The 57,671-nt window shown below is 61.2% G+C and carries 52 protein-coding genes and 1 tRNA gene (2 of these 53 cut by a window edge); 16 read left to right on the top strand and 37 right to left on the bottom strand.

Annotated features, from left to right (window positions below; genetic code table 11):
* A protein-coding gene (locus tag MOD31_RS02275) for an AI-2E family transporter (RefSeq protein ID WP_142938639.1) crosses the window boundary here: on the top strand, nucleotides 1-1,196 show its 3' portion. It extends 118 nt beyond the left edge of the window; only the last 1,196 of its 1,314 coding nucleotides appear in the window; its start codon lies off the left edge, out of view; the stop codon is at nucleotides 1,194-1,196.
* 32 nt (nucleotides 1,197-1,228) lie between these two features.
* On the opposite strand, the gene MOD31_RS02270 is transcribed toward MOD31_RS02275, so the two are convergent.
* The gene (locus MOD31_RS02270) at nucleotides 1,229-2,077 is read right to left on the bottom strand and encodes an alpha/beta hydrolase (protein WP_250819739.1); all 849 of its coding nucleotides are present in this window, start codon (nucleotides 2,075-2,077) and stop codon (nucleotides 1,229-1,231) included.
* 19 nt (nucleotides 2,078-2,096) lie between these two features.
* On the bottom strand, nucleotides 2,097-2,441 hold the full coding sequence (locus MOD31_RS02265; RefSeq protein ID WP_142938637.1) for an ATP/GTP-binding protein: 345 nt from the start codon (nucleotides 2,439-2,441) through the stop codon (nucleotides 2,097-2,099).
* A 49-nt stretch (nucleotides 2,442-2,490) separates the two neighbouring features.
* Here MOD31_RS02265 and nucS point away from each other — a divergent pair, with 49 nt between their 5' ends.
* From nucS to MOD31_RS02250, 3 genes are all read left to right on the top strand, one after another.
* The gene (gene nucS, locus MOD31_RS02260; protein ID WP_014922168.1) at nucleotides 2,491-3,186 is read left to right on the top strand and encodes an endonuclease NucS; all 696 of its coding nucleotides are present in this window, start codon (nucleotides 2,491-2,493) and stop codon (nucleotides 3,184-3,186) included.
* Nucleotides 3,187-3,233: 47 nt separating this feature from the next.
* Complete coding sequence (locus tag MOD31_RS02255; protein WP_223940509.1) at nucleotides 3,234-4,475, top strand: N-acetylglucosamine-6-phosphate deacetylase; 1,242 nt, start codon at nucleotides 3,234-3,236, stop codon at nucleotides 4,473-4,475.
* A 306-nt stretch (nucleotides 4,476-4,781) separates the two neighbouring features.
* On the top strand, nucleotides 4,782-4,985 hold the full coding sequence (locus MOD31_RS02250; RefSeq protein ID WP_017199737.1) for a cold-shock protein: 204 nt from the start codon (nucleotides 4,782-4,784) through the stop codon (nucleotides 4,983-4,985).
* Nucleotides 4,986-5,164: 179 nt separating this feature from the next.
* Here MOD31_RS02250 and MOD31_RS02245 read toward each other — a convergent pair whose 3' ends face one another.
* The 25 genes from MOD31_RS02245 to argS form a co-directional block, all read right to left on the bottom strand.
* Entirely contained in the window at nucleotides 5,165-7,681 is a 2,517-nt protein-coding gene (locus tag MOD31_RS02245; protein WP_250819738.1) for a DUF2156 domain-containing protein, read from the bottom strand.
* Entirely contained in the window at nucleotides 7,663-8,961 is a 1,299-nt protein-coding gene (locus tag MOD31_RS02240; RefSeq protein WP_250819737.1) for an alpha/beta hydrolase family protein, read from the bottom strand. The genes MOD31_RS02245 and MOD31_RS02240 overlap by 19 nt, the downstream gene beginning before the upstream one ends.
* 5 nt (nucleotides 8,962-8,966) lie before the next feature.
* Nucleotides 8,967-9,398, bottom strand: coding sequence for a DUF2550 domain-containing protein (locus MOD31_RS02235; RefSeq protein WP_250819794.1), 432 nt, complete (start codon nucleotides 9,396-9,398; stop codon nucleotides 8,967-8,969).
* Between the two features lie 10 nt (nucleotides 9,399-9,408).
* A complete protein-coding gene (locus MOD31_RS02230; protein WP_014922172.1) occupies nucleotides 9,409-9,693 on the bottom strand; it encodes a F0F1 ATP synthase subunit epsilon in 285 nt (94 codons plus the stop codon).
* Between the two features lies 1 nt (nucleotide 9,694).
* Nucleotides 9,695-11,146 (bottom strand): F0F1 ATP synthase subunit beta, encoded by a 1,452-nt coding sequence (atpD, locus tag MOD31_RS02225; protein WP_091468394.1) that lies wholly within the window; start codon nucleotides 11,144-11,146, stop codon nucleotides 9,695-9,697.
* Between the two features lie 84 nt (nucleotides 11,147-11,230).
* The gene (locus tag MOD31_RS02220) at nucleotides 11,231-12,121 is read right to left on the bottom strand and encodes a F0F1 ATP synthase subunit gamma (protein ID WP_011775258.1); all 891 of its coding nucleotides are present in this window, start codon (nucleotides 12,119-12,121) and stop codon (nucleotides 11,231-11,233) included.
* A 76-nt stretch (nucleotides 12,122-12,197) separates the two neighbouring features.
* Entirely contained in the window at nucleotides 12,198-13,835 is a 1,638-nt protein-coding gene (gene atpA, locus MOD31_RS02215) for a F0F1 ATP synthase subunit alpha (RefSeq protein ID WP_011775259.1), read from the bottom strand.
* A gap of 85 nt (nucleotides 13,836-13,920) precedes the next feature.
* Nucleotides 13,921-14,748, bottom strand: coding sequence for a F0F1 ATP synthase subunit delta (locus tag MOD31_RS02210; protein WP_142938632.1), 828 nt, complete (start codon nucleotides 14,746-14,748; stop codon nucleotides 13,921-13,923).
* Nucleotides 14,748-15,305: a F0F1 ATP synthase subunit B gene (locus MOD31_RS02205; RefSeq protein ID WP_011775260.1), complete on the bottom strand. Its 558-nt coding sequence runs from the start codon at nucleotides 15,303-15,305 to the stop codon at nucleotides 14,748-14,750. The genes MOD31_RS02210 and MOD31_RS02205 overlap by 1 nt, the downstream gene beginning before the upstream one ends.
* Nucleotides 15,306-15,355: 50 nt before the next feature.
* A complete protein-coding gene (gene atpE, locus MOD31_RS02200) occupies nucleotides 15,356-15,574 on the bottom strand; it encodes an ATP synthase F0 subunit C (RefSeq protein WP_011775261.1) in 219 nt (72 codons plus the stop codon).
* Nucleotides 15,575-15,653: 79 nt separating this feature from the next.
* The gene (gene atpB / locus MOD31_RS02195; RefSeq protein WP_142938631.1) at nucleotides 15,654-16,454 is read right to left on the bottom strand and encodes a F0F1 ATP synthase subunit A; all 801 of its coding nucleotides are present in this window, start codon (nucleotides 16,452-16,454) and stop codon (nucleotides 15,654-15,656) included.
* Nucleotides 16,455-16,535: 81 nt separating this feature from the next.
* Nucleotides 16,536-16,871 (bottom strand): hypothetical protein, encoded by a 336-nt coding sequence (locus tag MOD31_RS02190; RefSeq protein ID WP_142938630.1) that lies wholly within the window; start codon nucleotides 16,869-16,871, stop codon nucleotides 16,536-16,538.
* Nucleotides 16,858-17,349 (bottom strand): hypothetical protein, encoded by a 492-nt coding sequence (locus MOD31_RS02185; RefSeq protein WP_250819736.1) that lies wholly within the window; start codon nucleotides 17,347-17,349, stop codon nucleotides 16,858-16,860. Before MOD31_RS02185 ends, MOD31_RS02190 begins: the two co-directional genes overlap by 14 nt.
* 119 nt (nucleotides 17,350-17,468) lie before the next feature.
* Nucleotides 17,469-18,581 (bottom strand): MraY family glycosyltransferase, encoded by a 1,113-nt coding sequence (locus tag MOD31_RS02180; protein ID WP_142938667.1) that lies wholly within the window; start codon nucleotides 18,579-18,581, stop codon nucleotides 17,469-17,471.
* Between the two features lie 280 nt (nucleotides 18,582-18,861).
* Nucleotides 18,862-19,818, bottom strand: coding sequence for a glycosyltransferase (locus MOD31_RS02175; RefSeq protein WP_250819735.1), 957 nt, complete (start codon nucleotides 19,816-19,818; stop codon nucleotides 18,862-18,864).
* A complete protein-coding gene (locus MOD31_RS02170; RefSeq protein WP_250819734.1) occupies nucleotides 19,819-20,604 on the bottom strand; it encodes a WecB/TagA/CpsF family glycosyltransferase in 786 nt (261 codons plus the stop codon). It lies immediately after the preceding gene.
* Nucleotides 20,601-21,452, bottom strand: a complete 852-nt coding sequence (locus MOD31_RS02165) for an L-threonylcarbamoyladenylate synthase (RefSeq protein WP_166840201.1) — start codon at nucleotides 21,450-21,452, stop codon at nucleotides 20,601-20,603. Before MOD31_RS02165 ends, MOD31_RS02170 begins: the two co-directional genes overlap by 4 nt.
* A gap of 12 nt (nucleotides 21,453-21,464) precedes the next feature.
* Entirely contained in the window at nucleotides 21,465-22,337 is an 873-nt protein-coding gene (gene prmC / locus MOD31_RS02160) for a peptide chain release factor N(5)-glutamine methyltransferase (RefSeq protein ID WP_166840199.1), read from the bottom strand.
* Nucleotides 22,338-22,401: 64 nt separating this feature from the next.
* Entirely contained in the window at nucleotides 22,402-23,475 is a 1,074-nt protein-coding gene (gene prfA, locus MOD31_RS02155; RefSeq protein ID WP_166840197.1) for a peptide chain release factor 1, read from the bottom strand.
* A gap of 253 nt (nucleotides 23,476-23,728) precedes the next feature.
* Complete coding sequence (gene rho, locus MOD31_RS02150; protein WP_250819733.1) at nucleotides 23,729-25,870, bottom strand: transcription termination factor Rho; 2,142 nt, start codon at nucleotides 25,868-25,870, stop codon at nucleotides 23,729-23,731.
* Between the two features lie 304 nt (nucleotides 25,871-26,174).
* Nucleotides 26,175-27,149 carry a homoserine kinase gene (thrB, locus tag MOD31_RS02145; RefSeq protein WP_166840193.1) on the bottom strand — a complete coding sequence of 325 codons (975 nt, stop codon included), beginning with the start codon at nucleotides 27,147-27,149 and terminating at the stop codon, nucleotides 26,175-26,177.
* Between the two features lie 2 nt (nucleotides 27,150-27,151).
* Entirely contained in the window at nucleotides 27,152-28,255 is a 1,104-nt protein-coding gene (thrC, locus tag MOD31_RS02140) for a threonine synthase (RefSeq protein WP_142938621.1), read from the bottom strand.
* A complete protein-coding gene (locus tag MOD31_RS02135) occupies nucleotides 28,256-29,572 on the bottom strand; it encodes a homoserine dehydrogenase (RefSeq protein WP_250819732.1) in 1,317 nt (438 codons plus the stop codon).
* Nucleotides 29,565-31,037, bottom strand: coding sequence for a diaminopimelate decarboxylase (gene lysA / locus MOD31_RS02130; protein WP_166840189.1), 1,473 nt, complete (start codon nucleotides 31,035-31,037; stop codon nucleotides 29,565-29,567). The genes MOD31_RS02135 and lysA overlap by 8 nt, the downstream gene beginning before the upstream one ends.
* A gap of 4 nt (nucleotides 31,038-31,041) precedes the next feature.
* Nucleotides 31,042-32,706 carry an arginine--tRNA ligase gene (gene argS, locus MOD31_RS02125; protein WP_166840188.1) on the bottom strand — a complete coding sequence of 555 codons (1,665 nt, stop codon included), beginning with the start codon at nucleotides 32,704-32,706 and terminating at the stop codon, nucleotides 31,042-31,044.
* A gap of 233 nt (nucleotides 32,707-32,939) precedes the next feature.
* On the opposite strand from argS, the gene MOD31_RS02120 reads away from it, so the two are divergent.
* The 6 genes from MOD31_RS02120 to MOD31_RS02095 all read left to right on the top strand — a co-directional run bounded on the left by MOD31_RS02120 (nucleotide 32,940) and on the right by MOD31_RS02095 (nucleotide 37,575).
* On the top strand, nucleotides 32,940-33,434 hold the full coding sequence (locus MOD31_RS02120) for a hypothetical protein (RefSeq protein WP_250819731.1): 495 nt from the start codon (nucleotides 32,940-32,942) through the stop codon (nucleotides 33,432-33,434).
* A gap of 5 nt (nucleotides 33,435-33,439) precedes the next feature.
* Nucleotides 33,440-34,312 carry an FAD:protein FMN transferase gene (locus tag MOD31_RS02115; RefSeq protein ID WP_250819730.1) on the top strand — a complete coding sequence of 291 codons (873 nt, stop codon included), beginning with the start codon at nucleotides 33,440-33,442 and terminating at the stop codon, nucleotides 34,310-34,312.
* Nucleotides 34,309-35,811 (top strand): FAD-dependent oxidoreductase, encoded by a 1,503-nt coding sequence (locus tag MOD31_RS02110; protein ID WP_250819729.1) that lies wholly within the window; start codon nucleotides 34,309-34,311, stop codon nucleotides 35,809-35,811. The genes MOD31_RS02115 and MOD31_RS02110 overlap by 4 nt, the downstream gene beginning before the upstream one ends.
* 108 nt (nucleotides 35,812-35,919) lie before the next feature.
* Nucleotides 35,920-35,992: transfer RNA gene (locus MOD31_RS02105), tRNA-Arg, on the top strand.
* Between the two features lie 154 nt (nucleotides 35,993-36,146).
* A complete protein-coding gene (locus MOD31_RS02100; protein ID WP_223940520.1) occupies nucleotides 36,147-37,190 on the top strand; it encodes a M4 family metallopeptidase in 1,044 nt (347 codons plus the stop codon).
* Between the two features lie 82 nt (nucleotides 37,191-37,272).
* Nucleotides 37,273-37,575: a protealysin inhibitor emfourin gene (locus MOD31_RS02095; protein WP_142938614.1), complete on the top strand. Its 303-nt coding sequence runs from the start codon at nucleotides 37,273-37,275 to the stop codon at nucleotides 37,573-37,575.
* Between the two features lie 63 nt (nucleotides 37,576-37,638).
* Here MOD31_RS02095 and MOD31_RS02090 read toward each other — a convergent pair whose 3' ends face one another.
* Nucleotides 37,639-38,607 (bottom strand): GlxA family transcriptional regulator, encoded by a 969-nt coding sequence (locus tag MOD31_RS02090; RefSeq protein WP_250819728.1) that lies wholly within the window; start codon nucleotides 38,605-38,607, stop codon nucleotides 37,639-37,641.
* 81 nt (nucleotides 38,608-38,688) lie between these two features.
* Between MOD31_RS02090 and MOD31_RS02085 the strand changes: the two genes are divergently transcribed.
* The 3 genes from MOD31_RS02085 (at nucleotide 38,689) to hrpA (ending at nucleotide 43,964) form a co-directional block, all read left to right on the top strand.
* Nucleotides 38,689-38,859: a hypothetical protein gene (locus MOD31_RS02085; RefSeq protein WP_165450181.1), complete on the top strand. Its 171-nt coding sequence runs from the start codon at nucleotides 38,689-38,691 to the stop codon at nucleotides 38,857-38,859.
* Between the two features lie 151 nt (nucleotides 38,860-39,010).
* A complete protein-coding gene (locus tag MOD31_RS02080) occupies nucleotides 39,011-40,003 on the top strand; it encodes a YafY family protein (RefSeq protein ID WP_142938612.1) in 993 nt (330 codons plus the stop codon).
* Nucleotides 40,004-40,016: 13 nt separating this feature from the next.
* Nucleotides 40,017-43,964, top strand: coding sequence for an ATP-dependent RNA helicase HrpA (gene hrpA / locus MOD31_RS02075; protein ID WP_250819727.1), 3,948 nt, complete (start codon nucleotides 40,017-40,019; stop codon nucleotides 43,962-43,964).
* A 99-nt stretch (nucleotides 43,965-44,063) separates the two neighbouring features.
* Here the strand turns inward: hrpA and MOD31_RS02070 are convergent, their stop codons facing one another.
* Genes MOD31_RS02070 through MOD31_RS02060 form a run of 3 tightly spaced genes read right to left on the bottom strand, consistent with a single transcriptional unit; the run spans nucleotide 44,064 to nucleotide 46,533 of the window.
* Nucleotides 44,064-44,492: an HIT family protein gene (locus MOD31_RS02070; RefSeq protein WP_142938610.1), complete on the bottom strand. Its 429-nt coding sequence runs from the start codon at nucleotides 44,490-44,492 to the stop codon at nucleotides 44,064-44,066.
* Nucleotides 44,489-45,637 carry an NAD(P)-dependent alcohol dehydrogenase gene (locus tag MOD31_RS02065; protein WP_142938609.1) on the bottom strand — a complete coding sequence of 383 codons (1,149 nt, stop codon included), beginning with the start codon at nucleotides 45,635-45,637 and terminating at the stop codon, nucleotides 44,489-44,491. Before MOD31_RS02065 ends, MOD31_RS02070 begins: the two co-directional genes overlap by 4 nt.
* Entirely contained in the window at nucleotides 45,634-46,533 is a 900-nt protein-coding gene (locus MOD31_RS02060; RefSeq protein ID WP_250819726.1) for a sulfurtransferase, read from the bottom strand. The genes MOD31_RS02065 and MOD31_RS02060 overlap by 4 nt, the downstream gene beginning before the upstream one ends.
* Before the next feature lie 71 nt (nucleotides 46,534-46,604).
* On the opposite strand from MOD31_RS02060, the gene MOD31_RS02055 reads away from it, so the two are divergent.
* Nucleotides 46,605-47,687, top strand: coding sequence for a PLP-dependent cysteine synthase family protein (locus tag MOD31_RS02055; protein ID WP_250819725.1), 1,083 nt, complete (start codon nucleotides 46,605-46,607; stop codon nucleotides 47,685-47,687).
* Here the strand turns inward: MOD31_RS02055 and MOD31_RS02050 are convergent.
* A complete protein-coding gene (locus MOD31_RS02050) occupies nucleotides 47,684-48,337 on the bottom strand; it encodes an MBL fold metallo-hydrolase (protein WP_142938606.1) in 654 nt (217 codons plus the stop codon). The two genes, MOD31_RS02055 and MOD31_RS02050, sit on opposite strands and share 4 nt — an antisense overlap.
* A 94-nt stretch (nucleotides 48,338-48,431) precedes the next feature.
* On the opposite strand from MOD31_RS02050, the gene MOD31_RS02045 reads away from it, so the two are divergent.
* Nucleotides 48,432-48,899 carry a Fur family transcriptional regulator gene (locus tag MOD31_RS02045; protein ID WP_142938605.1) on the top strand — a complete coding sequence of 156 codons (468 nt, stop codon included), beginning with the start codon at nucleotides 48,432-48,434 and terminating at the stop codon, nucleotides 48,897-48,899.
* On the opposite strand, the gene MOD31_RS02040 is transcribed toward MOD31_RS02045, so the two are convergent.
* The 5 genes from MOD31_RS02040 to MOD31_RS02020 form a co-directional block, all read right to left on the bottom strand.
* Nucleotides 48,896-49,786: a metal ABC transporter permease gene (locus MOD31_RS02040; RefSeq protein WP_142938604.1), complete on the bottom strand. Its 891-nt coding sequence runs from the start codon at nucleotides 49,784-49,786 to the stop codon at nucleotides 48,896-48,898. The two genes, MOD31_RS02045 and MOD31_RS02040, sit on opposite strands and share 4 nt — an antisense overlap.
* The gene (locus MOD31_RS02035; protein WP_142938665.1) at nucleotides 49,787-50,590 is read right to left on the bottom strand and encodes a metal ABC transporter ATP-binding protein; all 804 of its coding nucleotides are present in this window, start codon (nucleotides 50,588-50,590) and stop codon (nucleotides 49,787-49,789) included.
* Between the two features lie 165 nt (nucleotides 50,591-50,755).
* Nucleotides 50,756-51,757, bottom strand: a complete 1,002-nt coding sequence (locus tag MOD31_RS02030; protein ID WP_250819724.1) for a metal ABC transporter solute-binding protein, Zn/Mn family — start codon at nucleotides 51,755-51,757, stop codon at nucleotides 50,756-50,758.
* A gap of 107 nt (nucleotides 51,758-51,864) precedes the next feature.
* Nucleotides 51,865-52,935 (bottom strand): hemolysin family protein, encoded by a 1,071-nt coding sequence (locus tag MOD31_RS02025; RefSeq protein WP_166840169.1) that lies wholly within the window; start codon nucleotides 52,933-52,935, stop codon nucleotides 51,865-51,867.
* Complete coding sequence (locus MOD31_RS02020; protein ID WP_142938601.1) at nucleotides 52,932-54,284, bottom strand: hemolysin family protein; 1,353 nt, start codon at nucleotides 54,282-54,284, stop codon at nucleotides 52,932-52,934. Before MOD31_RS02020 ends, MOD31_RS02025 begins: the two co-directional genes overlap by 4 nt.
* Nucleotides 54,285-54,770: 486 nt before the next feature.
* Here MOD31_RS02020 and MOD31_RS02015 point away from each other — a divergent pair, with 486 nt between their 5' ends.
* Nucleotides 54,771-57,671: the 5' portion of a multifunctional oxoglutarate decarboxylase/oxoglutarate dehydrogenase thiamine pyrophosphate-binding subunit/dihydrolipoyllysine-residue succinyltransferase subunit gene (locus tag MOD31_RS02015; protein ID WP_142938600.1), read on the top strand. Its footprint extends 894 nt past the window's final position; only the first 2,901 of its 3,795 coding nucleotides appear in the window; the start codon lies at nucleotides 54,771-54,773; the stop codon falls past the right edge of the window.

Below are 57,671 nucleotides of genomic sequence, written 5' to 3'. Positions count from 1 at the left end.
CCGGACGCCTGGCTGCCATCAGCCGCAGACTTCGGCAGCCCATTCCCGGAGCCCGCAACCGGGTGCGATTCGAGATGCCCCCGGAAACTGAATCCGATGAAGGCAGCGAAAGCTTCCGCCCCGAGGACGACCACGGATTCGGCGCCCCCGGCCCGCGAATGTCATCACAGCATCCTGTATATGTCGGATTCATGGGTACCGCCGGCGTCGGCATCGCCCTGGCCGTGTTCTACATTGCCAGCAACACCACCCAACTCATTTTGTGGATCGTGGCCGCGCTGTTCATCGCACTTGGACTTGATCCCGTGGTTCGTTGGCTTGAAGGCCGCAAAGTCCCCCGCCCCGCGGGCATCCTCATTTCCGTCTCAGCGCTTGTCCTTGCAGTGGCAGGCTTCTTCGCAACACTAATACCCACCATCGTCGAACAGGTATCGGAAATCGTCCGCCAAGCCCCTGAGTGGATCCGCGGCTTCCTCGACTCGGACTTCTTCCGCAGCGCAGACAGCCAATTCGGCGTGCGTGACCGTATCACTACTGAGCTGGACAAGTTCGTCAAGGACCCCGAGGCGATGGGTGGCATCTTCGGCGGCGTGGTGGGTTTCGGTTCCACTGTGGCCAACGGCCTGTTTGGTTCGCTGATCGTCCTGGTCTTGAGCCTGTATTTCCTGGCAGCCCTGCCGTCCATGAAGAAATGGGCTTACCGCCTGGCTCCCCGGTCCCGCCGTCCGCGTGTTGAGGCGCTTTCCGAAGCGATCACCGATTCCGTGGGTAATTACGTCATTGGCCAGGTCTGCGTAGCCCTCCTGAATGCTATTTTTGCGTTCATCCTGATGACCATCCTGGGCATACCATTCAGCGTCCTGCTTGCGTTCGTCGTTGCCCTGCTGGCGTTCATCCCCTTGGTGGGCGGCATGATCGCTGCAGTAGTGGTTATCCTGGTGGCACTGACCGCCGGCTGGCAGACAGCTGTGGTTTACGCGATCGCCTACTTCGCCTACCTGCAGTTCGAGGCGTACTTCATCTCACCGCGCATCATGCAGCGCGCTGTGGCGGTTCCGGGAGCCGTGGCCGTGATCTCGGTGATAGCCGGTGGCAGCCTGCTTGGCGTCCTTGGCGCGCTGATCGCCATTCCAACAGCAGCGGCGATCATGCTGCTCATCAAGGAAGTCTTCATCGTCCGGCAAGACAGGCACTGAGCCTTCTCTCGGTTTTTGTACAGATAATGCCCCTAAGCATCGTGTTTAGGGGCATTATCTGTACAAAAACCGGACGCGGGGCCCAGCTGGGCGCTTGCGACCGGCCCCGCCCACTCCCGAGGTAGACCGTCGGCTCCGGCACCCGCCGGAGTGACGTCGTCGACGATTTCATTCAAGACTCGCGCTGCGTACTTTTCGCCAACCCAGAGGTGCTTGGCGCCGTCGACGCCGACAATCCGGGCTTGAGGCACCACAGCGAACCGCTGGGCTGCTTCAGCAGGCTGCAAGTAGTCATCGTGCTCCGGCACCAGCACTGTGAGCGGCTTACCGGACTCGGCCCACTCCTTGAGGTGCACGTCCGTGGCCCGGTGCAACGGTGGGGAGAGCAACACGGCACCTTCGATGTGCGATGCCACAGGATCCACCGCCCCGTACATCAGTGCAAGTTCGGTGCCAAAGGACCAGCCCACGAGCCAGCGGTTGGGAAGCCCTCGTTCCACGGCGAACCGGACGGCTGCCTCGACGTCGTACCGCTCACCAATGCCCTCTTCGAACTGACCATCGCTGGTTCCGCGCGGCGATGCCGTGCCCCGCGTATTGAACCTCAGCACGGCGACGCCGGCCAGCGCCGGAAGCCTGTACGAGGCCTTGCGGTACACGTGCGAATCCATGAATCCACCGTGAGTGGGCAACGGGTGGAGCGTGATCAAGGTGGCAGTAATTTCCCCTGACGCCGGGAGCGCGAGTTCGCCCAGCAGCACCTTGCCGTCCTCTGTGGTGAACTCCACGTTCTCGCGCACAGCGGGAAGGACCGTGGAAGCACGGATTTCCGAGGGCGCATTCTGCTGGGTGAACACGAACGAGGCGGGGTCGAAAGTCATGGTTCCAAGCCTAAGCGAATCAGCGGTAACGGTACGTCCGGCCCGTCCAGCAGTTGGTGTGCCAGTGCCTGCGTTCGGCCAGCCCTGCGGCCTGTCCAAACAGATGGCTGTCGGACCACACCACCAAGTGGGCGATACCCGGGACGATGGCAGTGGAGCAGCCAGGGCAGATGTACTGCTTCTCCGCTTTCCTGGCCGTCATGGTTCGCACCATCCAGTCACCATCCGGGGCGCTTTCCCTCCTGGCGATTCCGGCACGGGCCCGCTCAAGGTCCAGCTCCTGCGCCGGTTCAGTCCACTTTCCACCGGAGTTGCCGGAGCGTGTGCTGGACGCGTTGCGACGGGGACGGTTGGAGCGGGGCATACTTCCATTCTGCCCCAGCCATACCGTTGCAGACGGTAATGTGGGGCGGGTGCGACTCGTCATAGCCCGTTGTTCTGTTGATTACGTTGGCCGCCTCAAGGCCCATCTCCCGCTCGCCACCCGGCTCCTGCTGGTCAAAGCGGATGGTTCGGTGTTGGTGCACTCCGACGGCGGCTCCTATAAGCCGCTGAACTGGATGAGTCCCCCCGCGACCCTTCGGGTGACCTCACCGGAGGAGACCGAAGTGGAGGAAGGGGTGGTGGAACAGTGGACTGTTCAGTCCGCCAAAACGGATGACCGCCTCATCATCAATATCTACGAGCAACTGCACGACACCTCGCACGAGCTCGGCACCGATCCCGGCCTGATCAAGGACGGCGTCGAAGCGGATCTTCAGAGGTTGCTGGCCGAGCAAATCGAACTTCTGGGGTCCGGTTACTCCCTGATTCGGCGCGAGTACTTCACAGCTATCGGTCCTGTGGACATTTTGGCCAGGGACGCGGCCGGGGCCACTGTTGCCATCGAACTCAAACGCCGTGGAGACATCGACGGCGTTGAACAACTCACGCGTTACCTCGAGCTGCTCAACCGCGACCCCCTGCTGGCACCGGTACGGGGAATTTTTGCCGCACAACAGATCAAACCCCAAGCGAAGGTCCTGGCCAACGACCGCGGAATAGATTGCGTCACGCTGGATTATGACGCCATGCGCGGCGTGGATGACAGCGAGTCACGGCTTTTCTAGGTTCCCGTCTTCGGGAGGGTGTGCCGCAGACCACTAGAATCAAGACCATGACTGTTGCATCCTCCCCATCCTCCGCTCCAAGCCATCAGATCATTAAAGGAACGCTTGTCAGCGACGGCGAGGTGGTGGAAGACGGATTGGTTGCCGTCGACGGCGACAGGATTGCCTATGCAGGCCCGGCCAGCGCCTTCGATCCGGAAGAATTCGACGGTTTTCGCAACGCGATCCACTTAGGCATCCCCAGCGGTAGCTACCTCTTCCCCGGCCTCGTTGACGTGCACTGCCACGGCGGCAATGGCGGCGACTTCCCTGGCGGTGAAGAATCTTCCGCGCGCAAGGCCGTGGACTTCCTTCATAGATCAGGTACCACCACATTCCTTGCCAGCATGGTCACTGCTCCCCGGGAAGACCTCCTCCGGGGTATCGAGCTCTATGTGAAGCTCGTGGATGAGGGGCTGGTGGCCGGCATTCACCTTGAAGGGCCGTTCCTCTCCCATGCCCGATGCGGGGCCCAGAATCCCGACTACTTGTTGGAACCGGATCTGGAGCTCATGGACGAGCTGGTGGGTGCCGCGGCCGGCAAGCTGTCCACCATGACCTACGCCCCCGAACTTCCAGGCGCAGCTGCCCTGGTGGACCTGATGACTTCCCATGGCGTTACTCCCTCCTTGGGCCACACCGACTGCGACGACGCCACGGCCGCGGCGTCGCTCGCTGCGGCACGGGAGGGACTTGAGTCGGCAGGGTTCGACGGCGTCAGCTCGCTTCCCACCGTGACGCACCTCTTCAACGGGATGCCGCCCATGCACCATCGCGCCCCGGGTCCCGTTGCGGCGTGCCTGCGCATGGCGCAGGAGGGAAAGGCCGTTGTTGAACTCATTGCAGACGGAACGCACCTGGCCCCGAGCACCGTGGCAACTGTCTTCCAGTTAGTGGGCGCCGGAAACATCGTCCTGGTCACGGATTCAATGGCTGCCGCAGGATTGTCCGATGGCAGCTACATGCTCGGCCCGTCCCCGGTCACGGTCAGCGACGGCGTGGCCACACTCGATGCCACGGGATCCATCGCCGGAGGCACCTCCACCCTCTTGGAAGTTGTCAGCAAAACGGTGGCAGCCGGCGTCGGACTTCCCGACGCGATTTGCTCGGCAACAGCGGTCCCGGCCGCGGTCCTTGGACTTTCCGATGAAATAGGCGGGCTCCGAAGAGGACTTCGCGCCGATGTGGTGGTAACAAACCAGGATCTGCAACTGACGGGCGTAATGCGCAATGGGCAGTGGTTGTCCTAGATTCCCGGCGTCCGGGTTCCTACACGTTCCTTGGAAAAGGCCGTTGAATTGTCGGACCCGGCGTTACCTTCTTTTTACCGAAAATTTTCCTGAATTGCCCAAAAGACCGTTGACCTCCGGCAGAGCACATGAAAGTGTTATAGCAGTCTTTGTGTAGGTGTTTTTCATGCTCGCAAGACCAGTTGCGAGCGTGAAGCTCCTGCGAATCAATCAGGCCCAGGCTTGGTTGGTATTCGGGTCTTCTCGCGGAGTAACAAATCCGGTACGAGGTGTATCGGACTGATGTTCCACAATGAGGAGATATACATGGCACTGGGAACCGTCAAGTGGTTCAACGCCGAAAAGGGCTTCGGCTTCATCACCCCGGATGACGCGGATGGGGACGTTTTTGTCCACTACTCCGAGATCCAGACCGGTGGCTTCAAGACCCTCGACGAGAACCAGCGCGTTCAGTTCGAGATCGGTCAGGGAGCCAAGGGCCCCCAGGCAACCGGCGTTACGGTCGTCTAGTCGTACCTGTTGATCCCTGCATATTGCGGAGACAACACAACTCGTTGACCCTGGCTTTCCAGCCGGGGTCAACGTGTCTTAATCGAGGAAACCCCGGCCACCCTCTGCGGGTTCTCAACAACGACTGTTACTAACCATGAAGAAATACCAAACGCGCCCTTCGAATAGGCGTTGACAATTCAACCAACCAAGCTCCGGAGCAGCCGTGCGGAATGCCGGACTGATAATCCAGGAAGGTACGCCCTGCTGAGCGCGCGACCTATTGCAGGAAGATGCAGTGGGTCTTGATAATACATGTACAACGTTCTGTACTCGGGTTGGAATCTCGACTTAAATGAGGCCAGGGACCTGAATCCGTAAACGGGCTCCAAGGCCTGTCCCACCACCTCAAGTATTCCGGCCAAACCTTTGGCCCTCTGCTCGATCTCCCCCTCTTCCCGGGCCAAGGGCGACCCGGACAAGGAAATAAGTTCCACGGAGTCCCGCAAATGCAATACTGCCGATGCGATGAGAAACTCCATGACCCCGGGAAAAGCGTCGCCGCGCCGCCGCATGAAGTCCAACGTCCAACTGACAACAACGCCGTCTTCATACACGGGAAGCCAACTGGTGACGCCATAGACGAAGCCCGTGCCATCAACCGCAACGCAACACAGGACGTCTTCATCATCCAACTCGTCCAGACCGCCCATAGTGAAACCCATTTCCGGGATCTTCTTTTGGGCTGCCCACTCTTCCGAGACTTCACTCACTTGGGCGCGTACCCCGAGCGGCAGTTCGGAGTAACGACCCCAGTTTGCCGTGATCCCCATCTTCGAGGCGCGGTTTAGTGAGGTCCTGACGTTCTGCCACTCCTTGCCCCTGAATTCCAGGCCCCTAATTCGTAGGCGGGTTTCCTGGGCGACAGACACACGGCGGAAACCGCGTGATTGCAGCATGGGCCACAGCTCGTCTGTGCAGGAGTAGAGGCACGGAGTCAACGCGCGCTGGGAGCAGAAATCCAGGAACCCTTGGGCGGTCACCGCATGGTGCTGGCGCGCTCCGAAGGGACCGGCCAGCGTCAATGCCACGTGACTGTGCTGTTGGTAGGCCACTCCCCCGGTTCCATCTGGAGTGAACCAATACTTGTTCGGTTCCCACAGCGCCATCCATGAGAGCGAATCTCCGCCCCTCTTCACCAGTGCACGGGCCGCCTGCCGCGCCTGGCGGTCAAGTCCTCCGGCGTGATGTCCCCGGATTAGCAGCACCCACACACCAAGTAACGCTACGAGCCAAAACAGTGTGCCCGAATAGGAAAAGAGGAAGACTTCCAGCACATCGCGCTCGGCGAAGACTTTACGGTAAACGCCGGGAAGCGGAACGGGGAGGTACTGCCTGGCAAGTTCAGCCGCCAAACCCAGCAGACCGCCGTCGCGAACCAACCCCCCGGAGGCCAACCACACCACCGTGTAGGCCAGCGCCAGGCCTCCCCCAGTCAGTCCGACCAGCAAAAACACCTTCCGGCGGAGACGATCAGAAGTCTCCACCCGGAAATGGCCCCTGTAGACAAACAGGAGCAACGCCAACGCCAAGGGAACCAGCACCAGCGGAATGATATGAACCACTGCCGTATTGAGCATCCCCGCATGTGGTCGACCTGGGGGCCGCGGGATGCCGGCAAAGAGACCAAGGTAGATCGTGGACAAGGCCACCACCACCAACTGCACCCCGATTGCGATTCCCAAGGCCAACCGCCGCCCACGCCTCATGCCGTCGGCGCAAATGAGTAGCAATACAACGGGAACCACCGCCAGTGCCAATCCGAACGGCCCTGTGTAGCCTTGGCGGGTTATGTCGAGGCAGGTGACGTCGATGGTTCCCCCGCAGTTGCTCTCCAGCTGACTTAGCGTGGGCAGCGGGTTGAGGATGACATCCCTGAGCAAAGCCAAGGGTCCGGACGGGCTTTTTGCCGCAGCGGTCACGATGGGACCCACGGCGAAAATTGCCATGGTCAATGAAAGAAGGTTGCGGATTTCCCGGCTGGTTGACCTGTGCAGGTGGAGATGGCCCTGGCTGCTTTGCATCCACCACCCGGTCAGTAGACCTATGAGCGCACCCAGGAAGCCCACCACGGTCTCCGCATGCCCTACGTACAGAACCAATAGCAGGGAAATCGCGAGCACCACGGTCCTCAGGCGCCGTTGCCACAAGGTGGGCAGGATCGCACTGGCTGCCAAAACGGTGGTGAGGACGGCGCCGTAGGGGCCGATCAGGCGGATGCCGGCCATTCCTGATAGCCAGCCGTCGCCCAGGTATTGGGCAACCTGGGTTACAAGGAGGAAGGCGGATACGCAGGCGAACTGGCCACCAAAGAACACTCCTGCCGTCCTGAGGGATCCCAGGTGCCGCTCTGCCAAGCCAAGGAAAAACAGAATCATCAGGAAAGCCGTGACATAGGCCACTGGATTGGTGGCGAAGAACAACGACGTCCAAATAGACCACCATTCTCCGGACCGCAGACCCTCCAGCGAAACACTGGCAACGGAAAGCCAAGGCTCCGCCGGGCCCGTCAGGAAGCTCGCAGACACCAAAGACAGGCCAACAAAGAGGGCGAGAACCATCATTGTGAACGGCGTTGATCGCAGATGCCGTCCTGCTTGGCCCAACGCAGGTCTGATCACGCCTTTGACGGCCAGGCTCACCGCCGCAACCCCCATCGGGAGGCAAGGAAGTCGAGGCCACCGGGCATGCCACGTATCACGGCGTCCCATGAGTGCCCGGCCTGTGGAATTGAATGTTCTTCAGTTGCAAAACCGGCGTTTCTTGCAGCGTCCGCAAGCTCATGCATGTAGCTGGTGAACTCATGGTCAGCCTCACCTGAAACCAGGTACACACCGCTTCCGGAGAAATCGCGTTGCTGCATCAACACCAAAGGTGTCCTGGACTCGAACGATTCAACATCACCGTCGAACGAGTCCGAGATTGTCTTGCTTCTGTCTTTAGCGAGTGCAGGTTCCCGCTCGGCGGCGAAGGGAAGAATGGACGCGAAAAGGTCCGGGTGGGAGGTTCCCATCTGCATGGCACACGTGCCGCCAAAGGAAAAACCGCCTACAGCCCACAGCTTGTGATCCCTGGAGACATCCAGCGTTTCAGTGATCCACGTGGGTACATCCTGCGAAAGATACGTATCCACGGAAGCGATTTTGCTATCCATACACATGGTGTTGGCATTGGCTGATCCGTTGGGGTCCACCACCACGGTGACAGGGGCGATTCCCTGATGGGCTTCAGCGTACTGGTCCAGGAGGGACCGGAGCTGGCCACCGGTAAGCCAGTCCGCAGGACCGCCTGGTTGACCAGCGAAGAGGACAAGCACAGGCAAGGTTGGACGTTCTGCAGTCTGGTAGGCGGGCGGCAAGTAAATATAAGCATCCCGTGCGTTGAAACCTGAAGCGGTTCCAGGAATGGCGGCTTTGCGCAGGACGCCGTTTCGGGGCATGGAATCGGGGGCTTTCCATGCGGACAGGGCAGGGCCTGGCTTTGCATCCGGACTGCGTTTGAGGCTCGCTTCAAGTGGCTGTATGCGTGCCACCGCGGTACCCAGCAGGTCCGAGACCGTGTTGTTCAGTCCGAAATAGAGGTTTATCTGGACAACGCATAAAAGAAGAACGCCGAACATCGCCGCCACGCTGAACGAACGGCCGCGCCAGGAATTTCGGGGAAACCGCGCAACGCACAGGAGCACTGCAGCGACAGCTGGTACCGCCCAAGCCACGGTCTGAAACGGCAGGTTCTCCGAGAATGAGGCCAACAGATCCACAAGGATCCAGTGAATAAGGGCCACTACCCCGATCGCCACAAGCAGGCTGGCCGGTACCAGCAGCAGCCAGGATCGTCGTCGACGCCATAGGAGGTAGGCCCCGCCGACTCCACCGCAGGCGATACTGAACCAAAGGAAAGGCCCATCCACCAAGCTGACGTCCGAAAGAAAATCCATAACGCCTAACGCCAGGTTCCGACGCCGATGACCGGCCCCGCTTCGAGCCAGGACGACAAACCAGCATAGGCATCGAAATTCATGGCGAGCATGAACTTCTGACCTTCATACTGCAGTTCAACCACCACGACGCCAGGTTGAATCCGGACGAGCTCGTCTTCCGTGGGCTGACGGCGTCCCAACAATTCAAGGGAGCTGCGCGTGAATTTATGTTTGGGGATGACGCTCAGGGACATCAGGCGGAACCACTCGAGCTCGTTGTCCTGATAACGACAAACCCCCATCTGCCAGCTGTTTCCAGCCATGCAAATGGAGGCGTCGACCGTGCCCAGGGCGCGCCGCAGATTGAAGCGACGCACCCCGAAAAGGCACAGTGACATGATCAGCAACGTAAACGCTGTTGCCAGGGCGATGAACGGAATAAGGGAATCGTCCATCAAGGTCGTGCTATCGGATCCCCGCTGTAGCCGCTTCGCCCAATTTGGCGTTGTCAGCAACAATCACCACGCGATCGTTGTCGACGGAGAAGAATCCGCCGTCAACGACTACTGCAATGCGATCACCGGAAACCGGCTGGATTGCCAGCTCGCCCGCGGCCATGATGGCCAAAAGGGGCGAGTGGCCCGGCAGGATTCCGATTTCACCATCGCTGGTGCGGGCCTTCACCATCTTGGCCGCACCGGACCACACGAAGTGGTCCGCTGCGACAATCTCAACCTCGAGCTCAGCCATACTACTTGGTCTGTTCCTGGATCTTGGCCCACTGACGCTCGACGTCATCCAGGCCGCCGACGTTGAAGAACGCCTGCTCTGCGATGTGGTCAAGCTCGCCGTCGCAGATAGCCGTGAAGCCTTCCACGGTGTCCTTGATGGACACGGTGGAGCCTTCGACGCCGGTGAACTGCTTGGCGGTGTAGGTGTTCTGGGAGAGGAACTGCTGGATACGACGTGCACGGGACACGACGATCTTATCCTCTTCAGACAGTTCGTCAACACCGAGGATGGCGATGATGTCCTGAAGTTCCTTGTTCTTCTGCAGGATCTGCTTTACACGGACAGCCGTGTTGTAGTGATCCTTGCCGATGTACTGGGGATCCAGAATACGGGAGGTGGACGTCAGCGGATCAACGGCCGGGTACAAACCACGGGAGGCGATTTCACGGGAAAGTTCCGTGGTCGCGTCCAGGTGTGCGAAGGTCGTTGCCGGAGCCGGGTCGGTGTAGTCGTCAGCCGGCACGTAGATGGCCTGCATCGACGTGATGGAGTGACCCTTGGTGGAGGTAATGCGCTCCTGGAGCAGACCCATCTCGTCAGCAAGGTTGGGCTGGTAGCCCACAGCGGACGGCATACGGCCGAGCAGCGTGGAGACTTCCGAACCTGCCTGCGTGAAGCGGAAGATGTTGTCGATGAAGAGCAACACGTCCTGGTTCTGAACATCGCGGAAGTACTCCGCCATGGTCAGAGCAGACAGAGCCACGCGAAGGCGCGTTCCCGGCGGCTCATCCATCTGGCCGAAAACAAGGGCGGTGTCCTTAAGAACGCCTGCCTCTTCCATTTCAACCCAGAGGTCGTTTCCTTCACGGGTACGCTCACCAACACCGGCGAATACCGAGGTACCACCGAAGTTGCGGGCAACACGGGTGATCATTTCCTGGATCAGAACGGTCTTGCCAACGCCGGCGCCGCCGAACAGGCCGATCTTTCCACCCTTGATGTACGGGGTGAGAAGGTCGATGACCTTGATGCCGGTCTCGAGCATCTCCGTGGAGCCCTCGAGGGACGCGAAGGACGGAGCCTTGCGGTGGATCGGCCAGTAGGCGTCTGCCTTGATCTCGGACTCTTCGACGTCCAGCGGCTTGCCGAGAACGTTGAAGATGTGGCCCTTGACGCCGTCGCCGACGGGCACGGAGATGGGAGAGCCGGAGTCCCGCACGGTGGTACCGCGGACCAGGCCGTCGGTTGCCTGCAGGGAGATGGCGCGAACGAGGTTGTCACCCAAGTGCTGGGAGGTCTCGAACGTGATGGTTTTCGTCTGGCCGTTGAGAGTGATCTCAGTGGTCAGAGCGTTGTAAATCGAGGGGATTGCGTCAGCCGGGAATTCGACGTCGACAACCGGACCAATAACACGGGCAATGCGGCCGGTGGCACCGGCCGTAGCTACGTGTTCGGTAGCAGTGGCAGTCATCTCTCTCACTTCACTCAGTAGATGGCGTGGGGTTAAGTTTATCTGTTTGGTGCAGGTGCGGCTTTGAGCCGAATCCGTTGCTGGCTAGGACGCGAGGGCGTCTGCGCCGGCCACGATTTCGGAAAGCTCCTGCGTAATCTCGGCCTGGCGGGCCGTGTTGCGAAGGCGCGTGTACTTCTTGATCAAATCCGTAGCGTTGTCACCGGCCGACTTCATAGCGCGCTGGCGGGCTGCGAGCTCGGAAGCTGCGGCCTGCAGCATGGCTGCGAAAATGCGGGACTCGATGTAACGCGGAAGCAGTGCGTCAAGCACCTGCTCTGTTTCCGGTTCAAACTCGTACAACGGCAACAGCTCGGATTCCGAGGCTGCTTCCTCCTCTACGACCTCCAGCGGAAGCAAACGGATGACCGTCGGCTCCTGCGTCACCATGGACTTGAAGCGGGTGTACACAACGTGGATCTCGTCCACGCCGCCCTCTTCGAAGTCGGTGGAGAAGTCTTCAAGAAGTGCAGCTCCGACTTCCTGCGCGGTTTCGAATTCCGGTGCGTCCGTGCCACCGGTCCATACGCGGGCGTAGGACCGGTTGCGGAAATCGAAGTACGCCTGCGCCTTGCGGCCAACCAGGTACGCCTTGACTTCCTTGCCTTCTGCGTGAAGAAGCTCGGTGAGACCTTCAGCCTGCTTGAGCACACTTGCGGAGTAGGATCCTGCAAGACCGCGGTCCGATGTAATGATCAGGACTGCGGCGCGGCGGATCTGCTCCGGCTCGGTGGTCAGCGGGTGGTCGATTTCGCTCTGAGTTGCGACAGCAGAAACGGCGCGGGTAATCGCGTTCGCGTAAGGCAGTGAAGCTGCTACGCGGGCGCGGGCCTTACCGATGCGCGAGGTAGCGATCAGTTCCATCGCCTTGAAGATCTTGCGCATCGACGTCGTCGAGCTGATCTTCTGACGGTAGACCCGAATCTGGGCTCCCATACTTATCCTTTCCTAAGTTCCCGATGTGCTGCCCTGCCGGGGCCCTTACGGACCCCGGCAGAGCAGGTTATCGAAACTAGCGCTTCTGCTTGACGATCTTTTCCTGGTCGACGTCGCCGCCGGAGATCGCTGCGTGCTCTTCGTGGCCAGCGCCAACCAGGTGGTTGTCGCCTTCGCCGAAGAAGCCCTTCTTGAAGGAAACAATGGCTTCCTTCAAGGCTGCAGCGGTGTCGTCATCCAGGACGTTGGTCTGAGCCAGCGTGGTCAGGATGGAGGACTTGTGCGTGAGGTGCTCCAGGAACTCGGACTCGAAGCGGCTGATGTCCTCAACCGGAACGTCGTCCAGGTAACCGTTGGTACCGGCCCAGATGGACACAACCTGGTTCTCAACCGGGAACGGTGAGTACTGGCCCTGCTTCAGCAGTTCCATCAGGCGTGCACCACGGGTCAGCTGCTGACGGGAAGCAGCATCCAGGTCAGAGGCGAACATAGCGAATGCCTGCATGTCGCGGTACTGAGCCAGGTCCAGCTTCAAGGTACCGGAGACCTTCTTCATGGACTTGACCTGTGCAGCGCCACCAACGCGGGAGACGGACACACCAACGTCAACAGCGGGACGCTGGTTGGCGTTGAAGAGGTCCGACTGGAGGAAGATCTGGCCATCGGTAATGGAGATCACGTTGGTCGGGATGTAGGCAGAAACGTCATTTGCCTTGGTCTCGACGATCGGCAGACCGGTCATGGAACCTGCACCGAGCTCGTCGGAGAGCTTGGCACAACGCTCCAGCAGACGGGAGTGCAAGTAGAAAACGTCACCCGGGTATGCTTCGCGTCCCGGCGGACGACGCAGCAGCAGGGATACGGCGCGGTAGGCTTCGGCCTGCTTGGACAGGTCATCGAAGATCACCAGTACGTGCTTGCCGCCGTACATCCAGTGCTGGCCGATGGCCGAACCTGCATACGGTGCCAAGTACTTGAAGCCGGCGGGGTCAGATGCCGGGGACGCCACGATGGTGGTGTACTCCAGTGCGCCGTGATCCTCGAGGGTCTGACGAACGGCTGCGATGGTGGAAGCCTTCTGGCCAACACCAACATAGACGCAGCGTACCTGCTTGGTGACATCTCCCGAAGCCCAGTTGGCCTTCTGGTTGATGATGGTGTCCACGGCGATGGCGGTCTTGCCGGTCTGGCGGTCACCGATGATCAGCTGACGCTGGCCACGGCCGATCGGGATCATGGCATCGATAGCCTTGAGGCCGGTCTGCATCGGTTCGTGAACCGACTTGCGTTCGGTAACGCCCGGAGCCTGAAGTTCCAGTGCACGGGTGGCCTCGGCCTTGATCTCGCCGAGGTCATCGATGGGCTGGCCCAGGGGGTCGACAACGCGACCCAGGAAGGCGTCGCCAACGGGAACGGACAGGATCTCACCGGTACGGTGAACTTCCTGGCCTTCTTCAATACCGGTGAAGTCACCGAGGATAATGACACCGATCTCGCGGACGTCAAGGTTCTGGGCCAGGCCCAGCGTGCCATCTTCGAAGCGAAGCAGCTCGTTCGCCATGACCGAGGGAAGACCCTCAACACGGGCGATGCCGTCACTTGCGGTGGTCACACGACCAACCTCTACGCGCTCTGCGTTTCCGGGTTCGTAGGACGCCGCGAACTCGTTCAACGCATTACGGACGTCGTCGGCGTTGATGGTCAATTCGGCCATCTGCAGTCCCTGCTCTCCTGTTTTCGTGATCATCGTTGCTCACGATGACCGGGTTTTATATCAGTTAAGTTGTGCTTTGTCTTCGCTAGCCAGCGAGCTGGCGGCGGAGTTCGGTCAGGCGGGCGATAACCGAAGCGTCGAGCACTTCGTCACCCACCTGCACGCGGATTCCACCGATCAGTGCGGGATCAACATTGACGTTGACCTTCAGTTCGCGGCCGTACAGGGCATCCAGCCCGGCCTGCAGACGGCTGGCCTGCGTTTCCGTCAACGGACGGGTAACGCTGACAGTTGCAATCCAGCGCTGCTGACGCTTGGCTGCAAGCTTGGCGAATGACTCGACGAGCTTGCTCGGCTTGACACCACGCGGCTGCGTAACTGCCTGGCTGATGAGAACTTTTGCTTCCTCGCTGCTGCCAGGAACAAGTTTCTCGGCCAATGCAATCTTCGCCGCTGGTGATGCCTGCGGCTCAGACAGAGCACGTTGTACTTCGTGGCTGGAGGCGACGGCCTGGTTGAAGGCAAACAGGTCGTTTTCCAGCTCTTCCAGCCCCGTGATACCGGAGGCAGAAACGGCCGACTTGTTTTCAGCTACGGCAATGACAACCGTGGCGGCAAGCGTCTCGAGTGCATCGCCGATATCGCGTGCCGATGCCCAGCGCGAGCTGGCCAATCCGCCTGCAATCTCAGCAGCATCAGCGGAGACTTTTCCGCCAACCAGCTGCTTGACCAGCGCCGACTTCTCGTCACCGGAACGGGACGGGTCAGTCAGGGCGCGGCGCAAGCCAGCCGAGCTGTCCACCGTTCCCAGGATTCCGAAGAGGTCCTTAGCCAACTGCAGCGAGGCGAAGGGAAGCTTGGCTTCCAGCTGCGCCAGCGCTGTGGTCAGCGATTCGCTCGATATACCTGCCATTACTTAGCTGCACCTGCGCTCTGGGTCTCCAGATCTGCCAGGAAGCGGTCCACAACGCGCGCGGCACGCTGATCGTCGGTGAGTGCTTCCCCAACGATGCGGCCGGCCAGCGTGGTGGCCAATGTGCCAACCTCCGAACGAAGCGAGACAACAGCTGCCTGGCGCTCCGACTCGATGGCAGCATGTGCCTGCTCAGTGATGCGTGCAGATTCTGCCGCAGCCTTTGCCTTCAGGTCCGCGAGGATCTGGGCGCCTTCGGCGCGTGCTTCTTCGCGGATGCGGTTGGCTTCGGCACGGGCGTCGGTGAGCTGCTGCTTGTACTCTTCAAGAGCTGCAGAAGCTTCCGCCTGGGCCGCTTCGGCCTTTGCAATGCCACCTTCGATTGCTTCAGCGCGCTCCGCGAAAGTCTTCTCGAACATCGGGACAACAAACTTGACCACGATGTACATGAGGACCGCAAAGCCCACGAGGACTACGCCCATTTCCCAGACGTTGGGAACGAGCGGATTAGCCTCCGCAGCGCCTTCAGTGGCGGCTGAGATGATCAGCTGATTCATATTTCACCCGTCCTATCTACTCGTGCTTGGGATTCGCTTGGGTTCCAGGACTAGGAAAGAACGAAAGCGAAGACCAGGCCGAGGATGGCGAGAGCTTCAGTCAGAGCCAGACCAAGGAACGCGATCGGCTGCAGCACACGCTGAGCTTCCGGCTGACGTGCAACACCGTTGATGTAAGCGGCGAACACGAGACCCACACCGATACCACCGCCGATGGCCGAGAGACCGTAGCCGATGAGGTTGAGGGAGCCGTTGATGGTGCCTTCCATTTTTTCTTCCTTTCAAGATGCCGCCCGTGCGGCAGGTTGTTTGGGTTGCTTCATCCCCGCGAGGGGAAGTTTTGGGAGCCTAGTGGCTGTCGGCGTGCAGGGCGCCTTCGATGTAGATCGCGGTCAACAGTGTGAACACGTAAGCCTGCAGGGCCATGATCAGTGCTTCGAGCATGTACATGGCCACGGCGCCTACCAGCACCAGTACCGATGCGCCCTTGAGCAGGACGTTCTCCTGCATAACAAGGAACTCGATGCCGGAACCGGCGAGCATGACGATCAAGTGGCCTGCCAGCATGGTCGCAAACAGACGGAGGCTGTGCGTGACCGGGCGGACCAGGAAGTTGGAGATGATTTCGATCGGTACGACGATCGGAAGGATGTACCACGGAACACCGGAGGGAACGGTGGCGAGCTTGAAGTACTTCAGGCCGTTCTTCTTGATGCCGATGGCGATCCAGGTGACATATACGATGCCGGCCATGACGTAGGCGCCGCCTACATGCGAGAAGCTCGGGAGCTGGATCAGCGGGATGGCGCCATAGATGTTGTTCACCAGGATGAAGAAGAACAAGCTGAACAGCAGCGGGACGTACTTGATGAAGTCCTTGCCGCCGATGATGTCCTTGGCGATGCTGTTGCGCACGAAGCCGTACGCCATCTCGCCTGCGAACTGCAGCTTGCCGGGTACCAGCTGCTGCTTACGTGCAGCGAGGATGAAGAATGTAGCGATAATGACGACCGAAAGGATCACCAGCAACATCTGCTTGGAGAAGCCATCGTGCGCACCCCAAGGCAGGATTGCCGGCAGGTGCATTTCGTCGATTCCGGGTGGGGTGAATGACCCCGAATCCTGGGCGGGGAGCGCAAGCGCGATCAACGCGTTTCCTCTCTGCTGTGTCCATCATTGGGCATTGGTTGGAATCCGGACGCGTTGGACGCATCTGTAATCCATGTGAAATTATTTGGCATTACTGTCCCCGTCCGTGGACGGACCGCTGTCTGCTTTGCTCTCGCCAGATGAGGAGCTTTGTCTGGTGAGGCCATGCATATGGGAAAGATAGAACCCTCCTGCGGCTCCCAGCAGAGCGCCAAGGAGCACAATCCAGCGGGTCCCCCACAGATTATCCAGACCCCAGCCTATCAAACTCCAGACAATGATCCCGCCAATGATGTAGCTGAAGACGGCTATGCCGGCGTTGTATCCGCCATCGTTTCCGGCTTCCGCTGATTCACCATGTTTGACGGGCTGCTGAGTAGTGGCCCCGGGGCGCGTATAGCGCTTACGCGGAGACATCCGGGCCACCCTTCTGCTCCTCTGGATCGTTGTAGATCTGGAGACGGGCCTTGCTGAAGCCGTAGATTTCGGCGGCTTGCCAGAACACGACTGTCACAACGGCACCGATGAGGAACCATCGGCCATGGAGCCAGTCCGGAGCACCCAGCACAAAAAGCACTACAGCAAAGCCGACCACCTTGATGAAATATGTTGCAACAAAGAGGCCTACTGCGCCGGAGGGGTTGTTACGGCCAACAAAGTGACCGATCAAAAGGCTGATTCCAAAGAAGAGCATGACCAGCACGGCACCGAACGCGGCTGATAGCGGGCCTTGTCCGCCGTTCATGAAGGCCGCAATCACGCACGTGACAGCAGTGGCTGTCAGAGCTGCTACGGAACTAAGAAGAAGCAACCGGAGCCACAACGAGGACGGCTTGCCAACGGCCCCAACACCACGTTTACCGGACGGGTGTCCGGTTTCGGCGTTGGATGTCATGGGGATACCAATCCTCGTGGCACGGGTGCCATATTCTCAAAGTGGGGTTACGGGCGAGTGACTGTCCGCAGTAAGAATTCTACATGAGATAGAACTGTGACCATAACCGACTCTCACAACTACTCCCCCGGACGCGTCGAGTTCCGGGTGAAGTAGGGCCACGCCGTCACGGCAGCCATGACCAGCGCTGCCGCTACGAGGACAATGAGCACGATCTGCCATGGGAACACCGCAAAGGCGACGCCGCCAAAGGCAAGAATGCTCGTCCAAACATAAAGCATGACGACGGCGCTGCGGTGCGAGTACCCAAGGTCCACCAACTTGTGATGAAGGTGCCCGCGGTCAGCGGACCACGGTGACTGGCCTCTGGCTGTTCTTCGGACAACGGCCATCCCCAAATCAAGGAGGGGCAGGGAAAGCACGGCAAAGGGCAGCAAGATGGGAACAATGGTGGGGATACCGTTGGCGCGGTCGTAGAGACCGGAGCTGATCTGCCCGGTGGCCACGACGCCGGCCGAAGCCATGAGCAAGCCAATGAGCATCGCCCCGGAATCTCCCATGAAGATTTTGGCGGGGAACCAATTGTGCGGCAGGAATCCGATGCAGCTGCCAACCAGGATGGCCATCAGGAGTGTCGCGAGGTCCGAGTTGTCCGTGGACGGATTGTTACGGTGAACCCAGTAGGCGGTAAGGAAGAAGGCTCCGCCACCGATGATGGCGACGCCGGCGGCCAATCCGTCCAGTCCATCAATGAAGTTGACTGCATTCATGGTGGTAACAATTAGCCCTGCGGTCAGCGCAATCTGAACTACCTCGGACTCAAGGACAATCGGTTCCGGGATGAAGGGAACCACAGACATCCGCACGCCCCAGATGGCCACGATCAACGCAGCTGCAGCCTGGCCCAGCAGTTTGATCCACCAACGGATGTCAAGGATGTCATCCGCCACCCCCACAGCGACGATCACCACGGCACCCGCCAGGATCCCCCAAGGTGCATCGTTGTGTCTGAAGATGTCCTTAACGAAGAAGGAATTGCTCGCCACCACCAGGGCGACGAAGAATCCGACAAAGATGCCCAGTCCACCGAGTTTTGAGATCAGCGCCGAGTGCATGTCACGGCTACGGATGGGCTGATACAACCGCAGCTTGTTTCCCAGCACGCGGGCACCCCACGTCCCGGCGTACGCTACAACGGCCGCCGTCAGGGCCATTAGCATGTACATGATCATGACGCGGCCCCTGAAAGCAGCCTGCACACCAAACGGTTGGATAGGACCACCGAATGCAGCCGGCGGGATCGAATGCCGTCGGGTTGTGGGCAGCTCAAGGTGTGGAAATCTGTCTTTGGATAAATGGAACTACTCCGTCGCCATGCCTGCACCGGCTGTGCCGAATGTTGCGGGATTTCTGTGGACTCTAGTCACGATACTAATGCCAATGGCCGTGACCACCCTGTGACGCAGCCGCCATGTCCCAGCGTGTTTGGCTGGGATTCAAGCCGCGTAACAGCTACCTGACAGGCTCTTGGACGTTACGCAGCGCGTAGATCCCGTTCAGTACCTGAGCATTGAATCGCGGGGCTTTCAGGCTGTGGCGCAGGCCCTTGAGAAGCCCGGCCAACAGCACCTTACGATTCGGCGAGGCGGCAATCGTGCGGGTCCAGTTGCGCAATGAAGCACCCGTAAAAAGAACCTTTTCCCACGGTGCCAAGGCGTTCGATCGAGTGTAAACCCAGAGCTTGTTTCGCACTTCATAGTAGAAGCGCGCGCCAGGATCCGCTCCGGCGTCGCCAAAGACCTTCGTATGGTGATTGGCCACTGATGCGTTGGTAGTCAGCGCGGTCCCTCTACGAGAAATCCTGGCGGTGTACTCCAGATCGTCATTCCAGATGAAGTAGTCCGCGATGGGCAGGCCGTGCTGTCTGATTTCCTCAGCACGAATCAGCACCGACACGAAGGAAGCACTGCGGATTTGGGTGGCACCCAGCCTGGCAGCAGCGGTGCGCGCGTTCTCGCTTGCCCCCATACGCGGCCGCATGCGGTTCATCGGGTGGTCGCGGCCATCAGTCCACACCACACGGCTGGCGATGAACGCCGGTGCCTCTCCGGTTTCCCGAAGGTAGGACTCGGAGAGGTCCAACGCCTCGCGCAGGGCGTTCGGCTGAGGTTCGGTGTCGTCGTCCATGATCCACACGTGATCCGCCCCGTGGTCGAGTACAGCCCGTTCCATGCCGACGACGAAACCCCCGGCACCGCCCACGTTGGTGTTCAAGGTGACCACATCAGTGGTCAATGCGCCGTGGTACTGCTGGAGGAACTCAGCGGTTTCATCCGTGGAGGCGTTGTCCACGATCACGACGGCGTCCGGTACCTGTGTACCTGCAGCAATGCCGTCCAAGGTGGTCTGGAGAAGTTCACGCCGGTTATAGGTCACTACAACAGCGACCACGACAGGGTGGGACGTCATTTACTTGCCTTTGGTCTTGGATGGTAGGAAACGGCGCCCGATCAGCAGGCCAGCCAGCTTCCAAGGTTCAACAAAAACTCTGTAAGCCACGCGGCCCGGGTGAAGGACCAGCCGCCAGGCCCACTCGAGTCCTAGGCGACCAAGCCACCGCGGCGCCAGTTTCTGGATGCCCGCAACCTGCTCAATGGCGCCGCCGACGGCGCAATAAACGGCAGCCGGCAGATGGGCGAGCCTGCGGTGAAGGACAGCCTCCTGAAGGGGCATCCCGAGTCCCAACAGGACCAACTGCGGACGGAAGTCCGTCAGCCAGTCCACCACCGCATCTTCCAGGGTGCTGTCCCACCCCTCACCGGGCATTCCGTCCACTGTTGCACCGGGGACGATAGCGCGCAGCCGGGCGACCGCCGTCGTATTGGCCGCGCGTCCCGCGCCTACTACGGCCACGCGCTCCAGCCCTTTGACCTTTCCAAGCTCCGGGATCCAATCCATGGAACCCAGCCGGTATGCCATGGTTCCCTCACCCAAGGGCTGGAGTTGACGCTTGTGGGCTAGCCCCCAGAGCATCGCGACGGGAGCACCATCCAAGAGGACGATCGAGCTGCCCTCATACAAAGAACGGACATCCGGGCGCGAATGAAGCAACGTGATGCTGTGCAGATTGTGGCCAAGAACGGTAGCGGTTGATCCGGCTGAAATGAGACTGCCCATTGCGTCTATAACCTCATTGACGCGCATCGGCGTGGCGTCGACGTCAAGGACGGGGACGCGTTGACGCTCCGGAATCATTCGGACTTGGCTTCGTTGGAGGCCTCCGGCTTTGCAGTCTCATGGGTTGACTCCTCGACGACGACGGCGTCGGCTGCAGTTTCTTCAACTGGGGTCTCTTCAACTGCGGTCTCTTCACCTGGGGTCGCTTCAACTACAGGTTCTTCGGTTGCCGTGTCATCAGAAGCCGGCGGCGCAGCAGGAATGGTTTCACCAACACCCAGGATGGACGGAACGATCTCGCGAAGCCGTTCCAGCTCAATCGCTCCTTGGCGCACCACCCGGAACGGAGTGGACGTGGCGTCCACAATCGTCGAGGGCAAGGCAGCAGTTCCCTTGACCGGACGGAAGCCGCCTTCGAGGTAGACCTCAACGGACTCCGCCAGTTGGAGTCGCGCTTCCGAGGCTGTCTGTGCCGCTTCCTGGCCCGTCCGGTTGGCGGAGGAAACAGCCAAGGGGCCGGTGAGCCCCAGGAGTTCCAGGGCGATCTGGTCGTCGGGCATCCTCAGGGCAACGGTGCCCTTGGTCTCGCCGAGGTCCCAGTCCAAGGACGGCTGGGCATGAAGGATCAGCGTCAACCCACCGGGCCAGAAGGCTTGGGCCAGCGCCCGGGCATCGGCTGGTACGTCGGTGGCCAGTCCGTCCAGGGCGTTGACCCGTGGAATCAGGACCGGAGGAGGCATTTGACGGCTGCGCCCTTTGGAGGCCAACAACATGGTCACGGCCAACGGCGAGAAAGCATCTGCGGCAATACCGTAGACGGTGTCTGTTGGCAGCACGACGCACTTCTTCTCGCTGATGGCGCGCTGGGCATGCTGAAGCCCTTCAGAACGCTGGTCATCGGAAGTGCAGTTATAGGTTGTGGTCACAGCGCCATTCTTTCACTCATCAGGAGACAGGCTTGCCAGGATCGCGCTGGTGGCACGTTCCTTGCCGTTCAGGTCGTAGTGCGTGGTGACGTTGTTCCAACGTCCGGTTCTTTGCAGCATCCGGCAGATCCATGCAGCCTGGACTTCCGCGTGCTCCATCACAAAATAGCCACCGGGCTTGAGGAGACGGGCCGCTGAGGCAGCTGCCGCGGTCGGAAGTACCATGCCGTCCGCTCCCCCGCCGTAAAGCGCCTCTGGTGGATCGTGCAGTGCAACTTCAGGCTCTGTGGGGATCGCTTCGGCCGGAATGTACGGCGGATTGGATACGACGACGTCGAAGGTTCCGTTGTGCTCGGGAAGGGCATCCCGTAAGTCGCCTTCAATAAGTACCACGCCCAGCGGTTCGAGGTTTCTGGCAGCCCAGGCATGCGCGAGCGTGCTGAATTCCACCGCATGCACTTCAGCGCCTGGGATTTCGTAGGCGATGGAGCCGGCGATTGCACCTGATCCTGTGCCAAGATCCACCACCTTGGGACTTTGCAGTCCTGAGAGGTGGTCGATGACCAACTGAACAACTGACTCCGTTTCGGGACGCGGAATGAAAACGCCCGGACCCACCCGCAACGCCAGGTGCCGGAAATATGCGACGCCGGTGATGTGCTGGAGGGGGACGCGTCCCGCGCGTTCCTCCACCAGTTCCCGGTAACCTTCGGGAGCGGGGGTGTCGCCGAGCAACAGGGCACGGAGACGACCAAGGCCGACGCCCAGTAGGTGATCGGCAAGCAACTCGGCATCCACGCGCGGGCTGGGTACGCCGGCGTCGGACAGGACAGCAGTAGCCTCGCGGACAGCGTCCGCGAGGCTTTGGCCTTGGTGAAACGTCATGGATGTACTCTGCTGTGTTTGTTCGGCGCTGTGGTTGTTCGGCGCTGCTCTGATCGGCAGGTCGTTACTCGCCGATTGCGTCCAGGCGTGCCTGCTCGTCAGCTTCAATGGCTGACTGGATCACTGGTTCAAGGTCACCGTTCATGACGGCATCAAGGTTGTAGGCCTTGTAGCCGGTGCGGTGGTCAGCAATACGGTTTTCAGGGAAGTTATAGGTCCGGATGCGCTCGGAACGGTCCATGGTGCGGATCTGCGACTTGCGCTGTTCCGAGTTGGCGGCGTCAATCTGTTCCTGCTGGTGGGCCAGGAGGCGGGCGCGGAGAACGCGCATGCCGGCTTCGCGGTTCTGCAGCTGCGACTTTTCGTTCTGCATGGCTACAACGATGCCCGTAGGCAAGTGAGTAATGCGTACAGCGGAGTCGGTGGTGTTCACGGACTGGCCACCGGGCCCGGATGAACGGTAAACGTCAATCTTGAGGTCGTTCTGGCTGATCTCGAGTTCTTCGGGCTCATCAACTTCGGGAAGCACCAGCACGCCGGCGGCCGAAGTGTGAATGCGGCCCTGCGACTCCGTGACGGGTACGCGCTGCACACGGTGGACGCCGCCTTCAAATTTCAATCGGGCAAAAACGCCCTGCGCGGGATCGTTCGAATTGCCCTTGATGGCTACGGCAACGTCCTTGTATCCACCAAGATCGGATTCAGTAGCGGAAATCATTTCGGTCTTCCAGCCGCGCGACTCCGCATAACGCATGTACATGCGCAGAAGGTCGCCGGCGAACAACGCAGCTTCGTCGCCGCCTTCGCCACCCTTCACTTCAAGGATGACGTTGCGGGCATCGTCCGGATCACGCGGGATCAGCAGACGACGCAGCCGCTCTTGTGCGGCGGGGATCTGTTCCTCCAGCTGCTCCACTTCGGCAGCGAATTCGGGATCCTCGTCAGCCATCTCTTTGGCAGCTTCCAGGTCATCGTTGAGCCCGCGCCACTTGTTGTACGCCTCCACAATGCCCTGAAGCTGAGCAGACCGCCGCCCCAACTTCCTGGCCGCAGACTGATCAGCATAAACAGCAGGATCACTCAACTGCGCCTGAATAGCAGCATGCTCATCAAGCAATCCCTGTACGGACTCAAACATTTTCAAACCTCTTTCGACTCGCAGACAAGTCTAGTTGCGACGATTGGTGACTTAACGACCAACCGCTCAAATAAGCCGGCCAGCGAAGGTGACGGCAACGCTCAAGGTGACCTGACCGCCGTCGAGTAATTTTGCCGGCCCGGGAGTGGCATCGGGCCTGTCGTAGCGTTGCTGCTGACGTACGCAGTATGTCAGCAGCAACGCGAAGGGGCGGGGCCGGCAAAATTACTCGACGGCCCCACCCCAGATAACGCTATTTGTCGTTGTCCGACTTCGCTCCGAGCGTCGTCTTCTGAACCTGCATGAGGAACTCGACGTTGCTCTGCGTCTCCCGGATCTTGTTGGTCAGCAGCTCAAGGCTCTGCTGCTGCTCCAGGCCCGAAAGGACGCGGCGCAGCTTCCACATGATCTTGACCTCTTCAGGCGAGAGCAGGTTCTCTTCACGGCGAGTACCGGACGCATTGACGTCCACGGCCGGGAAGATACGCTTGTCTGCCAACTGGCGGGAAAGGCGGAGCTCCATGTTGCCGGTGCCCTTGAACTCTTCGAAGATGACCTCGTCCATCTTGGAACCGGTCTCGACGAGTGCGGTTGCAAGGATGGTGAGCGAGCCACCGTTTTCGATGTTGCGGGCTGCACCGAAGAAGCGCTTCGGCGGGTACAGTGCTGCAGAATCGACACCGCCGGACAGGATGCGGCCGGAGGCCGGTGCTGCCAGGTTGTAGGCACGGCCCAGGCGGGTCATGGAGTCCAGCAGAACCACCACGTCCATGCCCATTTCCACGAGACGCTTGGCACGTTCAATGGAGAGCTCGGCAACGGTGGTGTGGTCGTCGGCGGGACGATCGAAGGTGGAGGCAATGACCTCGCCCTTGACGGTCCGCTGCATGTCCGTGACTTCTTCGGGTCGCTCGTCAACCAGAACCATCATGAGGTGAACCTCAGGGTTGTTGGTGGTGATTGCATTTGCGATGGACTGTAGGATGAGCGTCTTGCCGGCCTTCGGCGGGGAGACGATCAAGCCGCGCTGGCCCTTGCCGATCGGTGCCACGAGGTCGATGACTCGCGGGCCAATCTTCTTGGGGTCGGTTTCGAGGCGCAGACGCTCGGACGGGTACAGCGGCACAAGCTTGGCGAACTCGACGCGATCCTTGAGCTCTTCGGGCGTCTTGCCATTGACGGAAGTGACGCGAACCAGCGCATTGAACTTCTGGCGGGCGGACTGCTGACTGCGGTCCTCACCGTCACGCGGTGCGCGGATGGCACCGACGACGGCGTCGCCCTTGCGAAGGTTGTACTTCTTGACCTGCGCCAAGGATACGTAGACGTCGTTGGCACCGGGCAGGTAGCCGGATGTACGGATGAACGCGTAGTTCTCCAGTACGTCCAGGATGCCGGCGACAGGCAGCAGGACGTCGTCTTCGGTTACTTCGACGTCGTCGACGTCCGGTCCCTGCGCGCGACCACGGCGGCGTTCATTGCGGTCACGGAAACGGTCGCTGCGGGTATTGCCGTCACGGCTGTCCTGACCCCCACGACGATCGCTACGGTCGCTCCGGTCGTTCTGCTCGTTGCGGTCACGACGGTTGCGACGGTTACGGCGGTTGCCGGTATCGTCGCCGTCGTTGTTGTCGTCACGGCGACCGCGGGTGTTGTCGCGACGCTCGCCGCGCTGGTCGCCCGAATCGGACTGTTCGCGCTGCTCCGAACGGTCGGCGCGCTGCTCACGCTGCTCCGAACGATCGGCACGCTGCTCACGCTGCTCCGAACGGTCCGCACGCTGCTCACGCTGCTCCGAGCCATCGGCACGCTGCTCGGTGGCGGGTGCTTCTGCCGCTTCGGCAGGCGCGGCGGCAGCTTCGCCGCGGCGCCGGTTACGGGTGCGTGGCTGACGGCGCTCCGTAGCGGCCTCAGCGGTCTCGACGACCACCGGAGCAGCGTCAGCTTCGGGTGCGGCTGTTGCCTCGACCGGTGCAGCAGTGGCCTCAGCAGCTGCTACGACTCCGTCGCTGGTGGCACGGCGGCTGCGGCCACGACCGCGGCCCCGCGGTGCTTCCTGGGCAGGGGCTTCCTCAGCCACCGCGGCAGGCGCGCTGGCTTCCTTGGAAGCTTTTGGCTCTGCAGCCGGTGTTTCCTTGGCCGCAGTTGCCTTGGCCGTGGCCTTGGCGGGCGCCTTGGTGGTGGACGTTCCGGCACGATGTGCAGAAATGGCCGTGACCAAGTCCCCCTTGCGCATGCGGGATCCCCCGGAAATGCCCAGCTGGCTCGCAAGAGCCTGAAGCTGGGCGAGCTTAAGGCCTGCAAGGCCGCTGCTCTTGGTGGTTGCTGCAGTTGACGAATCAGCAGCAGAAGATGTTGTGTCCACAGCTGAAGCCAGCTCAGTGGTTTCTGTCACGAAGGATCCTTCCCCCTCGACGGCGTCCAGAGCGAGAGCTGGACGCGATGATTTGTTCTGGGCTGCAGTTCAGATCTGCAGCCGGTGACTTGGGCCGTGCCTGATGGATTATGGCCAACAGGGCCGGATACTGATCGTCATCACTGGATCCAGTTGCCCGGACAGCCGGCGTGCGTTCAGGGAACAGAGAGATTTCTGCGGCACCTGAGACAGGCCGGAAAGAGACGACACCACCGACGTTGGCACAGTTGACGAAAGGTACGGCAAAACACCGAGATCCAAAATCAGGGAACTGCCCGCGGCTTTACCGGCGGTGCACTTCCACTCTAGCACCTTGAACGTCCACAGCCAGCGTCATCACGCGCCAACTGACGTCGGGTGTGTTGACCGCCGTGAACGCTTCAATGAATTCAACAACCGCAGCGGCTTGGTCAGCACCATTAGCCAGCACCATCACTGTGGGACCAGCGCCGGAAACAACGGCCGCATGGCCCGCACCACGGAGGGCTGCAAGGAGGTCTGCGCTGGGCCGCATGGCCTGTGCCCGGTAGCTCTGGTGGAGATAGTCTTCCGTTCCTGGGAGCAGCAAAGCGGGATCTGCAGTGAGCGCATGGATCAGCAAGGCCGCCCGCCCGGAATTCATGGCCGCCGCGTGGTGACCAACCGATGCGGGGAGTAGACCGCGCGCAGTTTCAGTAGCGAGCTCGTAGTCCGGGACTGCCACTACAGGAATAACCGACGACGCGACGTCAGCGCGCGTGCTGCTGTACTGCTCGCTGTCCTGCCATGACAGCGCCAGTCCGCCGAAAATCGCGGGTGCGACGTTGTCCGGGTGCCCTTCCATCTCGCTTGTCAGCTGCAGGATCCAGTCACGGTCCTGCCGGGATTCCGAAGGGACCAGCGCATTGGCGGCAGTAACCGCGGCTACTACAGCCGAGGCTGAAGATCCCAGCCCCCTGCCATGCGGGTTGACGTTATCCGCAATGATCTTCAGGCCCGATCGCTGGTAGCCAAGGCGATCCAAGGCAAGGTCAATAGCGCGCACAACCAAGTGACTTGCATCACGTGGGAGAGTCTCAGCGCCCTCACCGGAGAGCTCAAACTCAAGCTCCCCGGTGCTGAGGGTTTCCACCGTCAAGGTGTCGTAGATGGACAGGGCCAAACCGAGGCTGTCGTAACCGGGGCCCAGGTTGGCACTCGTACCGGGGACCTTGACGGTCAGCCGCTGGCCTGCCGCGACGAGTGCACGATCGGTCGCGGTGGGCTGCATTGATTCCACTCTTAGTTTTCTTCCAGTCCCAGTTCTGCGGCAACGGTGACGACGTCGTTCGGCACCTTGACGGGCTGCACATCGCTGCCGTCTTCGGTGCGGAGGGCCCACTGCGGGTCCTTGAGTCCGTGTCCGGTAACCGTGATGACGATGGTTTTGCCCGACGGAACCTCGCCTGCGGCATGCTTCTTGATCAAGCCCGCGACACCGGCAGCGGAGCCGGGTTCAACGAAAACGCCTTCCTTTGCCGAAAGCCAGCGGTGAGCCGCAAGGATCTCGTCATCGGTGACGGCCTCGATCAGTCCACCGGATTCGTCACGGGCCGCAACGGCGGTTTCCCACGAGGCCGGGTTGCCGATGCGGATGGCGGTGGCGATCGTGTCGGGCTCGGTAATGGGGTGGCCTGCAACGAACGGCGCGGCACCTGCGGCTTGGAAGCCCCACATGACTGGCGTCTTGGAGGAAACAGCCGGAAGTGTTCCATTGGCGGTCTCGAAGGGCGCGGAGTATTCCTTATAGCCCTTCCAGTAGGCCGTGATGTTGCCGGCGTTGCCCACGGGCAGCACGTGGATGTCAGGGGCGTCGCCCAAGCTGTCCACTACCTCGAAGGCGCCGGTCTTCTGGCCCTGAATACGCGCAGGGTTGACGGAGTTCACCAGGAACACAGGGTAGGACTCGCCGAGTTTTCGAGCGATGTCCAGGCAGTTATCGAAGTTGCCGTCCACCTGGAGCAGCGTGGCACCGTGGGCGATGGCCTGGCTCAGCTTGCCCATGGAGATCTTGCCTTCGGGTACCAGCACAGCGCATTTGAGGCCTGCCGCGGTGGCATAGGCCGCAGCCGAGGCGGAAGTGTTGCCGGTGGAAGCGCAAACTACAGCCTTTGCACCGGCTTCGACGGCAGCGGTCATGGCCATGGTCATGCCGCGGTCCTTGAAGGAACCCGTGGGGTTCATGCCTTCGACCTTCAGGTACACCTCTGAGCCGGTCAGCTCGGAAAGCTTCTGCGCGTGGACAAGCGGCGTGCCGCCCTCGCCGAGGGTGATGACCTTGGTGGCTTCCGTTACAGGCAAACGATCAGCGTATTCGCGGATTACTCCGCGCCATTGGTGAGCCACTTAGACCCCTTCTACCCGAAGTACGGATGTTACAGAATTGATGACGTCCAAGCCTTTGACGGCCTCGACGGTTGCCGCTAGTGCAGCTTCGGACGCACGGTGCGTCACGATTTTCAGCTCGGCTGACTCAACGTTCGAGGCAGAGTCGCGGTGGATCGTTTGGCGCATGGTTTCGATGGAAACGCCGTTCTCGGCAAAGATGTGGGCAATCCGGGCCAGCACGCCGGCCTGGTCAGCGACATCCAGGCCGATGTAGTAACTCGTGGTGGAGGCATCGATGGCCAACGCCGGAACGTGGCCCGTGGTGGTCTCAGTGCGCCCGGGGCCGCCCAGGACCAGACGACGCGCAGCGGACACGAGGTCCCCCAGCACGGCAGATGCAGTGGGAGTCCCACCGGCGCCCTGGCCATAGAACATCAGTTCGCCTGCGTTCTCGGCCTCGATGAACACAGCGTTGAACGCACCACGGACAGCTGTCAGCGGGTGTTCACGCGGCAGGAGGGTGGGGTGAACCCGCACGGAAATTCCGCTGCCGTTATCCGATGAATCGATCTTCTCGGCAATGGCGAGCAGTTTGATCACAAAGCCGGCTTCCTTGGCCGATGCGATGTCGGCAGCGCTGACCTTGGTGATGCCTTCGCAATACACATCGTCCAGGGAGAAGCGGGTGTGGAACGACAACGACGCAAGAATCGCCGCCTTCGCTGCAGCGTCGTGGCCTTCGACGTCGGCAGTGGGGTCCGCTTCCGCGTAGCCAAGACGCTGTGCTTCGGCGAGGGCATCGGCGAACTGTGCGCCGGTGCTGTCCATCTGGTCAAGGATGAAGTTGGTGGTGCCGTTGACGATTCCGAGGACGCGGGTAATGCGGTCTCCGGACAAGGAGTCACGGATAGGGCGCAGAATGGGAATCGCTCCCGCGACGGCAGCCTCGTAGGACAGCTGGACTCCGGCCTTATCAGCCTCTTCGTAAAGAGTGGGGCCATCCTGGGCGAGCAAGGCCTTGTTGCCGGTAACGACGCATGCGCCGTTCTGGATGGCCGTCAGGATCAGAGAGCGTGCAGGCTCTATGCCGCCCATGAGTTCGATGACCAGGTCAGCGTCCTTGACCAAGGTATCGGCGTCGGTGGTGAACAGTTCTCGCGGCAGTTCGACCTCACGCGGCGCGTCGACATTGCGGACGGCGATGCCGGACAGTTCCAGGCGGGCGCCGCTGCGTGCGGCGAGGGCCTCGGCGTCGTCAATCAGAATCCGCGCAACCTGGGCCCCAACGTTGCCACAGCCCAGCAGGGCCACCTTCAAGGTTCGCATTTCAGACATTCGCCACTCCCATGTCGCGGTTCAAGAGATCTTCTTCGGTTTCCCCGCGGACAATCAGCCGGGCGGCTCCGTCGCGTACAGCGACAACGCCAGGCCGGGCCAGGTAGTTGTAGTTGCTGGAGAGGGCCCAGCAGTAGGCGCCGGTACCCGGTACTGCGAGCAAATCACCGGCTGCCACATCCGCGGGCAGATATACATCTCTAACAACTATGTCGCCGCTCTCGCAATGTTTGCCCACTACGCGGGACAGTTGCGGAGCCGCCGAAGAGTTCCGGGAGGCCAGAATTGCCGAATAATCCGCGTCGTACAGCACCGGACGGGCGTTGTCGCTCATTCCGCCGTCCACCGACACATAGCGGCGCGGATACGTAACGTTCTCTTGCCCTTCTTCGCCCTCAGGGGCGTCAACCCGGACCGTTTTGAGCGTGCCGACCTCATAGAGCGTGAAGGTTGTGCTGCCCACAATGGCACGTCCGGGTTCTATGGAGATACGCGGTGGCGTGATGTCCAGCTCGGCGCACTTGGCGCGGACGACGTCGGCCATTGCCTGCGCGATTTCCGCTGCCGGGCGGGGCGTGTCCACGGGGGTGTAGGCGATTCCGTAGCCACCGCCGAGATCCAGTTCGGGCATGACGATGGAGTATTTGGCCTGCATCGCGGCAAGGAAGCCCAAGAGCTTCTCCGCGGCAACAGCAAAGCCATCGGGCTCGAAGATCTGCGAACCGATGTGGCAGTGCAGGCCAAGCAGCTCGATGCTGGCGTATGAGGTTGCTGCGGCTACTGCCTCTTCGGCTGCGGACAGGCCGGCTTCCTCGGTGGAATCTTCGGCCATGGAAAGGCCGAACTTCTGGTCTTCGTGGGCCGTGGCAATGAACTCGTGGGTATGGGCGTGCACGCCGGGGGTAAGCCGCAGCATGACCTTGGCAGTCTCGCCGCGGCTGGAAGCGATCTTGGCAACGCGCTCAAGTTCATCGAGGCTGTCCACCACGATCCGGCCAAGCTTCATATCCAGGGCACGGTTGATCTCGGCGTCGGACTTGTTGTTGCCGTGCAGGCCAAGGTTGGGACCTTCAATACCAGCACGTGCCGCCACAGCCAACTCGCCGCCCGAACAAGTGTCCAGGCGAAGGCCTTCTTCAGCCACCCAGCGGGCCACTGCAGTGCACAGGAACGACTTCCCGGCGTAGTAGACGTCCACTCCCCCGCAAATGTCCGCGAAGGCGGCATCAAAGGCGTCCTTGAACGCACGTGCACGGGAGCGGAAGTCCGATTCACTCATGACGAACAGCGGGGTTCCGTACTGTTCCTTGAGTTCGCTAACGGACACGCCGTCAATGGTGACCTCGCCGGCGTCGTTCTTCCCAACCCCAGCCGCCCACATAGGTGCTTGCAAGGCGTTGAGGTCTTCGGGAACAGCCAACCACCCGGGCGCGAGCGGAGAAGCATGTGCAGTGTCTGTGTTCATTTCCCTACATCCGTTCCGGCGCAGAAACGCCCAGCAGTTCGAGTCCGTTGGCGAGGACCTGGCTGGTGGCGTCGTTCAACCACAGACGTGTGCGGTTGACGTCGAGCACGGGTTCCTCACCCTGCGGCGAGACGCGGCAAGCGTCGTACCAGCGGTGATAAGCGCCGGCAATGACCTCAAGGTGGCGCGCCACACGGTGCGGTTCACGCAGTTCGGCGGCCTTCGCCACGATGGACGGGTAGCTGCCCAGATAGGAGAGCAACTCGTTTTCGGTGGCGTGGTCCAGAAGTGATGCGTCAAAGGCGTCCACTCCGTCAACCTGGCGTTCCACCCCGGCCTCGGCAGCATTGCGGGCCGTACCACGCGACCGGGCGTGGGCGTACTGCACGTAGAACACGGGGTTCTCGTTGCTGTGCTTCTTCAACAGTTCGGGATCCAACGTCAGGGGCGAATCAGCCGGGAAACGAGCGAGCGAGTAGCGGACAGCATCTTTCCCGAGCCATGAGATGAGGTCCTTGAGCTCGATGATGTTACCGGCGCGCTTGGACAGTTTGGCACCATTCACGGACACAAGCTGGCCGATGAGGACCTCGATGTTCACCTCGGGATCATCGCCCGCGCAGGCTGCGATGGCCTTCAGACGGTTGATGTAACCGTGGTGGTCCGCGCCGAGAAGGTAAATCTTCTCCGTAAACCCGCGGTCCTTCTTGGAAAGGTAGTACGCGGCGTCCGCTGCAAAGTAGGTGGGTTCGCCGTTGGCACGGATCATCACGCGGTCTTTGTCGTCGCCGAAATCGGTGGTGCGCAACCAGACGGCCCCGCCGTCGTCGAATACGTGGCCCTGTTCGCGAAGCCGGGCGACGGCAGATTCGATCGCACCGGCGTCGTGCAGTTCCTTCTCCGAGAAGAAGACGTCGAACGCAACACCGAATTCAGCCAGCGTGGCCTTAATGTCAGCCATCTGGGCCTCGTAGGCAGCGGCGCGGATGACAGGCAGTGCCGCCTCGTCCGTCAGTTCGCGGATGCCTGGGTGGGCTTTCAGTACTTCGTCGCCCAGTTCGCGGATGTACTCGCCGGGGTAGCCACCCTCCGGTACGCCACGGCCATGAAGGCGGGAAAGGACCGAGTTCGCGAACACGTTCATCTGCGAACCGGCGTCGTTGATGTAGTACTCGGCGGTGACGTCGGCACCGGAGGCGCGCAGGACGCGGGCAATGGCGTCGCCAAGAGCCGCCCAGCGCGTGTGTCCGATGTGGAGCGGGCCGGTGGGATTCGCAGAAACGAACTCCATATTGACCACCCTGCCGGCGAGCGCCTTGTTGGTGCCGTAGCTGGCCCCGGCTTCAACAATGGCCTTGGCGAGTGCACCGGCTGTGGCAGCGTCTACGGTGATGTTCAGGAAGCCCGGACCGGCAATCTCCACTCCCGTAACACCGGGAATGCCCTGCAAATGGTTGCTGAGGACTGCTGCGAATTCACGGGGGTTCATACCGGCCTGCTTGGAGAGTTGCAGGGCGATGTTGGTGGCCCAGTCTCCGTGCTCCCGGTTCTTGGGTCGCTCCACTCGCACGGCGTCGGGCACGGCAGATTCCGTCAAGGCGATTTCGCCGGTAGCGACGGCGTCCTTAAGGCAGGCGGATATGGCAGCAGAGAGTTCTTCGGGAGTCACGCTTCTAGCCTACCGGGGGCCCGCAGAGTCACGGAATTGAGGCTGCCGTATGTGGATAGTGGGACAAAGCCCGTTCACAGGAATGGCTATCTGGCAGCACAGGGTGAACCATTACGCTGAATCCGACGTTGTGAACACGTAGGAGGTGGCCTTGTTGGCCATCACCGTAGTAGAAGCACCTCTGACGAAAATGACCATTGACGAATTCTTGTCCAGTTGAAACGAGCAGACCCATGACTACGCCACTCCGCAAGAGCCTCTACGTTGGTTTCGCCGGCCTCTCCATCATCGGAACGGCCGCGGCATGCGCCCCCACAACCGAAGCCCCCACCAGCAGTACACCGGCCACACAGGATGGCGGTCAGGCCGCGACAGGCAGCCCAACACCTGCAGGTACGTCGTCATCAACGGCTGTAGCCTCCACCGGGGGATCCACCTATAAGGACGGAACCTACAGCTCCGACGGCACGTACACCTCGCCCAATGGTCAGGAAAAGGTGGGTGTTGAACTGACGCTTGCCTCGGATAAGGTTTCTGCGGTCAACATCACGGTCCACCCTTCCAACCCGAATACCAAGAAGTTCCAAGGCGAATTTGCCAGCGGAATCGCCGCGCAGATCGTGGGCAAGGACATCGACGACCTCAATGTCTCCAAGGTCGCTGGCTCTTCCCTGACGTCCGGCGGCTTCAACGAGGCCGTGGTACAGATCAAGTCCCAGGCCAAGTAGGGGCCATGCCCCACCCTGGCTGGAGCACTTTCCGCTTCGAAGGGATCGGTACGCAGTGGGAAATCTCGACGCCGGACCGTTTGGCACCCGCGATCCGCAGCGAACTGCTGGAGATTGTTGCGGAGTACGACAAGGCGTGGTCCCGGTTCAGGCCGGATTCATTGGTGTCCATCCTGTCCCGTGGCCCGGGCATCATCACGCTGCCGGATCATGCAGTAGCCCTGCAGAAGCTCTATGCCGTGCTGTACCGCCTCAGCGATGGTGCCATGACGCCACTTATCGGGAGCAGCTTGGAGCGACTGGGTTACGACGCCGGTTATGCGCTTGTTCCGTCAGGACTCCCCCTCGCTCCGCCGCGGTGGGAAGACGTCCTCGATTGGACAGGCACGGACCTGGCCGCGAAAGAACCGGTGGTTTTGGACGTCGGAGCAGCCGGGAAGGGCCAGCTCGTTGACCTGCTGGGCGCAGCCCTGCGAGCACAGGGACAGAGCGATTTCCTGGTGGATGGAAGCGGCGACATGCTGCACTCCGGTGACCATCCGGTCACCGTTGCTTTGGAACATCCCTATAACCCCCGGCAGGCCATAGGAACGGTGGAGCTGCACAATTCCGCGCTGTGCGCCTCCGCCTCCAACCGGCGCACGTGGGGTGACGGTCTCCACCATGTCCTGGATGGAAGTACGGGCGAGCCCATACACACCACTGTGGCTACATGGACCATGGCTGAAAGCGCCCTGGTTGCGGACGGACTTGCTACGGCATTGTTCATGCTTGAACCGCCTCGGCTGGAGGTCGAATTTGATTTCTCATGGCTTTCGGTGTCATCGAATGGTGCTGCCGCGTTTTCGCACGGTTTTGAGGGGAGACTGTTCACATGATTGCCGCTAAGTCGCGCCTGGACACCTGGTTGGGCCACTTCACCATGTACCGCCTGATTCTCTGGGTGCTGGGCGTACTGGTTGTTTACAGCATGGTCCTGAACATCCTGGGATGGTTGACCTTCGGGCTTCCGGAGATGGCGGTACACCTGGTGCTTTGCCTGGGTGTGACCTACGCGTCCAGCCGGCTGCTTGCCTTGCTCTTCGGGGTCAAACCGCACACGGAGTCCTCGCTGATCACCGGGCTGCTGCTGTACTTCCTGTTTTGGCCCGCTTTTGGGGTGATGGACATGGCGGGGGTTGCTTTGGCTTGCGTGCTGGCCAGCGTCTCCAAGTATGCCCTGGCGTTCCGTGGCCGGCACATCTTCAACCCGGCCGCGGTGGGTGCGTTCATCACGGGTCTGACCGGGCTGAACATCGCCACATGGTGGGCCGCGACGCCGGCCATGCTCTGGCTCCTGGTACCCGGGGTCCTGCTTGTCCTGTACCGCACACGAAAATTGCTCATGGCCACCGTTTTCCTGGTGGCTGCCACAAGCATCATCACGGTGGAACTGCTCGGCCGCAGTATGACGTTGGGCCAGGCCCTGTGGCAGTCCCTGGCGCAACGGCCCTTGCTGTTTTTTGTGGGCTTCATGCTCTCGGAGCCCCTCACCCTGCCTCCCCGTCGTTGGCAGCAGCTGGCGTTGGCCGCCGTCGTGGGTGTTGTTTTTGCGGTGCCTTATAACTTTGGTTTCATTGCCAACTCCCCGGAACTGGCACTGTTGGTGGGCAACCTCATGGCGTTCTTCCTGGGACAACGCGGTGGCGTCCAACTGACGTTCAAAGGTTCGCGCCCCCTCACCCCGGCAAGTACTGAATTCAGGTTCGAGGCGCACAGGCCGGTGCGCTTTGCCGCAGGGCAGTTCATGGAGCTCAACCTCCCGCATGCAGGCTCTGATGGTAAGGGGCGTCGTCGCGTCTTTAGCATCACCAGCCCGCCCGGCGCCACCGAAATAACGTTTGGCGTGGGCACGGCGGAGCCCCTTTCTACGGCGAAGAAGGCACTGTTTGCGCTTCGGCCCGGGGACCGTATCTCCGCAACGGCAGTGGGTGGGGACTTTGTTCTGCCGAACGACGCCGGGAAGCCGGTGTTGCTCATCGCTGCGGGAATCGGCATTACCCCTTTCCTGTCGCAGCTGGCGGCCAAGGACGCCGCGCGCGACACCGTGGTGCTGTATCTCGCGAAGGGGCGCCATGAGCTGGCCAGCGTGGAACAACTGGAAGCATCGGGCGCCAAGGTAATAGCCCGGCTTGCGGACGGGTCCACTCCCCCGGAGTTCATGGTCGACGCCGGCGCCTCCAGGATCGACGCCCCGCGCCTTAAGGAGCTGGTTCCGGACATTGGGGAACGGGAAGTGTTTGTATCCGGGTCTCCGGCGAGCGTGGATTCCCTGCGCGCTGCGGCACGTGGTGCAGGAGCTCGGCGGGTCCACGTGGACTCGTTCGCAGGCTACTGATGGGCTAGGTTCCGGCCGGGCTCGCCGGCTTGGCGCCGGGTTTTCATTTGCGGCTCAGTGGCTGCTAAGCTCTAGGACGTCCCACCGGCAACGGAGGGAACCCTGGATGCCCTCGTAGCTCAGGGGATAGAGCGTCTGCCTCCGGAGCAGAAGGCCGTAGGTTCGAATCCTATCGAGGGCACAACGAATACCCCGCCAGCAAAGCTGGCGGGGTATTTTTGTGTGCCGGATACTCACTATCAGTTCGGGGCTTGCCGGTCCTGTGCCGCAATAATGTCTGCCCCTACTCCTAGGCTGAATTCAGTTGGTCATACCGATAGCCAAAGGGGTTAGCCATGATGTGCTCCATCGTCCCTCCGTACATGCTTCGCAAGTTAGCCGCCCAGAACGAGCCACGGCTGCGCGCCGTGGCCAGGGCAGCAAAAGAGTCCCTGCTTCACATCAAAGACTTGCAGGCCATCCGCACAGCCCCCATCCCCGCCGCTCCCCCCAGCGCACGCCAAGCTAAGCCCGGCCCCGCCAAACGGACCATTTACGATGCTGAGTCTTTGGAAACTTTGCCCGGACGCGTAGTCCGGAAGGAAGGTGCGGCACCTGTCGGGGACGTGGCAGCCGACGAGGCCTACGACGGCCTGGGGAGCACGCATCGCTTGTATGGCGAGATTTTCGGCAGGGACTCCATTGATGATGCCGGGCTGGCCCTGGACGCCACCGTCCATTACGGGAAGCTCTATGACAACGCCTTCTGGGATGGCTCCCAAATGGTGTTTGGCGACGGCGATGGGCAGATCTTTCAGCGCTTCACCAAGTCCCTTAGCGTCATCGGCCACGAACTCGCTCACGGAGTTACCCAATACACGGCCAATCTGGCCTACCGGAATCAGGCTGGCGCACTCAACGAGTCCATGTCTGATGTCTTCGGCGTCCTCGTGGAGCAATACCTGAAGAAGGAGTCGGTAGAGCAGGCCAGTTGGCTCATCGGGGAGGGCCTCTTCACGGACCAGGTTCAAGGCGATGCCCTGCGTTCCCTGAAAGCACCGGGCACCGCTTACAACGACGACGTTCTCGGCAAGGATCCCCAGCCGGACTCCATGGATACATACGTACGGACCAGTGCTGACAATGGCGGAGTCCATATCAACTCCGGCATCCCCAACAAGGCTTTCTATGTGGTGGCCTCTGAAATTGGTGGCAATGCGTGGGAAGCGCCGGGCCAGATCTGGTACGGCACGCTGACCAGCGGAAGCCTTCCAGCGACGTGCACGTTCGGAAAGTTTGCCAAGACCACTGTGGCCACGGCAGAGGAACTCTTCGGCTCCGGTTCAGCGGAGCATGACGCCGTCCTGAAGGCGTGGGAGACTGTGAAGGTCAAGGTTTAGTCAGGTGGCGGGACCGGATGTCTTTCCTTCGGTCCCTGCCGGTCGGCTAACTAAGGATCAACCGAACGAGAAGCAGCCGGTCATGAAGATCACCGTCCAACGCAGTGGGGGAATCGCAGCGCTGACCCGCATCTGGAGCGTGGACGCAGTCTCCCCTGATGACAAGAATCGATGGGTCCCGATCGTGGAGGCTTGCCCATGGGATGAGGCCAAAAGCCAGGCGCAAGCGGCCAACGAGCCGGACCGCTTCATGTACTCCATCAGGGCAGGCCAACGCCGTGCCACCCTCCCGGAACGTGCTGTTACCGGCCCTTGGCAGGAATTGGTCGAATGCGCCAAGGCTGAAGGATCAGAGTCACGGGGTCGTTTAGGTAGCCGTCGTTAAAGCCGCTGCCCCCGCTGGAGCGGGCGTCCACCCGGCAAAGCTGCGAACATCTGCCCAGCTGACTCAGATGGCTTCTGCCAACTGCCCACGGAATGCACGACGATAACTTTGCGGACTTGTGTCCAGCACCTTTATGAAGTGGTGGCGGAGCAGCACTGAATGTCCGAACCCTGCTTCCCTGGCGATTTCGTCGATGTTCAATTCAGTGGTTTCCAACAGTTCCTGCGCACGCAGCACGCGTTGCGAGTTCAGCCACGCTGCAGGGGTCGCTCCGGTTTCCGCCCGGAAACGGCGGGCGAACGTCCTGGGAGACATGTGGAGTCGGGCCGCCAGTTCGTTCACACTGTGCTCTTGGTCGAGGTGTTCAACCATCCAGCGAAGCAGCTCCTCCATGGGCGCGGAACCGCAACGGGGCATGGGCCTGTCGATGAACTGGGCCTGGCCGCCGTCGCGGTGTGGCGGTACCACCATGTCGCGTGCAATTGCGGCGGCCACATTGGCTCCCAGCTCCTCGCGGACAAGATGGAGGCAGGCGTCGATTCCGGCGGCCGTCCCGGCGCTGGTGATGATGGTCCCGTCCTGCACATAGAGGACATTCTCATCCACGATCGCAGACGGGTACCGGCTGGCCAGACCCTGAGAATAATGCCAGTGAGTGGTGCACCGGCGCCCGTCCAACAAACCGGCACGGGCAAGCGCGTAGGCGCCCGAACAAATGGACATCACCCACGCGCCCCTGGCATGTGCTGCCCGCAACGCCTCCATGACGGACTCGGGGACGTCCTGGTCCCGGCCAAACGGCGCCATGATGACGAGGTCTGCATCGGCCGCTGCTTCGAGGCCGAGTTTCACATGAAGGGACAGGCCGGACTTCATACGGACGTCACCCGGTTCCGGTGTCACCACCCGGAAATCGAAGGCCGGCACCCCGGCCCCACGGTCAGATCGGTCGATGCCGAAGACCTCGAAGGCCGTACCGAATTCGAAGACCGAGAAGTTGGGTACCACCATCACAGCCACTGATTTCAACATATCTCCAGTGTGGCAGAAATTTATCTATTTGGGGCATTTCTGCCACTGTTTCTTGTCCGTCCTCAGGAGCAGGCTTGAGGCATGGAAATCTTCGGAATCATCCTCTTCATCGTCCTCATCACCGCCGTAGCAGCTACCGTTTCAGCCCTGCTAAAGGATGGACTCGGGCACAACCCGCCCATCAACTCAAAGGAACCTTGGAGCGCCTTCGACTCTCCGAGCAGCCCGTACTGGAACCCCCGCATCTACTAGGGGCATGCCAAGCGACTGCAAGGTCCACCAAAGCCAATCAACCGACGCCCGTCCGTCCACGGAATTCTGCAGGATTCTTCGATCGACGGGCGTCCCTACGCGGTCCCAATCCCACCAAGGATTTACGCGGACATGAGCTAGATTCACTTGCATGATCCAAACCTCTGCCCGGCTCCTCCAGCTGCTGTCGCTGTTGCAGGTGCGTCGGGAATGGACGGGCCCGGCACTCGCTGATCGGATGGGAGTGACCGAACGGACCGTCCGCCGCGATATCGACAAACTGCGCAATCTCGGGTACCCCATTCACGCATCCCCGGGAATCGCGGGCGGCTATCAACTTGGTGCAGGTGCGCAGCTCCCGCCGCTGCTCCTGGATGACAATGAAGCCCTGGCGGTGGCCTTGGGATTGAACTCTGTGGCTGCTGGCCCCGTAGCCGGCATTGGTGAGGCCTCCGTCCGCGCGTTGGCGAAGCTGGAACAGGTCCTGCCGTCCAGGCTGCGTCCCAAGTTCGCCATGCTGAAGGCCGCCGTCACTACCCTTCCCAGCAATGCAGGAACTGTTGATCCTCAACAACTGACCGTCGTCTCCGCCGCAATATCGGACAGACGGCAAATCTCCTTTGAGTACGTCACGTCCGGCGGCGAATCCGCACGAAGGCTGGTGGAGCCCTACAGGTTGGTGGACACCGGCCGGCGATGGTATCTGGTGGCGTGGGACGTCGAACGGGAGGACTGGAGAACCTTCCGGGCGGACCGTCTTGCTTCGCTGCCATCGGAACGCAAGAAATACACTCCACGTCCGCTGCCCGCGGAGGACCTCGCCGCCTACGTGCAGCAGTCCATCACCCGTTCGCCGTACAGGTTCGACGTCGTGGTGCGGCTCCGCGCGCCCCTGGCCGAGATTGCCGCCGTCGTAAATTCCCAGTACGCAACACTGGCGTCCGACGGACCCAAAGCCACCATCCTGCGGTCCGGATGGGACAACCTCGCAGCCCCGGCGGCGTATCTTGCAGCACTCGATGTTGACTTCGAGATCCTCGAGCCTGCTGAATTCAAGTCCTACGCCATGGAACTTTCGCACCGTCTCAGTGCTGCAGCCGGGACTGTGACGGACACAGCGGACGCGGGAGCCCAGCCACAGTAGACTGGCAGCAGCCATGACACTTCATATTTCCTACCCCGCAGAGCTGCCCGTATCCGAGCGCCGCGAGGATCTGATGGCGGCCATCTCCGCAAACCAGGTGACCATCATTGCCGGTGAGACCGGTTCGGGCAAGACCACACAGATCCCCAAAATGTGCCTCGAACTGGGCCTTGGAGACAAAGGCCTGATCGGGCATACCCAGCCACGCCGACTCGCAGCCCGGGCGGTGGCCGAGCGCATCGCCTCTGAACTGGACGTAGAGATTGGCCAGGAGGTGGGCTTCCAGGTCAGGTTCACCGGTGAGGTCAGCTCATCCACCAAGATCAAGCTGATGACTGATGGCATCCTCCTCGCCGAGATTCAGCGGGACAAACTGCTCCGGAAATACAGCACCATCATCATTGACGAAGCCCACGAGCGCAGCCTCAACATCGACTTCATCCTGGGCTACCTCAAGCGCATCCTCCCCCAGCGCCCGGACCTCAAGGTCATCATCACCTCGGCAACCATTGATCCCCAAAGGTTCGCCAGGCACTTCGGCAGTGAGGATGATCCAGCGCCGGTCATCGAAGTCTCCGGACGAACTTATCCGGTGGAGATCCGGTACCGGCCTTTGTCCCAGCCGGCCGGTGGAGAAGAAGATACCTCGGACGACGAACTCGAAGAGGACCGCGATCCCTTGGACGCTGTGTGCGACGCTGTGGACGAGCTCGCTAAGGAAGCGCCCGGGGACATCCTCATCTTCTTCTCCGGCGAGCGCGAAATCCGGGACGCCGCTGAGGCGATCAACGGCCGTATCCAAACAAACAGGCGACTTGCCGGGACGGAAGTCCTGCCGCTCTTTGCCCGTTTGAGCCTGCAGGAGCAGCACCGGGTGTTCAATCCCGGCGGAAAACGTCGCATCATCCTGGCTACCAACGTGGCCGAGACGTCCCTGACAGTTCCCGGCATCAAGTACGTGATAGATACCGGAACCGCCCGCATCTCGCGCTATTCACACCGGACCAAAGTACAACGGCTCCCTATCGAGCGTGTTTCCCAGGCTTCTGCCAATCAGCGCTCGGGCCGCTGTGGCCGCGTCTCGGAGGGCATTGCCATCCGTTTGTACTCCGAAGAGGACTTCGAGTCGCGTCCTTTGTTTACGGACCCGGAGATCCTCCGGACCAACCTCGCGGCCGTCATCCTGCAGATGACCGCCATGGGAGTTGCCCGCGGTCCCAAGGACGTTGAAAACTTCCCGTTTGTGGAACCACCGGACTCGCGGGCCATCAACGACGGCGTCACTCTCCTGCGCGAACTCGGCGCCTTGACCTCGCCCAAGTCCGGTAACGCGGCCGGCAACGGTCGCAGCGGCAGTGGACTGACCGCCGTCGGGCAGAAATTGGCCCAACTGCCGGTGGATCCACGGCTGGGCCGGATGATCGTGGAGGCGGGCAAGCGGGGTTGTGTGCGCGAGGTGATGATCCTGGCGGCTGCCCTGACCATCCAGGACCCCCGGGAACGGCCGACGGACAAGCAACAGTTGGCTGCGGAGAAGCATGCTCGTTTCCGTGACGAGCTCTCGGACTTCACCGGCTTCCTCAATCTGTGGAACTACATCCAGGAAAAGCAGCGCGAGCTCTCCTCCACCCAGTTCCGCAAACTGTGCCGCAACGAGTTCATCAATTACCTGCGCGTCCGTGAGTGGCAGGACCTCTTTACCCAGCTCCGGCAAATGGCCAAACCCCTCGGCATCGCGCTGGACAATAAGCGCGAAGCAGATCCCGTGGGCAACTACGAGGGCATCCACATCAGCCTGCTCTCCGGGTTGCTGAGCCACATCGGCCTCCTTGATGAGCGCAAGCGTGAATACGCCGGTGCCCGCGGAAGCCGTTTTGCGATCTTCCCCGGCTCAGCGCTGTTCAAGAAATCACCCACCTTCGTGATGGCCGCAGAGTTGGTGGAGACAAGCCGCCTCTGGGCGCGCGTCGCCGCCAAGTTCGATCCCCTGTGGGCTGAACAGGTAGCCCCGGATCTGGTGAAGCGGTCCTACAGCGAACCGCATTGGTCATCACGGCAGGGCGCTGTCATGGCTCACGAGAAAGTGACGCTGTACGGCGTACCCATCATTCCCAACCGTCGCATCAACTACGGGCGCGTCGATCCCGAGTTGTCGCGCGAATTGTTCATCCGCCATGCCCTGGTGGAGGGCGAGTGGAAGACACACCATAAGTTCTTCCACCGGAACCGGGCCCTGCTCCAGGAGATCGAAGAACTCGAAACCCGCATGCGGCGCCGGGACATTCTGGTGGACGACCAGACACTCTTCGAGTTTTATGACGCCCGCGTCGGCAAGGACGTAGTTTCCGAGAGGCACTTTGATAAGTGGTGGAAGGATGCCCGGCAGTCAGATCCCGATCTCCTGGACTTCGACCAATCCTTACTCATGAGCGAAGACGCCGAAGCACTGGACGACTCCGCGTATCCGAAGAGCTGGCTGCACAAGGGCTTCGACCTGCCGTTGAGCTATGAGTTCCATCCCGTGGCGCCAGGCTCGGCCCCCAACCCATCTGACGGTGTCACGGCTGAAGTCCCGGTGCTGTTCCTGAACCAACTGGACGACGCCCCGTTCCGCTGGCAAATTCCCGGGCAACGGGTGGAACTGGTCACGGCGCTGATCAAGTCACTACCCAAACAGGTACGGAAGAACTTTGTGCCTGCCCCGGACGTTGCACGGCAGGCAACCGCAGCGCTGGAAGCCGACTTTGATCCCGCCACCGACGAACTTGAGCCATCCTTGGAACTTGTTCTTCGCCGGCTCCGCGGACACGTCATTCCTCCAGGTTCGTGGAACTGGGATGCCGTACCGCCGCACCTACGGGTTAGCTTCAAGGTGGTGGACAGCAAGGGCAAGGTGCTTGACGAAGGAAAGAACCTTGCTGAACTCCAGGAGAAGCTGGCGCCGGCAACGCGCCGTGCCATCGCCGAATCGCTCGGCGCCACACCCGCGACGACGTCACGCGCCAAGGGCGGCAAGGGAACCGGCACGTCGGGCGCACCCAACGGTCAAACGCCAGCCCCGGGCGCAACGCCGGCAGGCGATGGAATTATTGCCGAACGCGGCGGCATCACCATGTGGGAGTTCGGCACGGTGGAGCGCCATGTTACCCGGACTGTCAAGGGCCATGCCGTCACCGGCTTCCCGGCGATAGTGGACGAAGGAAAATCCGTGGCACTGCGGGTATTTCAGACCCGGCCGGAGCAGGAAGCCGCCATGCGTGGCGGCGTCATCCGATTGCTTGCCTTGCGGATCCCGCCACCGGACCGTTACGTGCTGGAGCACCTCAGTAATACGGAGAAGCTGACGTTTAGCCAGAACCCGCATGGATCCGTGAGCGCACTCATCGCGGACTGCGCACTGGCAGCCATCGACAAACTGGTTCCGCAGGATCTGCCGTGGGACAAGAAATCGTTCGATGCGTTGTACGAGGTAGTCCGTGCAGAACTGATCGATACCGTGTTCACGGTGACGGCCGTCGTCGAACGTGTCCTGGCCAGTACCCGCCGCATCCAGAAGCAGCTGAAGTCCAACACCAGCCTGCACCTGATCAGCGCCCTCAATGACATGAAGAGCCAACTGGAGCAGCTGGTGTTCCCGGGCTTTGTGACACAGACGGGCTATGCGCAGCTCAGCCAACTCCCGCGGTACCTTCAGGCAATCGAGAAGCGGCTGGAAAAGCTCCCGGGCAACGTCCAGCGTGACGGCCTGAACATGGCAGTGGTACAGGCGTTGGAGGATGACTACGACGACGCCGTATCGGCTCTGCTTCCAGGGCGCGGCGCCGGCCCGGAATTAACACGTGTGCGCTGGATGATCGAAGAACTGCGGGTGAGCCTCTTCGCGGTTGAACTTGGCACGGCCTACTCCGTGTCGGAGAAGCGAATCCGCACGGCACTGAACCAAGCACTCGCGCCGGTATAGCCGGGCAGGCATGAGAAAACCCGGCGGCGCTTCACAAGCACCGCCGGGTTAAATAATGCAGGAATCAGCCACAGGCAGAGACCGCCACCACTGGCAAAGTCACCCCTCGGGGACAGCGTCGCTGTGGCCCGCGTCGCGTAAAGCCGCGCGCAGCTTCACGGCAGTGGCATCCATGATGGCGGGGTCCGGGTTGTGGTCCACGTTGTGAAGTTCAAAATCCGCCGTGGAATACGCCGGCCACACGTGGACGTGCAGATGATCCACCTCGAAACCCTCCATCAACACGCCAACACGCTTGGCGTCGAACAGGGACTCCTGCACCTTGCCGATGCGCTGGGCCACGTCCATGACCTTGGCCAGCAATTCCGGGCTGGCTTGCGTCCACGAATCCACCTCTTCACGCGGCACCACCAAGGTGTGTCCTTGGGTGATGGGCGAGATGGTCAGGAACGCCACCACGTCCTGGTCCTTCCAGACAAAGCGGCCCGGGATCTCACCGTTGATGATCTTGGTAAACAGCGTGCTCATGCGTCTGCCCTTTCCGATGGTTCCTGAAGTGTTGCTGTGTCCAGAACGAAACGGTACTTCACGTCTCCGGCCACCATGCGGTCATAAGCTTCGTTGAGTTGCCCGGCCGCCACCACCTCGATGTCGCTCACTACGCCGTGTTCGGCACAGAAGTCCAGCATTTCCTGCGTCTCCTCAATGCCACCAATCAACGAACCTGCGTAGGCGAGCCTCCGGCGGATGAGCAACCCGGGGCTGACCGGTGGCATGTCATCGGCGGGAAGGCCCAGCTGGAAGAGGGCCCCGTCCAGGCGAAGGGTCCGGAAGTATGGGTTGAGATCGTGCGGGGCTGCAACGGTGTCGATGATCACGTCAATGCTCCGGTTGGCTGCCTCCATGGCATCGGCGTCCTTGGACAGGACCACATGGTCCGCGCCCAGCTCCCGTGCGGCCTCGAACTTGGATTCGGAGGTGGTGAAAACCGTTACCTCAGCACCCATGGCCTTGGCGATCTTGACGGCCATGTGTCCCAGTCCGCCCAGGCCAACAACACCCACGGAGTCGCCTTCCTCCACCTCGAAATACCGCAGCGGCGAGTACGTGGTGATACCGGCACACAGCAGCGGAGCCGCCGCAGCCGGATCCAGCGCATCCGGGACCCGCAACACGAAACGCCTGTCCACCACCACCGAGGTTGAGTATCCACCTTGGGTGATCTCGTCACCGTGCCGCGGATCTGCAGCCCCGTAGGTGCCTACATTGCCCCGCTCGCAGTACTGTTCCAGTCCTTCGAGGCAGCTCTCGCATTCGCGGCAGGAATCCACCATGCAGCCAACGCCCACGCGGTCGCCTGGGGCGAAGTCCTGAACGGCCGCCCCAACACGGGTTACGCGGCCCACGATTTCGTGACCCGGGATCAACGGGTAGGGCGGAACCCTCCACTCACCGCGCGTTGCGTGCACATCCGAGTGGCACAGCCCGCAGAACTCAATGGCAATCTCCACGTCATCCTCTGTAGGTACGCGGCGGGCCACCGTCAGGGGTACCAACCCACTATCCGGGGATGTGGCACCGTACGCTGCAGCCAGCGTTCCGGGGCGATCTTCACTGGTGTCCATGGTGATCGGCTTGGCAAGAGGTGGGGGCACAGGGCGTCCGGGAGTCATGCTTCGACGCTACTCCCGGCAGCCCTGCTTGTGCCACTTGGTCCGGCGGCGTGCTGTTCAAACGGCGCACTGCCCACGGCAACGTCATGGGCAGGATTGTTGGACCATTGCGAAAACGAGCCCGGATACAGCGCAGCCCGGTATCCAGCGATTTCCAATGCAGCCACCTCGTGGGAGGCCGTCACCCCGGACCCGCAATAGACAGCCACCTTGGACGACGGCTCCAGACCCAGCTCCTCAAAGCGCCGGCGTAGCTCCTCTGCCGGAAGGAACGTGCCATCAGCGGCGACATTCCCCGTGGTGGGCGCGCTCACGGCGCCCGGAATGTGCCCGGCCTTGGGATCGATGGGTTCCACCTCACCGCGGTACCGCTCCCCTGCCCGGGCGTCCAGCAACACACCGTTGCGGTGCCACTGCCCCGCGTCATGCTCAGTGATCGCCGGCATGCGGCCCTCACCCAAAGTGACATTTCCGACGGCGGGTCGCACCTCACCGAATTCCACCGGGTGCCCTGCCGCGCGCCAGGCGGCCAGGCCGCCGTCGAGCAGGTACACAGAGTCAAAGCCCGCATTCCGCAACATCCACCAAACGCGTGCCGCGGCCATGCTGCCACTGTTGTCATACGCCACCACGGTGTCGCCGTCGCTGATGCCCCACGAGCGCGCGGATTCCTGAAAGCGCTCACGGGTTGGCAGAGGATGGCGGCCTTGCCGGGGCTGTGCGTGATCGGCCAGCTCTGTGGGGAGATCCACGAACACCGCGCCAGGAAGATGACCGGCCGTGTATTCGTCGTGTCCATCAGTACGGCCCAGGACCCAGCGGACGTCCAGAAGTGCAGTGCGTTTCCCGGACTCGAGGCGCGCGTGCAGTTCCGACGCGCTGATCAGCGTGGCCATAAGTTCTCCTTCGTTCCTGCGGCATGGACCCCTTTGCTTCCGGCGCCCGGATTCCAGCCTAGGCTTATCCGGTGAGCAATTCGTGTATTCAGGACAGGGCATGGGCCAACGAGGCCATCCGTAAAATCGAGGCTGAGAACAACCGCTCGGCCGACACCCACCTTTATGCCGTCCCACTCCCGGACCACTGGGGAGTCAACCTGTACCTTAAGGACGAGTCGACCCACAGATCGGGCAGCCTCAAGCACCGCTTGGCCAGGTCACTTTTCCTATACGGCCTGGTCAACGGCTGGATCACCGAAGGCACTACCATCGTCGAAGCCTCAAGCGGGAGCACCGCGGTGTCCGAGGCATACTTTGCCCGGCTCATCGGGCTACCGTTCATCGCGGTCATGACCAAGACCACCAGCCCGGAGAAGATCGCCCTGATCGAAGACTTCGGCGGCGCATGCCTGCTGGTTGACCATGCTTCGGAGGTCTACGCCGTTGCGGAAGAGACCGCAAGGACCTCGGGTGGTTACTACATGGATCAATTCACCTACGCCGAACGGGCAACGGATTGGCGCGGCAACAACAACATCGCGGAATCGATTTTTGAACAGCTCTCCTTGGAAGAACACCCGATTCCGGAATGGATTGTGGTGGGTGCAGGCACCGGCGGTACCAGCGCCACCATTGGTCGCTACCTCCGATACAACCGCTATGACACCCGGCTGGCCGTCGTGGACCCCGAAAACTCGGCTTTCTTCCCGGCCTGGCGCGACGGAAACGCGGCCGCGGCAACGGGCCTTCCGTCCAGGATCGAGGGCATCGGCCGGCCGCGGTCAGAGCCCAGCTTCGTCCCGGCAGTCATCGACCACATGATCCAAGTGCCTGATGCTGCCTCGGTAGCCGCCATGCGGCACTTACGGAAACTCACCGGCCTGCACGCAGGACCATCCACAGGGACAAATCTTTGGGGCGTCTGGCAGTTGGTGGCCGCGATGGTGGCCGAGGGCCGGCAAGGCAGCATCGTGTCTCTCATGTGCGACGCCGGCGACCGTTACGCGGGTAGTTACAACGACGCCGGGTGGCTGGCCGCGCACGGCCTGGACCCCGCACCGCATGAAGCAGTTCTGGAACGCTTTCACGACACCGGGGTGTGGCCCGCCTAGACCTCCACCGACTCCTTCGGGGCAAGACGCCTGTAGGTGGTTCCGTAGCGGGCGCCGATCCGGGTGACATGGCCCTCTACGATCCCCCGGCCCAGTTCGTTGAGCAGGGCGTCGTGGACCGGAAAAGCCTGGGGAGCACGGACGGAGATGACGAAGTCCACTACCTCGCCCACTTTGGACCACGGAGCATGGAGGGGAACCAAAAGGGTCTGGACATTGATTCCATCGGGGACTACGAACGAATCGCCGGGGTGAAAGACGTTGTCATCCACCAGATAGCCAATATTCGCCACCACCGGGATCTGAGCGTGGATGACAGCGTGCTGGCCACCAAAAGTCCGGATGCTGAACCCTGCCGCTTCGAAGCCAGAACCGGCCTCCACGGCATACACGCGATCGGCCACATCCCCGTTTTCCTTCAAAGCAGCAGCCACCCCGGCCGGCGCATGGACCTCCAGCGCAGTGTTGCTGCGCAGGGCTGCTGTCACTGCCGCTTGGTCGATGTGGTCATTGTGTTCGTGGGTGACAAGTACGGCGTGGGCTCCGCGCAGGGCTTCCTCAGACTCGGAGAAAGTCCCGGGATCAATCACCAGGACCTTTCCTTCCTTCTCCAACCGGACACAAGCGTGGGTGTACTTGGTGAGCTTCATGGAGACAGCCTATGGGCGCCCACTGACAGTTTCCAAGCCTCCCCTACTGGTAAAATTGGGCTTTGCCAACATCCCCAGGGAAGTGAGTCTTTCAATGCCACAGGGCACCAATTCGGCCACGACCGGCAACGCAGCGCCGGCCACCAGCGGTGTCAGGGAGCAGCGCGTCACCAAGCAGCGCTTGGCCGTCAGCGCCGCCCTGGACGAATTGGATGACTTCGTGAGCACTCAAGAGCTTTACCGGCTGCTGCAGAACAAAGGCATCTCCGTGTCGCTTGCCACGGCCTACCGGATTCTGCAGTCCCTGGCCGACGACGGCCTCATTGATGTCCTTCGAAACGGCGACGGTGAAGCCGTCTACCGGCGCTGCGCGGTCACCGGACACCACCACCACCTGCTCTGCCGCAACTGCGGTAAGGCAGAAGAAGTGGAGGCACCCGCCGTCGAGACCTGGGCTGCCCGGACGGCAACTGAACACGGCTTCACCGAGGTTGCCCACACAGTGGAAATCTTCGGGTTGTGCCCCGAATGCACAGCCAAAAAGGCAGCCGGCAAGCTTTAGAGCGCTCCCGCCGGCTGGTCCCGTGATACGCGGCCATTAAGGCCCCTGTTAGCGCGGACCCTGCCGATGATCCGGCACACCACGTAAATCAGGAAGGACAGCGTGGTGACATACGGGCTGATGGGGAGGCGGCTGCCCAAAGCCAAAAGAATTCCACCCACTGTGGCCGTCATCGCGAAAAGCACACTCAGCAGCACTACCAAACGGGGTGATGTAGTCACCCTCAGCGCGGCAGCTGCAGGGGTGATCAGCAAGGCGAGGACCAAGAGCGCGCCCACGATCTGGATGGACAACGCCACACTGACACCCAGCAGCACCATGAAAGCGATGGCAAGGCCACGAACCGGCACACCCCTCGCTTCTGCCATTTCAGGGTCCACGCTGGCGAAGCTCAGTGGACGCCAGATTGCCGCCAAAGCAATCATCACCACCACAGCCGTGCCGGCAAGCACCTGCAGTTGCACCGTATCAACGGACACGATCTGACCTGTCAGCAGACCGAACTTATTTGCCGCGCGACCCTCATAGAGCGCCAGGAACAAAATGCCCAGGCCCAGCCCGAACGGCATAATCACACCAATAATCGAGTTCTTGTCGCGTGCCCTTACTCCCATGAAGCCCAGGAGTACAGCCGCGGCCACAGAGCCAATCAGGGAGCCGAAAATGATGTCGGCTCCGATCAGCAGGGCGAAGGCAGCACCGGCGAAGGACAGTTCGGAGATGCCGTGGACCGCGAAAGCCAGGTCCCGTTTCATCACGAACGTACCCACCAACCCGCCCAGAAGCCCCAGTACGGCACCCGCCCAGATGGAATTCTGGACGAGAACCAGCAATTCACCATAATTCTCAAAATTGAAAATGGTCTGCAGGATGCTCTCGACGTCCATCTAGAACTCCTCCCCGGTGGTTGCGTGGGCTTCGTCATGGAAGTGGGTGGTTGCGTCGGGAAGACCCACCACCACGATCCTTCCATTGGCGTGAATGACTTCCACGTGGCTGTCGTACAGTTCGGAGAGTACTTCCGTGGTCATGACCTCCTGCGGAGTTCCGACACGGAACTTTCCACCGGCCAGGTAGAGCACACGATCCACGTAGTCGATCACAGGGTTGATTTCGTGGGTCACGAAGACCACGGCGCTGTTCCGCTCATGGCATTGCTTGTTGATGAGTGAACTGACGCCCTGTTGATGATGCAGGTCCAGGGAAAGCAGTGGCTCATCGCAGAGGAGAACCTGCGGCTCGGTCGCCAAGGCCTGCGCCACCCTGAGACGTTGCTGCTCGCCGCCGGATAACTGTCCAACCGGCACCCTGGCGTAGTCCGATGCGCCCACCTGCTCCAGCAGCTGGTCGATCCGCTCGTTGACTTTGCCGGATGCAAACCGCATTCCCCAGCGGTGCCCATCGATCCCCAGCCCCACCAGGTCACGGGCGCGAAGCGGGGTGTCAGGGGCAAACGATTTTTGCTGGGGTATATAGCCGATTTTCTTGCTTCCCCGCTCCACCGGGTGCCCACCCAGGGACACGGTTCCGGAATGCAGTTCCTGCAATCCGAGCAGAACTTTCAGGAAGCTGGTCTTGCCGCTGCCATTTGGACCAAGGACAGCGAAGAACTCACCCGGGTTGATGTCCAGGTCCAGGTCCCGCCAGAGTGTCCGCTTGCCGAACTGCAGGCTGGCTCCGCGGAGGCTCACTACCGGTGTCAAAAGTTATCCTCATATCCATGCATTCCGTGGAACGCAGTTGTTGTGCCGCTGGTATTGGCCACCAGGCTGGTGGCAAGCAAAAGGCCCCGCAGCCATCCTGAATATCTTAGGACGCCGGCGGGGCCCTTCACCCCATAACGGGTGCAGGGAACGCTACTTCTTGAGTGCGGCGGTGACTGATTCCACGTTGTCCGTCATCCACTGGAGGTAGTCTTTCCCGTCCGGCAGCGTTTCAGTGAAGTTCACAACAGGTACCCCGGCCGCTTCCGCAGCCCGCTTGACCGACTCGGTCTGCGGCCCCTCCGTCTGCTCGTTGTACGCCAGGAACCGGACCGATTTGGCACTGACCAGATCTGTGGTTTCCTTCAGTACCGCAGCCGGGACATCGGTCTCTTCTTCGATTGCCGCGCTGTAGGCTTCCGGCGTCTTGTTTTCCAAGCCTGCAGCTTCGAGGAGGTACAGCGGAACGGGTTCAGTGACGGCCACGGGGGCGTGCTCATTGCTGGCCTTGATCTCGTCAAGCTTGCCCGTCAATTCTGAGAGCTTTGCCTTGAATGTCTCCGCATTAGCCGTGAAGGTGGAGGCCGATCCCGCGTCAAGGCTGCCCAGCTTGGCGGCCACCGCGTCGGCAACCTTGCCCATGGTGTCCAGGCTGTACCAAACGTGCTCGTTAAAGTCTCCGTGGTTGTGGGTGTGGCCCTCTTCGCTGTGCGCTTCTTCGCTGTGGCCCTCCTCTTCCGGAGCAAGGCCTGAAATCTCGACGGCGCTGATCATGTTCTCGTGGCCGACTTTCGTCTCATCAGCAATCTTGTGGAGGAACTCGTCATAGCCACCGCCGTTCTCCACTACGAGCTTGGCTTTGGAAATCACCAGCTTGTCCTGGGCGCTTGCCTCGTATGAGTGCGGGTCCTGGCTGGTCTTGGTGATGATGGCGTTCACGTTGACTTTGTCCCCGCCGACAGCCTTCACGACATCCCCGTAGACATTGGTAGAGGTGACAACTTCAATGGCGCCTGTTGTGGGATCATTGTTCGCTCCGGCGGTCCCGGCACAGGACGACAGCAGTAGGGCGGACAGAGCTGCAGAAGCGGCCACGGACAGGCGGGTGGCGGAACGACGCACGAAGACCTCGGATCTACTCAAAATGAGAATCAAACACAATTACTGGGAGATTTCAGTGTAGCCCCAAATGGGAATGATTCCTATTTAGAAGGCTCTGGCGTCACCTTGAACCAGGCGACGCCAGAGGGATCTACCGCTTCCTACTGCACCTGCTGACCGCCATAACGGCGAATGCCGGTTGCCTGTGTAGCATCGCGGATCTCACCCACTAACTGCTCAATGACGTCCTCCAAGAACAACACGCCCTGGGTCTCCCCGCCCGAACCCACTACACGGGCCAAGTGCGAACCCGTTCGCTGCATGACGGACAATGCCTGCTCGATCTCGTCGTCCGGAGCCAGGTTGGCCAATGACCGTATCCTGCCCTCGGCAATCGGGTGTTTCCTGCCCTCGTCCGGAATGGACAGGATGTCCTTCACGTGGAGGTACCCGGCGAGTTCGCCGTCGTCGTCAACCATCGGGAACCGTGAGAAACCGGTGCGGCTGACCGCCTTCTCCAAATCCACGGGAGTGGATGCTGTCTTCAGGACCACCAGCTTGTCCAAGGGAACCATGATGTGCGAAGCAGTGTGTTCGGAAAATTCCAGAGCACCGCTCAAAAGACCCGCTTCATCGTCCACCAACCCATGGCGCGTGGACTCCTGGACGATCGACTGGACTTCCTCAAGCGTAAAGGAAGAGGACACTTCATCCTTGGGTTCAATTTTCATCAGCCGCAGGATGTGGTTGGCGAGCCAGTTCAATGACCAGATCACCGGGTTCACCACCCGGGCTATGAACATCAGCGGCGGCGCCAACAAGAGAGCCGCCTTGTCTGCAACGGAAACCGAGATGTTCTTGGGCACCATTTCGCCAAAGGTAACGTGCAGGAACGTGACGAACAGCAAAGCGATGGCAAACGCGATGATGTCTGCCAATTCAACCGGAACACCAACCAGCTCAAGGGGCTCCGCCAACAGATGGTGGATGGCCGGCTCCGCAACCTGAAGGATCAGGAGCGAGCAGACGGTAATGCCAAGTTGCGCACAGGCGAGCATCAGCGAGACGTTTTCCATTGCACGCAGTGTTGTTTGCGCGCGCTTGGACCCGGCTTGTGCCAACGGCTCAATCTGGCTTCGACGCGCGGACATGACCGCGAATTCAGCGCCAACAAAGAAGGCGTTGCCAATCAGAAGCACCACAAGCCAGACGATTCCTACCCAGTCATTCATAGGGCACCTGCTTCACGGCGCGGATTTTCGGCATCCGCAGCATCCGACATGTCCGTCTCCACGTGATGGAAACAGATCCTGTCGATCCTTCGGCCGTCCATCCTGGTCACAGTCAGCGTCCCGCCGACGGTTTCGACGACGTCGCCAGTCCTTGCGATGCGCCCCAGTTGGCTCATGACGTACCCGCCCACGGTCTCGTAGGCCGATTCGTCGGGGACAGTGAGGTTGGGTATCTGCTCGGATACCTCGTCCGGCCTCAGCAAGCCCGGAAAGTACCAATCGCCGGATGCACTCTGCAGCACTCCCGGCCGGACTTTGTCGTGTTCGTCAGCAACTTCCCCGACGATTTCTTCCACAAGGTCCTCCAGCGTGGTGATTCCTGCGGTTCCGCCGTATTCATCGAGTACAACCGCCAGTTGGAGGTTGCCTTCCCGCAACTCGGACAGGAGCGCATCCAAGTGGATCGTCTCCGGGACCTGCAGGACATCCGTCATGATGGCACCGGCCTCGAGCTTGGCCCGGCGCTCAGCGGGGACGGCTACCGCCTTCTTGACGTGGACCACGCCGCGGATGTCATCGGTGGAATCACCAATGACAGGGAATCGGGAGTATCCGGTCCGTCGCGCAGCATCCAGGACATCGGATACAGGCTGGTCGGCGTCGATCGTTTCCATGCGGATGCGTGGCGTCATGACGTCCGCCGCAGTGCGACCGGAAAAGTTCAAGGTGCGGGCAACAAAGTTGGCCGTGCCGGCATCCAATGTCCCCAACTCGGCGGAGCGCCGTACCAAGGAAGCGAGTTCTGCAGGTGTCCTTGCCCCTGAGATCTCTTCCTTGGCTTCAAGACCGAACAGGTTCAACACCTTGTTCGAGAATCCATTCAGCACCACGATTGCGGGCTTGAAGACAGCTGTGAACATCAATTGGGGGCGCGCCAGGCGCTTACCTAACGGAAAAGCGAGAGCAATGGCCATGTTCTTGGGGACCAGTTCGCCAATCAGCATGGACAACAGGGTTGCGATCACCATGGCAAGGATCAACGCCACGGAATGGGTGACCTCGGCAGGGATGCCCACCGCACCCAATGGTCCCAGGAGAAGCTGCCCCAGCGACGGTTCCATCACGAAACCTGTCAGCAAGGTGGTGAGCGTAATGCCCAACTGGCAGCTGGAAAGCTGGGTGGAGAGGGACTTGAGGCACTTCAACAGCGGGGCGGCGGCGTGGTCGCCATTATCCACCGCGCGCTGAACGCTGGCTTGGTCCAAAGCAACAAGGGAAAACTCAACTGCTACGAAAAAGCCGGTGCCAAGAATCAGAGCAAAACCGGCTAGGAGGAGAATCCATTCCACTTAGCGCATCACTCCAAGAGTGGGCGCGTGCAGTGGAGATAATGCCTGCTGCGCCGGGATTCGCCCGGGCGAAGGCTGGTCGGGTCCCGCAGACGGACGGTCCGCAGAACCACCGGCAGTGAGCGCCGGCGAGTGATGGGCATGTGAACGGGTGTTGCCGGCTCGACGGGCACGCTGTGCGGGGTTGCCTGAGCGGCTCCCCCGACAGTTCCCAGGCCGGCACCTAGATTTACTGTCCATAAGACTTTCAGTCTACAGTCAGCCGGGCAGTGATGCCCTGCCGGCGTCACGTACCCTTCAAAGAAGAGGCACATGTCCATTAAGTCAGCCACAACATGATTTAGGTCACCACTATTGGCAGTTAACCAACGATGCTAACTAGACTGACATGGGTCTGAGTTCGCGGGACCCGGACCCTGGCCCGTCATTGTGGAGAGCATCTGTGGCCAGCGGGAAAACAACACTCATGGAAGAGGCGTATTTCAAGTGCCAGAGCAGCCCAGCCACCGTCTACCAGAGGAATTTGGCGGAAACGAGTGGCTCGTTGACGAACTGTACGAGCGGTACCAACAGGACAAGAATTCGGTCGACGCCAAGTGGTGGCCGCTCTTCGAGTCCTTTGCTTCCGGTGACGGCACTTCTTCCAACGGATCCTCCGCAGCCGCTTCGGCTGTCAATCCCCCTACCCAAGCACTTCCCGTGGTAGCTCCGCCCGCAGCGGCACCGGCACCGACGCCGGCCGCTCCCGCAGCTGCCCCCGAGCCTGCACCGGCGGCACCCGCCCCGGCGAAGAAGGCACCCGCCACGGTTGCCCGGGACGGAGCAAAGAAGCCCGTCGCCGGTGCCACGGCCCAGCCGATTCCGGCACAGCTTCCCAAGAGCACCAAAGCTCCCACGGCACCCGAGGAAGACGTCGTTTCCGTCCTCCGCGGCCCGGCCAAGGCCATCGCCACCAACATGGTGACCAGCCTGGAAGTACCCACCGCCACGAGCGTCCGGGCAGTTCCTGCCAAACTGCTCATTGACAACCGGGTTGTCATCAACTCCAACCTTGCCCGCGCCCGCGGTGGCAAGGTGTCCTTCACGCACCTCATCGGTTACGCCGTTGTCCGCGCGCTCTCCCAGTTCCCCTCGATGAACGTCTACTACGACGAAATCGACGGCAAGCCGAGCGCCGTCCAGCCGGCTCACGTCAACTTCGGCATCGCCATTGACATGCCCAAGCCCGATGGCACCCGCCTCCTGATGGTTCCGAACATCAAGAAGGCCGAGACCATGGACTTCGCGGAGTTCTGGCACACCTACGAGGACCTCATCAAGCGCGCCCGCAACGGCAAGCTCACTGCTGACGACCACGCGGGCACCACGGTGTCCCTCACCAACCCCGGTGGGATCGGCACCGTCCACTCGGTGCCGCGCCTTTCCAAGGGCCAGGCTGCCATCATCGGCGTCGGCGCGCTTGATTACCCGGCCGAGTTCCAGGGTGCCAGCGAGAAGATCATCGCCCAGAACGCCATCAGCAAGATTCTCACCCTGACCTCCACCTATGACCACCGTGTTATTCAGGGCGCAGGCAGCGGAGAGTTCCTGAAGCTCGTCCACCAGCTCCTCCTTGGCGCGCAAAACTTCTATGATGAGATCTTCGAAGCCCTGCGCATCCCGTACGAGCCCGTGCGTTGGAGCCCGGACCTCCAGGTTGATCCTGCAGACGAGATCAACAAGGTTGCCCGTATCCAGCAGCTGATCCACTCCTACCGCGTGCGCGGCCACCTGATGGCTGACACCGATCCCCTGGAGTATGTCCAGCGCAAGCACCCGGACCTTGACGTCCTGACCTACGGGCTGACCCTCTGGGATCTGGACCGCGAGTGGCCTACCGGCGGGTTTGGTGGCAAACCACAACTCAAGTTCCGCGACATCCTTGGCGTCCTCCGCGACGCGTACTGCCGCACCACGGGCATCGAATACATGCACATCCAGGAGCCGGCGGAACGCAAATGGTTCCAGGATCAGCTGGAGCACCCGTACTCCAAGCCGAGCCGCGAAGAGCAGCTGCGCATCGTTTCCAAGCTCAACGCCGCAGAGGCTTTCGAGACCTTCCTGCAGACCAAGTTCGTTGGCCAGAAGCGCTTCTCCCTCGAGGGCGGCGAGTCGCTGATTCCGCTGCTCGACGCCGTCATCTCTGACGCGGCCGACGACGGACTGGACGAAGTTGCCATCGGCATGGCCCACCGTGGCCGCCTCAACGTGCTGACCAACATCGCAGGAAAGACCTACGCACAGGTCTTCCGCGAATTCGAAGGCACCCAGGACCCCCGCTCGGTCCAGGGCTCCGGTGACGTCAAGTACCACCTCGGCACTGAGGGTACTTTCACCTCGGACAACGGCAAGCAGACCAAGGTCTACCTCGCCGCCAACCCGTCCCACTTGGAAGCTGTTGACTCCGTCCTCGAAGGCATTGTCCGCGCTAAGCAAGACCGCCTGGACCAGGGTGAGTCCTTCCCTGTCCTGCCCATCATGGTCCACGGCGACGCAGCCTTCGCGGGCCAGGGTGTTGTGGCTGAAACCCTCAACCTCTCGCAACTGCGCGGCTACCGCACCGGCGGTACCATTCACGTGATCGTCAACAACCAGGTTGGCTTCACCACCGCACCGTCGTCATCGCGTTCGTCAACGTACTCCACCGACGTTGCCAAGATGATCCAGGCACCGGTGTTCCACGTGAACGGCGACGACCCCGAAGCCGTGGTGCGCGTTGCGCAGCTCGCCTACGAGTTCCGTCAGCGGTTCCACAAGGACGTCGTCATCGACATGGTGTGCTACCGCCGTCGCGGCCACAACGAGGGCGACGACCCCTCGATGACCCAGCCGCTCATGTACAACCTGATCGAAGCCAAGCGCTCCGTTCGCAAGTTGTACACCGAGTCGCTCATCGGCCGCGGAGACATTACCGAGGAAGAAGCTGAGCAGCTGCTCCGCGACTACCAGGAGCGCCTTGAGCGCGTCTTCGCTGAAACGCATGCCGCACAGACTTCCCCGATCCCGATCATCACGGCGGACTCCGCTGCTGTCTCGGACATCGAGCGTCCCATTGCGCAGCAGTCTGACTTCGGGACGAACTCCCCCACGTCCACAGCGATTTCCGCCGAAACCCTTGCCCGCATCGGCAAGGCGCACCTGGAAATTCCGGATGGCTTCACCGTTCACTCCAAGCTCAAGCAGCTCCTGGAGAAGCGTGAGCAGATGTCCCGTGAGGGCGGCATCGACTGGGGCTTTGGCGAGATCGCAGCCTTTGGCTCACTGATCATGGAAGGCGTACCCGTACGCCTGGCCGGCCAGGACTCCCGCCGCGGCACGTTCGTCCAGCGTCACGCAGTGTTCCACGAC

Origin of the sequence: Paenarthrobacter sp. TYUT067, assembly GCF_023656375.1 — a bacterium.
Classification (GTDB): Bacteria; Actinomycetota; Actinomycetes; order Actinomycetales; family Micrococcaceae; genus Arthrobacter.
Note: the sequence above shows the minus strand (reverse complement) of the source record. Positions and strands in the feature narration are given on the sequence as shown.

Bases quoted from the DNA above. Each gene is read 5' to 3' on its own strand.
- MOD31_RS02270 (WP_250819739.1), bottom strand. From the start codon at position 2,077: ATGACTTTCGACCCCGCCTCGTTCGTGTTCACCCAGCAGAATGCGCCC.
- MOD31_RS02120 (WP_250819731.1), top strand. From the start codon at position 32,940: ATGACTACGCCACTCCGCAAGAGCCTCTACGTTGGTTTCGCCGGCCTC.
- MOD31_RS02110 (WP_250819729.1), top strand. From the start codon at position 34,309: ATGATTGCCGCTAAGTCGCGCCTGGACACCTGGTTGGGCCACTTCACC.
- MOD31_RS02245 (WP_250819738.1), bottom strand. From the start codon at position 7,681: ATGGGGGTTGCGGCGGTGAGCCTGGCCGTCAAAGGCGTGATCAGACCT.
- MOD31_RS02230 (WP_014922172.1), bottom strand. From the start codon at position 9,693: ATGGCTGAGCTCGAGGTTGAGATTGTCGCAGCGGACCACTTCGTGTGG.
- MOD31_RS02240 (WP_250819737.1), bottom strand. From the start codon at position 8,961: ATGGATTTTCTTTCGGACGTCAGCTTGGTGGATGGGCCTTTCCTTTGG.
- MOD31_RS02040 (WP_142938604.1), bottom strand. From the start codon at position 49,786: ATGGACGTCGAGAGCATCCTGCAGACCATTTTCAATTTTGAGAATTAT.
- MOD31_RS02070 (WP_142938610.1), bottom strand. From the start codon at position 44,492: ATGAGCACGCTGTTTACCAAGATCATCAACGGTGAGATCCCGGGCCGC.
- atpA (WP_011775259.1), bottom strand. From the start codon at position 13,835: ATGGCCGAATTGACCATCAACGCCGACGACGTCCGTAATGCGTTGAAC.
- MOD31_RS02115 (WP_250819730.1), top strand. From the start codon at position 33,440: ATGCCCCACCCTGGCTGGAGCACTTTCCGCTTCGAAGGGATCGGTACG.
- MOD31_RS02170 (WP_250819734.1), bottom strand. From the start codon at position 20,604: ATGATTCCGGAGCGTCAACGCGTCCCCGTCCTTGACGTCGACGCCACG.
- MOD31_RS02250 (WP_017199737.1), top strand. From the start codon at position 4,782: ATGGCACTGGGAACCGTCAAGTGGTTCAACGCCGAAAAGGGCTTCGGC.
- prfA (WP_166840197.1), bottom strand. From the start codon at position 23,475: ATGTTTGAGTCCGTACAGGGATTGCTTGATGAGCATGCTGCTATTCAG.
- MOD31_RS02190 (WP_142938630.1), bottom strand. From the start codon at position 16,871: ATGTCTCCGCGTAAGCGCTATACGCGCCCCGGGGCCACTACTCAGCAG.
- MOD31_RS02095 (WP_142938614.1), top strand. From the start codon at position 37,273: ATGAAGATCACCGTCCAACGCAGTGGGGGAATCGCAGCGCTGACCCGC.
- MOD31_RS02255 (WP_223940509.1), top strand. From the start codon at position 3,234: ATGACTGTTGCATCCTCCCCATCCTCCGCTCCAAGCCATCAGATCATT.
- atpE (WP_011775261.1), bottom strand. From the start codon at position 15,574: ATGGAAGGCACCATCAACGGCTCCCTCAACCTCATCGGCTACGGTCTC.
- prmC (WP_166840199.1), bottom strand. From the start codon at position 22,337: ATGACGTTTCACCAAGGCCAAAGCCTCGCGGACGCTGTCCGCGAGGCT.
- atpD (WP_091468394.1), bottom strand. From the start codon at position 11,146: ATGACTGCCACTGCTACCGAACACGTAGCTACGGCCGGTGCCACCGGC.
- MOD31_RS02050 (WP_142938606.1), bottom strand. From the start codon at position 48,337: ATGAAGCTCACCAAGTACACCCACGCTTGTGTCCGGTTGGAGAAGGAA.
- MOD31_RS02090 (WP_250819728.1), bottom strand. From the start codon at position 38,607: ATGTTGAAATCAGTGGCTGTGATGGTGGTACCCAACTTCTCGGTCTTC.
- MOD31_RS02025 (WP_166840169.1), bottom strand. From the start codon at position 52,935: ATGAATGACTGGGTAGGAATCGTCTGGCTTGTGGTGCTTCTGATTGGC.
- MOD31_RS02205 (WP_011775260.1), bottom strand. From the start codon at position 15,305: ATGAATCAGCTGATCATCTCAGCCGCCACTGAAGGCGCTGCGGAGGCT.
- MOD31_RS02265 (WP_142938637.1), bottom strand. From the start codon at position 2,441: ATGCCCCGCTCCAACCGTCCCCGTCGCAACGCGTCCAGCACACGCTCC.
- MOD31_RS02135 (WP_250819732.1), bottom strand. From the start codon at position 29,572: ATGTCTGAAATGCGAACCTTGAAGGTGGCCCTGCTGGGCTGTGGCAAC.
- hrpA (WP_250819727.1), top strand. From the start codon at position 40,017: ATGACACTTCATATTTCCTACCCCGCAGAGCTGCCCGTATCCGAGCGC.
- MOD31_RS02060 (WP_250819726.1), bottom strand. From the start codon at position 46,533: ATGGCCACGCTGATCAGCGCGTCGGAACTGCACGCGCGCCTCGAGTCC.
- MOD31_RS02065 (WP_142938609.1), bottom strand. From the start codon at position 45,637: ATGACTCCCGGACGCCCTGTGCCCCCACCTCTTGCCAAGCCGATCACC.
- lysA (WP_166840189.1), bottom strand. From the start codon at position 31,037: ATGAACACAGACACTGCACATGCTTCTCCGCTCGCGCCCGGGTGGTTG.
- MOD31_RS02100 (WP_223940520.1), top strand. From the start codon at position 36,147: ATGATGTGCTCCATCGTCCCTCCGTACATGCTTCGCAAGTTAGCCGCC.
- MOD31_RS02080 (WP_142938612.1), top strand. From the start codon at position 39,011: ATGATCCAAACCTCTGCCCGGCTCCTCCAGCTGCTGTCGCTGTTGCAG.
- MOD31_RS02085 (WP_165450181.1), top strand. From the start codon at position 38,689: ATGGAAATCTTCGGAATCATCCTCTTCATCGTCCTCATCACCGCCGTA.
- MOD31_RS02235 (WP_250819794.1), bottom strand. From the start codon at position 9,398: ATGGACGATTCCCTTATTCCGTTCATCGCCCTGGCAACAGCGTTTACG.
- MOD31_RS02175 (WP_250819735.1), bottom strand. From the start codon at position 19,818: ATGACGTCCCACCCTGTCGTGGTCGCTGTTGTAGTGACCTATAACCGG.
- MOD31_RS02045 (WP_142938605.1), top strand. From the start codon at position 48,432: ATGCCACAGGGCACCAATTCGGCCACGACCGGCAACGCAGCGCCGGCC.
- MOD31_RS02220 (WP_011775258.1), bottom strand. From the start codon at position 12,121: ATGGGAGCCCAGATTCGGGTCTACCGTCAGAAGATCAGCTCGACGACG.
- MOD31_RS02185 (WP_250819736.1), bottom strand. From the start codon at position 17,349: ATGACATCCAACGCCGAAACCGGACACCCGTCCGGTAAACGTGGTGTT.
- MOD31_RS02180 (WP_142938667.1), bottom strand. From the start codon at position 18,581: ATGATCATGTACATGCTAATGGCCCTGACGGCGGCCGTTGTAGCGTAC.
- MOD31_RS02210 (WP_142938632.1), bottom strand. From the start codon at position 14,748: ATGGCAGGTATATCGAGCGAATCGCTGACCACAGCGCTGGCGCAGCTG.